Annotated in this window: 41 protein-coding genes (1 of these 41 only partly in view); 23 read left to right on the top strand and 18 right to left on the bottom strand. The window is 45.5% G+C overall.

Going from position 1 to position 57,671, the window contains the following annotated elements; all coding sequences use genetic code 11:
- Positions 1-895 carry the 3' portion of an N-acetylglucosamine-6-phosphate deacetylase gene (gene nagA, locus AAHN97_RS23905; protein WP_343304626.1) on the top strand. Its footprint begins 209 nt before the window's first position, so 895 of the gene's 1,104 nt are visible here — the last part of the coding sequence; its start codon lies beyond the left edge, outside the window; its stop codon occupies positions 893-895.
- On the opposite strand, the gene AAHN97_RS23900 is transcribed toward nagA, so the two are convergent.
- The 3 genes from AAHN97_RS23900 to AAHN97_RS23890 are packed head-to-tail and all read right to left on the bottom strand — an operon-like array spanning position 873 to position 3,851.
- Positions 873-2,423 (bottom strand): autotransporter outer membrane beta-barrel domain-containing protein, encoded by a 1,551-nt coding sequence (locus AAHN97_RS23900; protein ID WP_343304625.1) that lies wholly within the window; start codon positions 2,421-2,423, stop codon positions 873-875. The genes nagA and AAHN97_RS23900 overlap by 23 nt on opposite strands.
- On the bottom strand, positions 2,420-3,013 hold the full coding sequence (locus AAHN97_RS23895; RefSeq protein ID WP_343304624.1) for an RNA polymerase sigma factor: 594 nt from the start codon (positions 3,011-3,013) through the stop codon (positions 2,420-2,422). Before AAHN97_RS23895 ends, AAHN97_RS23900 begins: the two co-directional genes overlap by 4 nt.
- A gap of 49 nt (positions 3,014-3,062) precedes the next feature.
- Complete coding sequence (locus AAHN97_RS23890) at positions 3,063-3,851, bottom strand: RDD family protein (RefSeq protein WP_343304623.1); 789 nt, start codon at positions 3,849-3,851, stop codon at positions 3,063-3,065.
- Between the two features lie 56 nt (positions 3,852-3,907).
- On the opposite strand from AAHN97_RS23890, the gene AAHN97_RS23885 reads away from it, so the two are divergent.
- From AAHN97_RS23885 to AAHN97_RS23865, 5 genes are read left to right on the top strand one after another with little or no spacing between them, the layout of a single operon-like run.
- Positions 3,908-4,894 carry a stage II sporulation protein M gene (locus AAHN97_RS23885; RefSeq protein WP_343304622.1) on the top strand — a complete coding sequence of 329 codons (987 nt, stop codon included), beginning with the start codon at positions 3,908-3,910 and terminating at the stop codon, positions 4,892-4,894.
- Positions 4,891-5,670, top strand: coding sequence for a DUF4129 domain-containing protein (locus tag AAHN97_RS23880; protein ID WP_343304621.1), 780 nt, complete (start codon positions 4,891-4,893; stop codon positions 5,668-5,670). The genes AAHN97_RS23885 and AAHN97_RS23880 overlap by 4 nt, the downstream gene beginning before the upstream one ends.
- Before the next feature lie 6 nt (positions 5,671-5,676).
- Positions 5,677-6,906 carry a DUF4350 domain-containing protein gene (locus AAHN97_RS23875; protein WP_343304620.1) on the top strand — a complete coding sequence of 410 codons (1,230 nt, stop codon included), beginning with the start codon at positions 5,677-5,679 and terminating at the stop codon, positions 6,904-6,906.
- A complete protein-coding gene (locus tag AAHN97_RS23870) occupies positions 6,906-7,886 on the top strand; it encodes an AAA family ATPase (RefSeq protein WP_343304619.1) in 981 nt (326 codons plus the stop codon). The genes AAHN97_RS23875 and AAHN97_RS23870 overlap by 1 nt, the downstream gene beginning before the upstream one ends.
- A gap of 1 nt (position 7,887) precedes the next feature.
- Positions 7,888-9,231, top strand: a complete 1,344-nt coding sequence (locus tag AAHN97_RS23865; protein WP_343304618.1) for a DUF58 domain-containing protein — start codon at positions 7,888-7,890, stop codon at positions 9,229-9,231.
- Here the strand turns inward: AAHN97_RS23865 and AAHN97_RS23860 are convergent, their stop codons facing one another.
- Both AAHN97_RS23860 and AAHN97_RS23855 read right to left on the bottom strand, forming a co-directional pair.
- Entirely contained in the window at positions 9,232-11,904 is a 2,673-nt protein-coding gene (locus AAHN97_RS23860) for an outer membrane beta-barrel protein (protein ID WP_343304617.1), read from the bottom strand. It abuts the gene before it with no gap.
- A 239-nt stretch (positions 11,905-12,143) separates the two neighbouring features.
- Complete coding sequence (locus tag AAHN97_RS23855) at positions 12,144-12,347, bottom strand: hypothetical protein (protein ID WP_343304616.1); 204 nt, start codon at positions 12,345-12,347, stop codon at positions 12,144-12,146.
- Between the two features lie 65 nt (positions 12,348-12,412).
- Between AAHN97_RS23855 and AAHN97_RS23850 the strand changes: the two genes are divergently transcribed.
- Entirely contained in the window at positions 12,413-13,903 is a 1,491-nt protein-coding gene (locus tag AAHN97_RS23850) for an OmpA family protein (RefSeq protein WP_343304615.1), read from the top strand.
- A gap of 93 nt (positions 13,904-13,996) precedes the next feature.
- On the opposite strand, the gene AAHN97_RS23845 is transcribed toward AAHN97_RS23850, so the two are convergent.
- The 3 genes from AAHN97_RS23845 to AAHN97_RS23835 form a co-directional block, all read right to left on the bottom strand.
- Positions 13,997-14,470, bottom strand: a complete 474-nt coding sequence (locus AAHN97_RS23845) for a Dps family protein (protein WP_343304614.1) — start codon at positions 14,468-14,470, stop codon at positions 13,997-13,999.
- A 36-nt stretch (positions 14,471-14,506) separates the two neighbouring features.
- Positions 14,507-15,415 carry a transglutaminase domain-containing protein gene (locus tag AAHN97_RS23840; RefSeq protein WP_343304613.1) on the bottom strand — a complete coding sequence of 303 codons (909 nt, stop codon included), beginning with the start codon at positions 15,413-15,415 and terminating at the stop codon, positions 14,507-14,509.
- Between the two features lie 89 nt (positions 15,416-15,504).
- The gene (locus AAHN97_RS23835; protein WP_343304612.1) at positions 15,505-18,072 is read right to left on the bottom strand and encodes an NACHT domain-containing protein; all 2,568 of its coding nucleotides are present in this window, start codon (positions 18,070-18,072) and stop codon (positions 15,505-15,507) included.
- Between the two features lie 705 nt (positions 18,073-18,777).
- Between AAHN97_RS23835 and AAHN97_RS23830 the strand changes: the two genes are divergently transcribed.
- The 3 genes from AAHN97_RS23830 to AAHN97_RS23820 all read left to right on the top strand — a co-directional run bounded on the left by AAHN97_RS23830 (position 18,778) and on the right by AAHN97_RS23820 (position 31,908).
- Positions 18,778-28,788: a gliding motility-associated C-terminal domain-containing protein gene (locus tag AAHN97_RS23830; RefSeq protein ID WP_343304611.1), complete on the top strand. Its 10,011-nt coding sequence runs from the start codon at positions 18,778-18,780 to the stop codon at positions 28,786-28,788.
- An 85-nt stretch (positions 28,789-28,873) separates the two neighbouring features.
- Positions 28,874-29,884 carry a PorP/SprF family type IX secretion system membrane protein gene (locus AAHN97_RS23825; RefSeq protein ID WP_343304610.1) on the top strand — a complete coding sequence of 337 codons (1,011 nt, stop codon included), beginning with the start codon at positions 28,874-28,876 and terminating at the stop codon, positions 29,882-29,884.
- Between the two features lie 23 nt (positions 29,885-29,907).
- Entirely contained in the window at positions 29,908-31,908 is a 2,001-nt protein-coding gene (locus AAHN97_RS23820) for an OmpA family protein (RefSeq protein ID WP_343304609.1), read from the top strand.
- 194 nt (positions 31,909-32,102) lie between these two features.
- Here AAHN97_RS23820 and AAHN97_RS23815 read toward each other — a convergent pair whose 3' ends face one another.
- Entirely contained in the window at positions 32,103-32,612 is a 510-nt protein-coding gene (locus AAHN97_RS23815; protein WP_343304608.1) for a hypothetical protein, read from the bottom strand.
- A gap of 470 nt (positions 32,613-33,082) precedes the next feature.
- Between AAHN97_RS23815 and AAHN97_RS23810 the strand changes: the two genes are divergently transcribed.
- Positions 33,083-34,498, top strand: coding sequence for an MATE family efflux transporter (locus tag AAHN97_RS23810; protein ID WP_343304607.1), 1,416 nt, complete (start codon positions 33,083-33,085; stop codon positions 34,496-34,498).
- Between the two features lie 52 nt (positions 34,499-34,550).
- Positions 34,551-35,474 (top strand): PfkB family carbohydrate kinase, encoded by a 924-nt coding sequence (locus AAHN97_RS23805; RefSeq protein ID WP_343304606.1) that lies wholly within the window; start codon positions 34,551-34,553, stop codon positions 35,472-35,474.
- Between the two features lie 251 nt (positions 35,475-35,725).
- On the opposite strand, the gene AAHN97_RS23800 is transcribed toward AAHN97_RS23805, so the two are convergent.
- Positions 35,726-36,526: a S1/P1 nuclease gene (locus AAHN97_RS23800; protein WP_343304605.1), complete on the bottom strand. Its 801-nt coding sequence runs from the start codon at positions 36,524-36,526 to the stop codon at positions 35,726-35,728.
- A 129-nt stretch (positions 36,527-36,655) separates the two neighbouring features.
- On the opposite strand from AAHN97_RS23800, the gene uvrB reads away from it, so the two are divergent.
- From uvrB to AAHN97_RS23780, 4 genes are all read left to right on the top strand, one after another.
- Positions 36,656-38,704, top strand: a complete 2,049-nt coding sequence (gene uvrB, locus AAHN97_RS23795; RefSeq protein ID WP_343304604.1) for an excinuclease ABC subunit UvrB — start codon at positions 36,656-36,658, stop codon at positions 38,702-38,704.
- Between the two features lie 414 nt (positions 38,705-39,118).
- Positions 39,119-40,498 (top strand): ammonium transporter, encoded by a 1,380-nt coding sequence (locus tag AAHN97_RS23790; RefSeq protein ID WP_343304603.1) that lies wholly within the window; start codon positions 39,119-39,121, stop codon positions 40,496-40,498.
- Positions 40,499-40,711: 213 nt separating this feature from the next.
- Positions 40,712-41,785: a porin gene (locus AAHN97_RS23785; protein WP_343304602.1), complete on the top strand. Its 1,074-nt coding sequence runs from the start codon at positions 40,712-40,714 to the stop codon at positions 41,783-41,785.
- A 167-nt stretch (positions 41,786-41,952) separates the two neighbouring features.
- The gene (locus AAHN97_RS23780) at positions 41,953-42,615 is read left to right on the top strand and encodes a DUF2461 domain-containing protein (RefSeq protein WP_343304601.1); all 663 of its coding nucleotides are present in this window, start codon (positions 41,953-41,955) and stop codon (positions 42,613-42,615) included.
- Positions 42,616-42,750: 135 nt separating this feature from the next.
- On the opposite strand, the gene AAHN97_RS23775 is transcribed toward AAHN97_RS23780, so the two are convergent.
- Complete coding sequence (locus AAHN97_RS23775; RefSeq protein WP_143197550.1) at positions 42,751-43,002, bottom strand: hypothetical protein; 252 nt, start codon at positions 43,000-43,002, stop codon at positions 42,751-42,753.
- A gap of 477 nt (positions 43,003-43,479) precedes the next feature.
- Positions 43,480-44,469: an aspartate-semialdehyde dehydrogenase gene (locus tag AAHN97_RS23770; RefSeq protein ID WP_343304600.1), complete on the bottom strand. Its 990-nt coding sequence runs from the start codon at positions 44,467-44,469 to the stop codon at positions 43,480-43,482.
- A 97-nt stretch (positions 44,470-44,566) separates the two neighbouring features.
- Between AAHN97_RS23770 and AAHN97_RS23765 the strand changes: the two genes are divergently transcribed.
- The 4 genes from AAHN97_RS23765 (at position 44,567) to AAHN97_RS23750 (ending at position 49,424) form a co-directional block, all read left to right on the top strand.
- Positions 44,567-46,237 (top strand): lamin tail domain-containing protein, encoded by a 1,671-nt coding sequence (locus AAHN97_RS23765; RefSeq protein ID WP_343304599.1) that lies wholly within the window; start codon positions 44,567-44,569, stop codon positions 46,235-46,237.
- Between the two features lie 86 nt (positions 46,238-46,323).
- Positions 46,324-46,935 (top strand): DUF5606 family protein, encoded by a 612-nt coding sequence (locus tag AAHN97_RS23760; protein WP_343304598.1) that lies wholly within the window; start codon positions 46,324-46,326, stop codon positions 46,933-46,935.
- A gap of 111 nt (positions 46,936-47,046) precedes the next feature.
- On the top strand, positions 47,047-48,765 hold the full coding sequence (locus tag AAHN97_RS23755; protein WP_343304597.1) for a M3 family oligoendopeptidase: 1,719 nt from the start codon (positions 47,047-47,049) through the stop codon (positions 48,763-48,765).
- Positions 48,762-49,424 (top strand): DUF6624 domain-containing protein, encoded by a 663-nt coding sequence (locus tag AAHN97_RS23750; RefSeq protein ID WP_343304596.1) that lies wholly within the window; start codon positions 48,762-48,764, stop codon positions 49,422-49,424. The genes AAHN97_RS23755 and AAHN97_RS23750 overlap by 4 nt, the downstream gene beginning before the upstream one ends.
- 3 nt (positions 49,425-49,427) lie before the next feature.
- Here the strand turns inward: AAHN97_RS23750 and AAHN97_RS23745 are convergent, their stop codons facing one another.
- Genes AAHN97_RS23745 through AAHN97_RS23725 form a run of 5 tightly spaced genes read right to left on the bottom strand, consistent with a single transcriptional unit; the run spans position 49,428 to position 52,899 of the window.
- A complete protein-coding gene (locus tag AAHN97_RS23745) occupies positions 49,428-49,856 on the bottom strand; it encodes a Fur family transcriptional regulator (RefSeq protein ID WP_343304595.1) in 429 nt (142 codons plus the stop codon).
- A 10-nt stretch (positions 49,857-49,866) separates the two neighbouring features.
- Entirely contained in the window at positions 49,867-50,493 is a 627-nt protein-coding gene (locus AAHN97_RS23740; RefSeq protein ID WP_074241814.1) for an SCO family protein, read from the bottom strand.
- Between the two features lie 57 nt (positions 50,494-50,550).
- Positions 50,551-51,111, bottom strand: coding sequence for a hypothetical protein (locus tag AAHN97_RS23735; protein WP_343304594.1), 561 nt, complete (start codon positions 51,109-51,111; stop codon positions 50,551-50,553).
- Positions 51,104-52,297 carry an ABC transporter permease gene (locus AAHN97_RS23730; protein WP_343304593.1) on the bottom strand — a complete coding sequence of 398 codons (1,194 nt, stop codon included), beginning with the start codon at positions 52,295-52,297 and terminating at the stop codon, positions 51,104-51,106. Before AAHN97_RS23730 ends, AAHN97_RS23735 begins: the two co-directional genes overlap by 8 nt.
- Positions 52,294-52,899, bottom strand: a complete 606-nt coding sequence (locus AAHN97_RS23725) for an ABC transporter ATP-binding protein (protein ID WP_343304592.1) — start codon at positions 52,897-52,899, stop codon at positions 52,294-52,296. The genes AAHN97_RS23730 and AAHN97_RS23725 overlap by 4 nt, the downstream gene beginning before the upstream one ends.
- Before the next feature lie 152 nt (positions 52,900-53,051).
- On the opposite strand from AAHN97_RS23725, the gene AAHN97_RS23720 reads away from it, so the two are divergent.
- From AAHN97_RS23720 to AAHN97_RS23710, 3 genes are read left to right on the top strand one after another with little or no spacing between them, the layout of a single operon-like run.
- Positions 53,052-53,468: a MerC domain-containing protein gene (locus tag AAHN97_RS23720; protein ID WP_343304591.1), complete on the top strand. Its 417-nt coding sequence runs from the start codon at positions 53,052-53,054 to the stop codon at positions 53,466-53,468.
- Complete coding sequence (locus AAHN97_RS23715) at positions 53,465-54,628, top strand: GTP-binding protein (RefSeq protein WP_343304590.1); 1,164 nt, start codon at positions 53,465-53,467, stop codon at positions 54,626-54,628. Before AAHN97_RS23720 ends, AAHN97_RS23715 begins: the two co-directional genes overlap by 4 nt.
- A 59-nt stretch (positions 54,629-54,687) precedes the next feature.
- Positions 54,688-56,958, top strand: coding sequence for a TonB-dependent receptor (locus AAHN97_RS23710; RefSeq protein WP_343304589.1), 2,271 nt, complete (start codon positions 54,688-54,690; stop codon positions 56,956-56,958).
- Here the strand turns inward: AAHN97_RS23710 and AAHN97_RS23705 are convergent.
- Positions 56,953-57,615, bottom strand: coding sequence for a hypothetical protein (locus tag AAHN97_RS23705; protein ID WP_074241820.1), 663 nt, complete (start codon positions 57,613-57,615; stop codon positions 56,953-56,955). The two genes, AAHN97_RS23710 and AAHN97_RS23705, sit on opposite strands and share 6 nt — an antisense overlap.
- Positions 57,616-57,671 lie beyond the last annotated feature (56 nt).

The following is a 57,671-nucleotide window of genomic DNA, read 5'->3' as shown; positions in this document are numbered from 1 at the left end:
AGATGATCCCTCCTTTGCTGCTTTAACTGCTATGGCAACAGGTTTGGTGAGGACTGGTACCACCGGATTTCTCATTACCCTGGCTACCAACAGTATCGCATTATTTGAAAAAGCGATAGATGTAGTGCGGGATAATCCGCATCCTGCTGTATTAGGTCTCCACCTGGAGGGGCCCTATATCAATCCTCTAAAGAAAGGTGCGCATATTGAACAATACATCAAAAGGCCGGAACGCAAAGAAGTAGAAGCTTTACTGAAAAGAGCCAAAGGGGTTATAAAGATGATCACACTGGCACCGGAAAGATGTGATCCGGAGATCATCCAATTGTTATTAGATAACGGGGTGATCATTTCTGCAGGGCATAGTAATGCCACTTATGCAGAAGGAACGGCAGGTTACAGGAACGGTATTCAAACTACCACGCATCTTTTTAATGCCATGAGTCCTTTTCATCACAGGGACACAGGTTTGCCAGGTGCGGCTTACCAGGCGGATACAGCTTATGCCAGTATTATTCCGGATGGTATCCATGTTTCTTATCCTGCTTTATCTATTAGTAAAAAGGTGATGGGAGATCGTTTATTCCTGATCACAGATGCTGTGGAAGCCAGTACAGGTGCATATCCTCACGTGCGTCAGAAAGATCGGTTCACGCTGCCGGATGGTACTTTATCCGGTTCTGCTATTACCCTCTTACAAGGTATTCATAACTGTGTAAAGTACGCAGGCATTCCGTTAGATGAAGCGGTACGGATGGCTTCTACTTACCCGGCCCGGCTTTTTGGCGTACCGCAGCGGGGAGAGATCACCATCGGGCAAAAAGCTGATCTCACGATATTCAATGAAGCGTTTGAACCACAGCATGTTTATATTAACGGGGTGGTTTATGCCTAAATTGGTAGCGGAGGTGTATCTGAAAAGATGTCTGATCAGGCAGTTTAGGATGCGGTGCCCTGTAAGATGAGTCTAATCTTTGCTTGTTTAACTGCATATAATAAATGGCGCCTATTTGCAGGCGGGGGTTTATTGCATAGTCAAGTCCCAGATGCAACCGAACATTTCCTGTGCCGGTTGTTTGTTTTCTGTTAAAGAGAACGGGTTGAAGTTCTATGGAGCTGGGAGCGCCGATAATGTTTACTCTAAAAGAGGTGTCCTTACCTAATGCATTCAGTACATACCTGTATTCGACGCCTGCAGCTATTTCCCATTTGGAGAAAACATAAGCTACCTGCACACCAGCTTTTCCATATGTTAGACCATTTAAAATGAAATGGGTGAACACACTGTCTTTTTTGTTAAACCCCATCTGATTTGACGGATCTCCTGGATATCCACCGAGCCCTGATGATGCTCCGGTATAGGCCTCATGATCGTAGACCCTGTTGAATCCTGTGAGATGTTCTGCGCCGATGTAAGGTCGTATGCGCCATTCCTTTCTCCATTGGAAGGTATATTCTATACTGGCTGATGCGCCATATGCATCTGCTATTGGAAGGATGGCGGCTATTTTTAAACTATACGGAGCGTGTTCTCTTCGTTCCCGATTGGGACGTGGTGTTTTTGGAACCGGTTTGTTTTGTACTCCGGAGTCCTTTACAGGTACGAATAACTGCCTGGTGGTTAATGGATGTATGGCTTCCGGTGTTTGCTTACTGCCGGCCCCTGCATATAGGAGGCGTTTTTGTTCCGTGCCGGAAGGGGATTTTTCTAATGGATCTGTGTTCCAGTAAACGGCACCGGTAGATGGTCTGTGATTATTAGTTTGTCTTCTGTTGGCGGAGGAAGAGGATGTTTTTGATGCCGACTTGGGCTTGTTGCCTTTAGTAACATCTGCGGTTTTATGTTTGGAAGTTGGTTGAAATGACAGCGATTCTTTTTTGAAGTGAGAAGCGGAAGAAGTTGTTTCTGAATATAATGGATGTTTCTTTTCTGCAGAAAAAGAAATGGCATCTGATGACTGACCTTTTGCAAATGGGGAAAGGGTATGTTCTTTTAAAAATGGGGAAACATCTTGTTCTTTCTCTGACGAGAAAACATCAAGCTCTTTTACAAATAGCGGAACATAATGTTCCTTCCCAGATAGCGCTGTATCCCTGTCTGATGAATATTGTTCTTTTATAAAGAAAGATCCTTTTTCATTTAAGGAAATAATATGCTCCTCTTTTGCAAACAGAGGCGTATGTTGTTTTTCCCCGGTAACAACCACATAGGTAAAACACCCCAGGAGTATCAGTGCTTCTATAATGATCATCCACCAGCGGGAAACAAACGAACCTGGCGGAGGAGGTAATATTTCTCCCCCATCCAGCATATTGCTCAATTGCCCCCATGCCTGCTGTTTCAGTTGATCCGAAGAAACTTCCGGATCTTGTGCTGCAGCCTGCCGCAACCAGTCTTCTATATTTTGATTGCGTTTGCTCATTCGGTGAATTGAATGTTTAAAAGGTTTTTCAATATTCTTTTTCCCTCCGAAACATGCCATTTGGAAGTGCCGGTACTAATGCCCAGCATTTCCGAAATTTCTTTGTGTGCGTAACCCTCGACAATAAACAAGTTGATCACCAGCCTGGTAGCAGGCGGCAAATGCTGTAATACCTGCAACAGATCTTTGTAGGCCATTGGATCTTTTGTATGTAGCTCCGGCAGATTGTCCGCTATTTCAGCTTTCCGGATGTTTAGTTCTGCTTCATGATCCCGGTAATAGTCTGCAATAGCATGTGTGATGATCCTGCGCAACCATCCTTCAAAACTTCCGCTGCCTTTATATTGATCAATTTTTTTAAAAGCACGCAGAAAACCATTATTTAAAATACTGATAGCCGCATCCTGATCGCTAAAGGAGCGATGGATAACAGCTAACATCTGATCAAAGAAAAGTGCATATAATTTTTCCTGGCACAGGCGGTCTCCCCTTTTACAACCTTCAATAAGCGTTGTAAGGGCCGTGGGTTGATCTGCCTGATCATCCGGTTTAAAGCTATTTCTTCTTCTCTGATCCAAAAGTCTTAACATATACAGACGCCTGGCTGGAGGAGAAAGGTTGGGTAAAGACAAAAATATTTTACTTTCTTGTTACAAGATAATTATAGTCATTCAGCAGGGTTTCCAGGAAAGTAGCGGGTTCCATATCCGTTTCAATATGCAGTACCTGTTTGATCTTTTCAGACATCCGGGTTGCCATGGCCCAGTCGTTATTGCGCATGGAGCTATCCAGCACGCTTTTGATCTTGCTGAGGTCTTTGTCAGACAGGCGCAGGATCTGAGAAAACTGGGGCACATAATCCACCTGGTCAATTTCCCGGAAAATGGTATCCTGTATGGTATGGCGCTGGCGGGTACGGACCATGATGGTGCCTGCGGCAATATCTCCCAGCCGCTGATTGTATTCTGAACGGAAAACAATAATTACAGGGATAATGGCAATTGCCAGGGAGATAAGGATGCTAAATGCAGAAGATTCTTCCGCCATAGTGAGAATGATGGCCAGGGTGAATATGGGAGATTCCACCAGCCGGAACATCCAGCGCAAAAGGATCTGGCTCAGGGAGGGGGTATTTCCTATCAGGCTTACCACTTTGATGTCCATGGCCCGTTTGCCCAGGCTTTGCCCTTTCATGAGGATCTCCGAGATCAGGTAATACAGGGAAACAGGGATGATCATGAATATGAATATCAGCACATCCTCTGTATTTGAGTTGCTCACATTCCTGCTAATAAGCATTCCTACCAGTACCATATAGGCTATCCGGATCAGCAGGTCAATCAAATAAGCTACCAACCGCCGGCCAAGATCAGCTCCCTCGAACTCAAGGTCAATGTTAAATGCGGTGGGTATTTTGATAATAGGCATAAACAAATTTAAAATTTATTATATTTCCACTTAAGTATTTTTATCTCCGGTATCGCATGAGAGAATCTTCATTTATTAAAAGGAACCTGCACCGCTGGAAAAAGATCCAGGAGGAACCCACGGAAGACCCCGATGAGATGGCAGAACGCTTTACCGGATTGCTGGACGACCTGGCCTACGCCAAAACATTTTATAGCCATAGTAAGGTTACCCATTACATTAATGGCCTGGCCGGGGGCATATTTCAACGTATTTACAGCAGCCACCAGGGGGAAAAGAACCGGTTCTCCAATTTCTTTTACTACCAGTTGCCGCTGCTGATCCGCAAACACCACCGCCTTTTCCTGTTCACTTTCTGTTATTTCCTGTTGATATGTATTATCGGGGCCTTTTCTGCGGCCCATGACGAAACTTTTGTAAGAGGGGTGCTGGGAGATGATTATGTAAATATGACGGAACAGAACATTGCCAATGGTGATCCCTTTGGTGTATATAAAGATCAGAATCCCGGGTATATGTGGCTGCGGATTGCTTTTAATAATATTAAGGTGAGCATGTTCTGCTTTGTTTTCGGGGTGGCCCTTTCTGCAGGAACCCTGTGGGTATTGCTGCAAAATGGGATCATGCTGGGCTCCTTCCAGTACTTCTTCTTTTCAAAAGGCCTGGGTTGGGCTTCTGTATTGGTAATATGGGTACACGGCACACTGGAGATCTCTTCCATCATCATTGCCGGAACGGCAGGCATGATACTCGGCAATAGCATCCTTTTCCCCGGAACGCATACCCGGAAGGATTCTCTTAAAAGAGGGGCAAAAGAAGGACTGAAGATCATCGTAGCGCTGATCCCTATATTCATGGTAGCGGCTTTCCTGGAAAGTTTCATTACACGCCATACTTCCATGCCTGTTGCTATCAGTATCAGCATACTGGCACTTTCACTGGCTTTCATTGTGTGGTATTTTATTATTTATCCTATCAGGGTGCAGAAGCAGGGGTACCGCCTGAACACGGAAGGGAAACTGATCAAACCAATGCCATTATGAGGAGGCTCTTGTACATATGGTTGCTCCTCGCATTTTGCACTGGCGTGAAGGCACAGGAAGCAGATACTACGGTTATCTCAACAATAGATACGGCATCAGTAGAAGCTACACTGGAAGACAAACTGCGGGAGAAAAAACTGCCCCATTCCCTGTGGGACGATCAAAAACCGGGGGAATGGAATGAGGCCGCAGAAGGAAGACTTTCCAGGCAGGAATTACCCAAAGATAAAATAGAAGAACTGCGCAATATGAAAGCGCTGCAATATGAGCAGGCGTCTATCAAAAAGGATAGCTGGTGGCAGAATACGGGAGCCTGGGTGCGTGAGCACAGGGAATTTTTCCGCACGCTGTTATATATTTTACTGGGAATACTATTACTGGCATGCATCCTTTTATTCATCCGTAAAAACGATATCCGGTTCTTCCGTCGTTCCCATGAGGAAAAGGAAGAAGAAGGTACACACTCAACGGAAGGCCCGCAAAACTATGATGCATTGGCCCGCGCAGCAATTGCCGCAGGTGATTGGCGGGAAGCTGTGAGGATGCGTTACCTGCATTCACTGCAATTACTGGAAGCAAAGCAATTGATTGAGCCGGGCAAGGATAAAACAAATATGGATTATCTCCGTGAACTTGCCAGCACCGCCTGGTATAAACCCTTTGCTAAGCTTACCCTGCATTATGAATATGTATGGTATGGGCAGCAGCCGCTGAATAACGGGCAGTTTGCACAACTGGAAGAACAATTTTCAGCGTTTAAAACATCTTTAAGATAAAAATCCGTGAGAGCAGCCATCATCATAACCATCTCTATCCTTACACTCGGTGTTATTTTCCTGCTGGCACTGGCAGGGATCAGCAACGTAACGGTGGAGGATAACAGGTTTTCACGGGAGCATATCACGTATAGCAGCCGGGATAAAAAGCCCTTTGGCAGTTATGTGCCTTATAAGCTATTGGAAAATTTCTTCGATAATAATAAGCCGAAAACCATCACCAAATCATTTGCGCATACCTACAGTAAGAACACACACTTCCAGGAAGCATCCAACGATGTATATATCATTGTTGCAGGCCGGCTCTTTGCCACACAGGAAGATGTGAATGCCATGTACAGTTATGTGAGTGCAGGCAACAGGTTGTTTATGGTGGTGGAGAAAACGGACTCATTGCTGGAGGCGGCATTTAACTTTACTACCACAGCAGACACCACACTTAAATTACCTTACGACATTGCTAAGCAGTCCTTCGTAAACCCGGGATTTGCGCCGGATACTTTTTTCTCCTCAAGAGGCATCTCCATGCTGGATGCCCTGGATAAAACGGATACGGCTATTACAACCATACTGGGTACCAATGCGCAGCATGCACCTAATTTCTTCCGCATCAATGCAGGTAACGGGCATTTGTTTGTGCTGTTGAACCCTATGACCTGGACCAATAATTTCCTGCTGGAAAAAAAGAACATCAAGGCGCTGGAGAACCAGATGGCCTACCTGCCACAATATCCACAGAATGTTTACTGGGATGAATATTACAAAAACCTGCGCTACCGGCAGCAAGGAGATTTCTCCAACTGGCAGGTATTAATGCGGCATCCCGCCCTTAAATGGGCTTTGTGGCTGGCGGTGTTGTTACTCCTGCTGTATGTATTGTTTGAGGGTAAACGCCGGCAACGGCTTATTCCTCCAAAACCGGCACTGACCAATACCTCGCTGGAATTTGCAGAAACACTGGGGCGCTTGTATTACCTTCATCACGACAACAGTAATCTTGCCCGTAAAATGATCCAGCATCTGCTGGAATATATCCGGAACCATTATTACCTGAACACGAGCCAGTTAAATGATGAATTTGTGCTGTTGTTATCCCGTAAATCAGGGCATCCGCACGAAGCAGTAGCGGAGATGTTCAGGCAGGTGCATGAATTGCGGTTGGCAGGCAGTGTTTCAGATAACGAATTACAACATTTCTATAATAGCATCTATCAATTCTATTTAAAAACGAACTAATGGAAGAAGTAAACACTTTTGAGCCGCGCACAGACCTTTCTGCTGTACATACAGCCATTGCAGCGGTAAAAGCAGAGATGGCAAAAGTGATCATAGGGCAGCAGCAGATGATAGATCTGCTTGTTGCGGGATTGCTTGCAAACGGGCACATCCTCATTGAAGGGGTACCCGGTGTGGCAAAAACCCTGGCGGCCAAATTACTCGCCAGCACCATAGATGCTAAATTCTCCCGTATCCAGTTCACGCCCGATCTCATGCCGGCGGATGTGTTGGGTACCTCTATCTTCAATCCGCAAAGCAAAGAGTTTGAATACAAGAAAGGCCCCATCTTCGGCAATATCATTTTGATAGATGAGATCAACCGGGCACCGGCAAAAACGCAGGCGGCTTTGTTTGAAGTAATGGAAGAACGCCAGATCACCAATGATGGGGTTCCACATTTCCTCAATCAGCCTTTTATGGTGATCGCCACGCAAAACCCGATTGAGCAGGAAGGTACTTACCGTTTGCCGGAAGCGCAGCTGGACCGTTTTTTATTTAAGATAGAAGTGAAGTACCCGCAGGTGCAAGAAGAGGTTGAAATATTAAAAGCGGCCAACCTGCAAAAAAGTGCGCATGTACTGGATAAAGTGGAAAGCGTGCTCACGGCCACACAGGTGCAGGACCTGCAAACGCAGGTGCGGCAGGTATTACTGGATGAAAAGCTGCTGCAATATATTGCCACGCTGGTGAATGAAACCCGGCATAATCCAAGTATTTACCTGGGCGCTTCTCCACGTGCATCCATTGCCGTGATGAACTGTGCCAAAGCCATTGCCGTGATGAACGGGCGTGATTTTGTAACACCGGATGATGTGGTTTATGTATTACCACATATTTTACGGCATCGTATTATGCTGACGCCGGAAAGAGAAATGGAAGGTATTACACCTGATGATATTATTGGAGAGATCCTTAAAGCCGTAGCAGTACCACGTTAATATGGAAGCGCCTGCAAGATTTTATTATTCGCTTTTCTTTCACACCCGGTTGTATCTGGCGCTGGGTGCGGTAGTGGTATTTTTTGTGGTAAGCTTTTTTGCACCGGCGGCTTATCCCTTTGCGATCATTGCACTGCTGGCACTAACGGCATTGGTGCTGCTGGACTTTATGCTGCTTTATGCAGCAGGGCCTGCATTACGGGCAGACCGCAAAATGGCGGAACGTTTCAGTAACGGGGATCAGAATGAAGTAAGCATCCTTATCCGCAATAACTATAATTTCCCGGTATGGATGGAAATACTGGATGAGTTGCCCTTCCAATTCCAGGAACGCGATTTTGTACGATATGGTTTTCTAAGGAGTAAAGAGGAACAGGCGTTTAATTATAATCTGCGTCCTGTGGAAAGAGGAGAATACCAGTTCGGCGCTACGCATGTTTTTGTGAAAAGCCCATTCAGCCTGCTCAGGCGGCGTTTTACTTTTAACCATCCGCAAAATGTGAAGGTATATCCTTCTTATATGCAATTGCGGAATTATGAATTATTCTCTTTCAAACATAAGCTCAACGAAATAGGTGTACATCGCAAACGTGCGATCGGGCATAGCATAGAGTTCGATCATATCAAGGAGTACACGATGGGAGATGATGTGCGCACCTTAAACTGGAAAGCCACTGCCCGCCGCGGGAACCTGATGGTGAATAATTTCACGGAAGAAAGATCGCAGCAGGTGTATTGTGTGATCGACAAAGGGCGGAATATGAAAATGCCTTTTAACGGATTGAGCCTGCTGGATTATGCTGTCAATTCTACACTGGTGTTCAGCAATGTGGCATTGCACAAAGGAGATAAAGCCGGCCTGATCACTTTTACCGGTTCGCAAACAGAGATACTGGCGGCGGGAAATAAAAAAGTGCAACTCAATAAAATACTGGACCAGCTATATGCCCAGACCACGCAGTGGACGGAAAGCGATTATGAGCGACTGGGCGTTAATTTGCGGGCTTCGCTTTCACAACGTTCCTTACTGATCCTCTTCACCAATTTTGAATCCGCTTCGGCCCTGCAACGCCAGTTACCTTACTTACGTCAGCTGGCTAAATATCATTTGCTGCTGGTAGTGTTCTTTGAGAACACGGAGATCAAAAAACTCAATGAGCAAAGGGCGACCGCCATAGAGGATATCTACATCCAGGTGATCGCGCAGAAGTTTGCACATGAGAAAAAACAGATCGTCAGGGAACTGGCGCAGTATGGTATTATGTCCTTACTCACTACACCCGAACATTTAACGGTGGATGTAGTGAATAAGTACCTTGAGCTAAAATCCCGCATGCTTGCTTAATTACAGCGGTTCTTCCTTCTCAAAATCTTTCGGGCCTTTGTTCCCCAGCTTGGTGAATTTGCGGATGTTATAAGTAATATTCAGACTGAGGTAGCGTACATTCTTCCGGTTATTGGAGAACTGCTCATAGTCTTTTGTTAACTCGTAGAAGTTCTTAACGGTAGAGCCGAAGAGGTTTTCTACGGTGAAGGACACATTCATTTTACGTTTGAATAAATTCACCTGTCCACGTAAACCACTGTTGAAACGGGCTTCCTGTTTACCCTGTGCATAGTAACGGGGGCCATTATACCTTCCATTCACAGAGATAGAGAATACACGAATGCGGTAGGCAGCCCAGATGGTAAGGTTAGAGGTCCATCCTTCCACATGGGCGAATTTAGCACTTACGGCATCTTTTCCTTCTTCTCCTCCATCCGTAGTGGTATTATAGTAACGGATACCGCCACTGATATTCATATTGATGGCGCCTTTGTTATTCTGTATGGCTTTAAAGAAGTGAGAGTTAAGGGTAAGATAGAAGTTACGGTCCTTCCTGCTGGCAAGGTTCACAAAAGTGCTGGTGTTGATGATGGTGGTATCATTGATATATTCCACTTTGGTATAGCGGGAAATGATATCACTGGCATCCTGTTGTTCCAGCCCGGCTTTGATCTGATGGCTCTTGACCTGTATGGTATATTCCATGCGGTAGTCCTTTGTAAAAGAAGGGCGCAGATTGGGATTACCTGTACGGATGTTGAAACTATCGGAAGTGTTCACAAAGGGATTCAACTGGTCTGGAGACGGGCGGTCCATATTCCGGTTGAAATTGAATGTGAGCTGTTGCTGTTTGTAATCATACTGGAAGTTGATACCCGGAGAGAAGTTCGTGTATTTGAAAGGAACACGGCTTCTCAGGGAATCCAGCAGGGCCATCTGGTTAAAGAACTGAATCCCCGGATTAAAGCGGAGGTTGGCCATATGATCTTTCCAGGGGCTGTAATTGATACCCAGCGAACTACGGATCTCATATGTTTCATTGTTGAAACGGTTGCCGGCGTATAGTTCTTCCGATTTGGAACCGGTATATCCTAAACGGCTGGTGAAGTTGTAACCGAGTTTCCTGCTGCGTTTTCCATAAGAGGCGCTTACAGCATAGTTCTGGTTGAAATCAGAATAATCTGTAGAAAGCCTGGGTGCAGGTAACATTTCAATATCGTTCACATTTTTGCGGCTGGCGAGGTTGAGGTTACTACCTCCGCTCATTTCCATGCTGCTGCTCAGGTCGTAATACTTTCCGTCAGAGAGCGGCTGACGGAAATGGAAGTTACCGCGCATGCTGAAATTGCCATTACGTCGTTTGTTCCTTTGCAGGGAAGTGTCTGCTGTTAACAGGTAGAAATAGTCATTGTTCCCATAACCGCTGCCGTTGTTCTTTGTAAAGTTGAAACCTGCTTCCAATTTCTTTTCCCGCTCTTCATATTCTTTTATATAGTTCCAGTCCGTCACGCCGCGGAATCCGTTCCTCCGGTTGATGTTATCCTGGGCCTTTTGCATAGTGGGCTTATGGGTATAATCACTATTGGTGCTGTTATTGGAACTGTTGCTGCCATCGCCCGTCCAGCCAAGGGTTACAGAGCCCCGGAGTTTTTCTTTCTCCGTGATCTTCAGTTCGTAACGGCCATTGAGGTTGTGGTTAAAGTTATAGGAGGTGCGGAAATTTTTCTGGTCCAGGAAAGAAGTATCTCCTCCCGGTACTTTCGGGAAATAGCTGCGGTTGAGATAAGAGCTGTCTGAATTATATACGCCGTTATTAAAATATGTTACCTGGAATGGTGCAAGGTTCAGATTGTAACGCATTTTAGCGTTCAGGTTCTTTCTGCTGTCCATACCAGCCGTAAAGGCTGCTGAATAACCTCTGAACTGGATCTTACGGGTAATGATATTGATGTAGCGGATATTAGTACGGCCTTCTACCAGTGCCTGTTCTGCTTCTACAGGGTCAGGCGGTACTTTCAGTACTTCTATCCTTTCGATCATGAAAGAGGGAAGGTTGTTGAGGTAGCTGTTGTAGTCCATACCGGTGAGGGCAATGGGTTTATCATCTACATAAAATTTCACCTTGTCCTTTCCTTCCATGGTGATATTGTTATTAGCATCTATGGTAATGCCGGGCACATATTCCAGCAGTTCCATACCCGTACCACCGGGCAGAAAGTTTTCGTCCGGCGTGAAAATGATACTGTCTTTGTTCATGGTGAACATCTTCTTCTGGCTCACGATGGTCACTTCTTTCAGGGTGCGGGTACCGGTTTCCAGGAGAATGGTACCCAGTTCCCAGAGTGTACGTTCAGCGTTCACTTTTACATTCACAAAGTAGGGGGCAAAGCCCATGGTGCCAATTCTTACGATATAACTACCATATACCACAGGTTTTATAATAAAAGCGCCCCGTTCATCGGCAGCGGCGCCGGTGACTACGGTGGAATCGTCCTCATTGAGCAAGGCGATGGTAGCAAATGGAATGGGTTCCTTGTTGGAGGCCTGCAAAACTTTTCCTTTAACGGTACCGGTTTCGGTATCCTTATTAGAAGGGGGTTGTTGTGCTTTTACTTCGCTAGCTAACATACATCCGAGCAGGCAAAGGCTTCCGAAAATGGTTGCAATGCTGCCATTTGGCTTGATATTCATCTAAATGATATATAGGTTGATGTCCGAAAATTACTACCCCGCATCCAGTAAATAGTAACAATTACACATAAGCGGGATAATCGGGATAAATGGTAGGGCTGTGTCTTTTTTTGTCTAATGGCCTCTTAGTTCTTCTGTTCGCGTAATTATATGACGTCAAACAGCCATAAATCCTGTACAGCAGTAGCAAGTTTTTTTAATAGGAGATAATTTTACGGGTATTTGGGGGAAGCCGTTGATCATTTCCTGATCAGCCGCTGATCGATGCGTTTCATCAGCTCATCGCGGTGATTTTTGCTGACGGGAATCTTATGTGTACTACAGGTGATCTCGTTGCCGGAGAAGGCCAGGATCACTGTAATTCTTAAAAAGTAATTGATAATCAGTAAATTGAACCGCCCCAGCCAGTAGCTGAGGCGGTTTTTATATGACAGGGAAATCATTGATATATAATATTTTGCCTGATTTTCAGTTATAGTACAAATCAAAATCCCGATCGCCCGTTCCTATGTTCCTAACGAAGAAGCATATACTATTTATTTCCACACAACTGCTTTTGATCGTATCAGGCAAGGCCCAGAATCTTGTACCCAATCCCAGTTTTGAAGACGTGAATATCTGTGCGGAATTTAATGCACCCTGTTCGCCATCGGCCTGGGAAAGCGTGGCGCCTGAAAGCATGAAGCTTGATTATATGTACAATCCTGTTACGGTAGCGGGGAATAATTTTATCAGGCTGGTATATGCTGCTCCGAACAGGCAACGCAATTATGCACAAACGCAACTGCTCTGTCCTTTGGAAAAAGGCCGCAAATACCGGATCACGCTGGTGGCAGGAAAAGATGAGGAAGGCATTCCCGAACTGGACTTTCATTTTGATACTGCTTATATTTTCCGGGAGTTTGCTAACCCTCTGGCTGAGTTGCAAACACACCTGAGAATGGAGGCGAAAGATGTGGTCAGATCAATAAAAGGCAGGGTCAATTTTTATACGTTTCAGCGCGAGTTCACAGCAGCAGAAAGTTATGGTTATGTACTGATCGGCAACTTTCAGGAAGGGCCTTTCAGTGCTGAGAAGATCTATAATTATGTAGACAGCATCAGCATTGCACCTGTAGGAGAACAAGGCCCGCTTTGTGAAAATGCCGTAAAGGTAAAGGCGCGTTTATATGAGCAACACCGCCGTCATGTGATCCCCGCCATTTTTTACCGGCGTTTGCAGGAAAACCTGCAAAGACCTAAGCTGCCCGTAAAGTGTATCACCATCCTTGTAAAAGACGAAAAGATCTTTACCGCCAGAGGCAGGGCTTTAGAGCCGGAAGCCGCAGCCAGGCTGGATTCCGTGATCCGGTTATATGATCCTGCAATTGGTATGAAAGTAACTATCACAGGGCATTCTGCTAAATCGGAATCATACAACTTCAATAAGGTAATGTCCATGGAAACTGCGCGGAAGATGGCAGATATACTGGTGTACAGGAACGGGTTCAATTATGATGATATTGCTATTGACGGGAAAGGCAATACCAGGCCACGCTTTGATGCTTCGACAGAAGAAGGGCGGGAAGGAAATACTTATGTGACGCTGGAATGGTGCATTCCGCAGTTGGGACCGGAACCGGAGATAGTGCAAACTATACCTCCCAAGCCGGATACACTGGTGATCCCGGATGTATTGTTCAAGTTCAATAGCAGCGAACTGAATGCAAAATTATATAGTTCGCTGGACAGCCTTATTCAGAAGATCCCAAGGGAAGGAGCTATACAACTGCAATTACTGGGGCATACAGATAATGTGGGGGCGGACGAATATAATCTTGACCTTTCCCGCAGACGGGCTATGTCAGTAGTGGATTATTTGCGGAAAAAGGGGTTAGAACAGTTCATACGGCATGTGGCTGGTATGGGAGAAGCCTCCCCTGTTACAGGAAATGATACACCTGAAGGCAGGAGGAAGAACCGGCGGGTGGAGATCATTATTTATAAGGGAGCAGATTAGTTTGAAAATTACCCAGGCAGGCAATTATAAAAAAAGGCCAGTCAACATTTGTTGGCTGGCCTTCAGTGTTTTTAAACAGTTCAAACATTAAGATTATTTTGAAAGGTAGGAGCGGAGCATCCAGGCCATTTTTTCATGCTGACGGAGGAGCCCTGTAACGAAATCGCTCGAGCCAAGATCTTTTTGTTTGTCGCTGAATTCAGTGATCAATTCCCGGAGACTACGGATGATGGTTTCATGATCATCCAGCAGGTTTTTGATCTGTTCAGATTGTTTGCTGGTATACTCAGGTTCCAGCAGGTTAGTGAGTTTCAGGAAATCTACCAGCCGGCCTGTGCTGTAATGGCCGATCATACGGATCCTTTCTGCTACTTCGTCAATGATCTCTGCCAGATCGCCATACTGTTTTTCAAAGAAAAGATGCATCTCAGAAAAATTGTCCCCTACTACATTCCAGTGGTAGTTGCGGGTTTTGGTATAGAGGATGTGTTCATCCGCTAACAATACCTGCAATTTGTCTGCTACTTCCTGTAAATGTTTCTCGGGTACGCCAATGTTTACTTTCATGATTATAATGTTTTTTTGGGTAAAAAATTTGACTCTTTATAATTCGATCAGGGCATAGACCTTATCATTCAGGTAACGCCCGCCGGGATGCATGGCCGAATAATCCAGGTTGATCCAGTACTCTCCCTTCATCTCATGATAATATAACTCTTTTACAGGGGGATTGTTGAATAAAAGCACAATTGCCTGCTTTAATACTTCAAAATCCTCCGCATTGCCACAATACAGTTCGGGATAGGCATGACCCCTGATCAGTACGATCCTTGTTCTGGCCCCGATAGACTGTAAACAGGAGGCTACCAGGATGGAGTGATCATCACAATCCCCGCCCAGCCCATTTCTAATGGTTTCCATGGGAGTGGCAAAGTATTCATCCCGCTGGCTGTCGTTCACGTATTTAAAATTCTTTCTAATATGAGACCAGAGGGAAAGGTACCGGACGATCTTCCCGTACTTGGGCCAGTATTCATCGAAATTGGCAACAGAATATTTAACGGAAAAATTGCGTACGGTAGAGTCCTGGTAATTGATCTTTTCCCGGATACCCCTTACCGTTTTATCCACGTAGGTTTCCACTTTGCGGGGATAGAAGCTCAGGATGTCCAGCTGTTTGCTATCCCGCGTACCCCAGTTGCCCTGTACCATACCCTGGTAGTCGTTCAGCACATTGGTAAAAGAGTAACGGCCGGTGAGGGAATTGAACACCATGATCCCTGCCACCAGTGCAAAAGCGGGAATGATCAGCGGTCTGAAGATCCATAAGAGGATGCGGGTGAATAAAAAAGCAATGAAGATGGAAAGGAACAGGTCTATGTGCCATTGACCCAGCTGAATAACAGGCATGAACCGGTTAATATATGGGGCCAGTGGCAGTAATGTCAATAGGCTCAGCAGGTTCAGCAGGAAGTGCTGGAAAGTTGTGTATTTGCTCTGGTCAATGGGCATTGCGAATATTAGTACCGCAAAATTATGCCAATTATGCCGTACGGAACCTTAAACATTTATTAAAGATCCGTACGGCTTACACAGCTGCATCAGAGAAAATGAGGTAAAGCCTGTTTGAAAGAAGTGCTTTCCCGTATAGATTCAATTTTCTGCAATGCGTCCTTCTTCTGCTTGTCCATTTGAAGGTGTTGGTATATTCGGTTAAGTACTCCGTAATTCAGGAGCGAGAAAATTTTGAAGTCGAGTTTCTGGGCCATATCCATAGCAGATTCCGCAGCGCGGATGGCTTTGTTGAAATCACTCTCCCGGTAATAGATGCTGGCAGCAATGATCTTTTGTAATGTTTCCAGGTGGCGGCCATTGAAGAAGTCAGTATTGTATTGTTTCAGGATCCTTTCCACATGGGTATTGATCCTTTTGGCGGAAGCGATATCTCCTGTATCCAGGTGGGCCTGTGCTTTCCAGCATAACATCATCAGGCGGAACGGGTCCGTTCTGTTGAAGAGAATGGAGGGATGTTCCTTGAACAAACGTTGTGTGAAGTTCAGTAATTGCTGAGGATCTCCCAGTAGCAGGAAGATGAAACAGATGGCGCGGTAAACAGCTTCCTCGCTTACTGTGAAAGGCTGTTTTTCCGGAAAACTCCAGCATTGTGCATAATGATAGATCTTCTCCCGGGCCGCTTCATTCATGATGCCGAACTTCAGGTATTCATAAATAAAGAGGAAGGCTTCATAAGGATTGATCCACATGGCCATAACGGCTTCATCTGCCGTGCAGAGCTTTTTAATATTCGCCAGTTCTACTTCACATTGTTCCGCATCCAGTTGCATTAAGGCCATTACAAAAAGATTACAGCGGATCTTCAGTTTGTCTTCCGGTGATTCCGCCATGCCCAGCAGCGTGTTCAGCATCTTCCGTTTTTTGAAATGGATGAAATCATCGCTGATGAAATTGCTGATGGGGTTCTTGCGGAAATAACCGGGAGGGAAGATCCTGGACAGCTGCGGTTGATGATTCCCTTCCTGCTGATAATGTAATACAACATATTCCAGCAGATGTGCTTTCCCTACAGTATTAAGCGGCTGCTGGAATATGTATTGAATTCCCTTCACCTGGTCGTTGGTGATGGCATAACGCAGTAACCATTTCAACACGGAGATACGGAAGGGTGATTGCGGGAAATAGTTGATCACCGTTTGCACCAGCTCTTCTGATAGTTCAGATCCGTGCCGTTGAATGAAATGCATGGCGGTAAAATATTCCAGCAGGAAATTATGGGCAAAGCGAACTTTCACATTGAACATGATCTCCTGGCTGAGATTTTCTTCCACCAGTATATTATCTGCAATCAGTTCCTTGTAAGCGGGGAACAGGTCTGCATTTTGATTAAGCAGTTTGCTTTTATCCGTGTAAAGGCCATCCTTGCCCATATCCAGCAGGAGCAACAGTTTTTCGATGATCTTTATTTTGAAGGTGTTGTTGGGAGAATTAAAAACACGGTTCAGGATAAACCTGGAGATGATCTCGTAGAGACTCAGGTTTTCATCTACAAACGACTGGTCAGGCGTACTGCTGAGCTGACAGAACAGTTGCAGGTAATATGGATGCCGCAGTTTTTGCAGGAAGTTTTCCGAAAACAATCTTACCGTGGCAGGTTCATATTCACAATTATAGAGTACGGATTTCACTTCCTGTTCTGTGAGCAGTGGTATATTGGTATTGGTCTCTTCATCCATTTCAGGCCCCAGGTACCAGTAGCGGCGGAATGCAGGATATTGGGTGGATTGTTGGAATACATCTCCCCATGTGCCTGACCGGATGGAGAGGATCACTTTTACCCAGGGATGCTCATCATTAGAGTACACAAAATCTTCCAGCTTGTTGTATAACATCTTCAATTTATCGGCGCCCATGGCCAATTCATCAAAGCCATCTATGATCAGTACTAGCCTGCCGCCTTTTTCATGTGCATTGGCGCTGAAATATTCCCGGAAGTTTTCACCATTACCAAGGTTCAATTGATTATCCAGCCATGCGGATAAAGAAAAGCCTTTTACCAGCAGGCTTCCGGCGGCATGTGCATTGATGAACCAGCAGATGTCCTGCTGGTATACAGGGTCCCTTCCAAACCAGAAATGCTCAGCTGCATGAACGAGTGCCATGGACTTACCCCAACCTGCAGGTGCAATGAACACAGTGGCGGCATAATCACTTTCCAGGAAGCGTTCAATATGAGAGAGGCAATACTGGCGGGGAACCGTGTGGTCAAAGGGAACACCGCAACGGTTCTTAAGCGTTAGCAGTGTATAATGAGAAACGGCTGCGGCACGTTTTTTTACATCGGCCCATCTGGAATGGTCCGTTTGTGCGGAGGGGCGCAAAGTTTTTTTATAGTAATGTGCCTGAAAGTCTTCCCAATCTTTGAACCGGCAATATTGTGCAAGTGTGTTTAATGTATAGCGTGAGAAGCTATGTTGTGTAACCGCAAAACCGAATACCCTTTTGAGGGTAGTCTCGCTAACAAGTTTGCCTGTTTGATTTAGGATGGCCTGTGCAAGGTGTTTGCATTGATTTGGTTGTAAGTTGTCTACCCCAAATTGCCGCAAGACCTCATTTTGTAACGTAATGATAAAATCGTAGGACAGGTCGATCATAAGGGAACAATTAATGGAACAAAAAGAATGAATTTAGATCGGGTACAATCGAGTAGATACGTAGAAAAATGAACATGTGGATTTAGGTTTTTAAAAATGGATAAACTGAATAGACTGCATTCTAATGAACATTGATGTATTTAGGTTTAATAATCAGGGACTTATAACAATAAATTGTGGCATAAATTTTTTATATTTTTTTCTTCATCATGAGTTAGGGACAAAAGCATCGTTCATTTATGTAGGATACCTAACTGTATTTCCGAGAGTGAACTACTGATAGTTTTTCGCAAGGTTTTGACCCTCTAATGACAGTAGACGCTAATTCCCACTATTAAATATCTTGTTCGTGTTCAATACACACATTGAACATGTTTTGTTTTGATTTTTTTCAAAATGAACAAAATGAACAGGATTGATTCGTTTGAACAGAGTGGTTTTTCTTCGTTTGAATGAATAAGAATGGTATATCGTTTCCCCAATAACACCCATTAATTTCGTGCTATCGTGAATGTATTTCTGTACCGATAACCAAAACTATATCCTATCAAAAATGAAATGAACAGCCCCGAGAAACTGTGAATGCTTTCAATCTAAATGATAGGCCTTAAAGAAACCATATCCTGCTTCGCATGCAGGCAATGCTTCTATTCATATAATTCAAAACTGCGATAGAAATATTTATAATAACCCAAACCCTTGTATATGAGGTTAAATGTTACTCCTGTCAGCATTATGCGCAAACTTATTGTCTTTATAGCAATCTGGCTCCTTACATGGCCTGTTGCAAATGCGCATGCTGCAAATACTGCTCCCCTTTCTCATATGCAATATTGGTGGTCTCCCACTACTGAAATTTCTGCGGTTAACCCGGCAGAAAATTGGTATGGCCGTTCCCCATTATTACATAAACAGGAAAACGGATCTTTAACGCCTGCGGATATACGCAGCTTTTTTGCTGCCGGACCTATTTCGAGCCCGGGTATCAGCGATCAGGATATTCTGAACCCCCTCCTCTGTTTGGGCTGTAGTATTACGCAGCAGGGGCAATCCCATGACGGCAATATTAATACAGCCTCCCATATTACGATGGGCATAGGCCTGGCCACAAGAGCCGGCCAACGGATCATTTTCCCCGGTACTTATGAGAACGGGGATAGTGTGGTGTTGGACTTTGAAGTACCCGGTGCTTTAAGCGCCTCCGTTTTAAGTTCCATAAGGTTGCAGGCTTTTAATGGCGGATCCCTGGTGACCACTGTCAATATCAGTGACCTGGGCACCTTGCATTTTTTAGGCACGGGCATTGGCACATCCGGAAAGATGAGGGCAGTAATGCCTATTGGTGGTACGTTTGACAGGGTGGAAGTAACAATTGGTTCACTGGCAGGTTTGTTGAATGAGTTATATATATATGAAGTGACTGCCGTTGTGCCGGTTACCGTTACTCCTTCAGCTAACCCTGTTATTTCCCCTGCAGGACAATCTGCTGTATTAACGGCATCGCACAGGCTGGGTGCTGCAACATTCCGTTGGTATGATGTTCCCAGCGGCGGTACGCCCATTTATACAGGGGATGTTTTCACAACACCTGTGTTATTCCGCGGTGTAAAACATTATTATGTAGAAGCCACTACTACTGCAGATGGCAAAAGCAGTTTCATCAGAACTGCTGCGAATGTAGATGTAGGAGGCGGCCCCGGCTTATTATGGACATTTGGTGATGAACAGCAAAGCCCCCGGAATTCCGGTGTTTGTGCGTTGTGTATTGTTACCGATCCGCAAAATGCCATAGACGCAGATACCACTACTTCTTCCATGTTATCTATGCCGGTAGGGCTTGCCAGCTCTGTTGGCCAGCTCATCAGATTCCCCGGCATTTACCAGTCGGGCGACAGTATTGTGCTGGACCTGGAACTTCCCGGTCAGTTATACACCAAACAATTATTATCCGGTATCAGTATACAACCTTACAACGGCGCAAGTGCTGCCGGCCCTGCTATTGCGCTGGACAATGATCTGGTGCGTTTACAGGTGTTAGGTATTGGTGTTGGCGGAACATCCAAGTTCCGTGTAGTGGTCCCTTCTACCGTTACTTTCGATGGTGTGCAGGTGAACCTCAATGCATTGTTTGCAGAACTGGGATTCCTGCGTGTGTATGAAGCTGCTGCTATGATACCTGTAGGAGTAACGCCTTCACCTGCTATCACACCTTATAATACATCTGTTAACCTGAGTGCAACGATCCGTTCTGCGGGTGCTACCTTCAACTGGTATACACAACCAACAGGCGGCAGCGCAGTTGCTACCGGGGCCAGTTTCCCAACGCCGGCACTTACACGCAGCACTACTTATTATGTGGAAGCTGCTACACCCGATGGTTTAACAAGTTTCAAACGTACAGTGGTGCCTGTAAGAGTAGGCGGCGGTGCCGGTCCTTTATGGAGCCATGGCGATACACAGGAAAGCCCTCAACTCAGTGGCGTATGTGTTGGCTGTAATGTACAGAACCCATTGCTGGCAGTAGATGGAGATACGACTACTGCATCTACTGTGAACATTCCTTTAGGGGTGTTAAGTTCAGCAGGACAATTGATCCGTTTTCCTGGTACTTACCAGGCGCTGGATAGCATTATCCTGGACCTGGGTATTCCGGCCGGTCAGCTTTTATCTGCACAATTACTTTCCGGCATCCGCATTGAAACATTCAATGGTGCTACTTCTAATAATGATGTAGCTGCATTCAGTACTGCTTTGGGCAATGCACAACTGCTGGGCATTCCTGTTGGCAGTACCGGTAAGTTCAGGGTCGCATTGCCTGCCACGGCAGCTTTTGATGCAGTACAGGTTTCACTTGCTCCTGTTCTGGGCGGCCTGAGCAATCTGCAGATCTATGAGGCAACTGCCATGGTGCCTGTAACAGTTAACCCTGCCACACAAACAGTACCTTATGGTACCAGCGCTACTATCAATGGAGCCAACCGTTTACCTGCTGCAACATTAAACTGGTACACAACGCCAACGGGCGGTACTGCTGTCTTCAGCGGTCCATCGTTCGTTACCCCGAACCTTACCCGCCAGACTAAATATTATGTAGAAGCTGCCACTCCTGATGGCAAAACAAGTTATGTTCGTACACTGGCCACCGTTAATGTAGGTGGTGGCGCAGGGCCATTATGGACATATGGCGACAGAGAAGAGAGTCCATTGATCACCGGTGTTTGTCTTGGTTGTAATGTTCAGGACCCTGCAAACGCAGTGGATGGCAATCCAAATACTTCTTCCCTGCTCAATATGACTGTAGGGGCATTGGGTGGTGTTTCCCAGCTCATTCATTTCCCTGGTACTTACCAGGCAGGGGACAGTATAGCACTGGACCTTGAAGTACCCAACCAATTGTTCAACGGGCAACTGCTGGCAGGCATCAATGTGCAAACCTATAATGGCAGCACCCCTAACGCAGATGCCATTACATTGGATAATAATGCTGTTCGTTTACAGGCATTAGGTTTAGGTGTGGGCACAACCGGTAAATTCCGTATCACTATTCCCGCCAACAATACATTTGATGGGGTGAAAATAGGTACCACGGCAGCACTTGCAGGTTTAGGCACTTTGCGTGTATACGAGGCAGTTGCCTATATGCCTGTAAATATCACACCTCCTGCCCCGGTAATTCCATCTGGTACTACGGCAACCATGACTGCAAGTGTAAGAGCACCTGGTGCTACTTATACCTGGTATGAAGTTCCAACGGGAGGTACAGCTGCAGGTACAGCCGCCAGCTTTACCACACCAACATTAACCCGCAGTAAAACTTATTATGCTGAAGCTGCAACGCCGGATGGCAAAACCAGCTTCGTGCGTACAGCTGCTCCTGTTACGGTAAGCGGAGGTCCTGGCCCATTGTGGACGTATGCTGATCAACAGACAAGTCCCATTATTGGAGGCATTTGCCTTGGTTGCAGTGTACAAAACCCCAACCTCGCTGTAGATGGCGATACCACTACTGCTTCCCAGGAAATGATCACGGTGGGTGTTGCCGGTTCAGTAGGACAACTGCTGAAATTCCCCGGTACTTACCAGGCGGGAGACAGTATTTCCTTTACATTGGGTGTGCCCAGTCAACTGCTGAGTGCACAACTGCTTTCCGGCATCAGGGTACAAACCTTTAATGGCACCACTCCTAATAATGATGCCATTACACTGGATAATGATCTGGCTAACCTGCAAGCCCTGGGGCTTGATCCAACAGGCAGTGTAGGTAAGTTCCGTGTAACCATCCCTGTTAACAGCGGATTTGATGGTGCACAGGTAGATCTTACCGGTCTTGTTTCCGGGTTGACCAATCTGAATATTTATGAAGCAGCGGCCTTTATACCGGTAACGGTTACACCGCCTGCTCCTATTGTTGTACCATTTGGCAATGATACAACACTGAATGCATCCATTCGTATTCCAGGAGCTACTTTCAGCTGGTATGATACACCAACTGGTGGTACGCCGCTGGCTACAGGTGCTACATTCAATACACCGGTCCTTATAGGAGACAGAACATTCTATGTGGAAGCTTCCACTCCGGATGGTCTGAAGAGTTATATCCGTACTGCCGTTCCTGTTTCGGTAAGAGTTGGGCCAGGTAGTCCTGATCTCTCCTGTGGCAGAGGTATTACACAAACAAATGGCACAGTTGGATTGCTTTGCTTGCTCTGTGCTGTGAATACACCGGAACTGGCTGTGGATGATAATCCGCAAACATCATCCAGGCTGCATGTACCTGTTGGCCTTTTAGGCGGTGTGCAACAAACACTCACCTTTGGCCATGAAAGTTCAGTGGGGGATAGTTTACGTATTGTGGTAGGATCTACAACAGGCCTGCTCAACCTCGGACTGTTGGGGAATGTTACTATCCGGCCACGTAATAATGGTGTTGAAAATGCGGCAGACGTAAGGCCAGTAAACAGTGGCCTGCTGAGCGTGCAATTACTGGATGGCGGTGCACGCCAGGTGATCTCATTTGTACCTTCGCAGGTATTTGATGAAGTGGAATTCCGCATCACCGGTCTTGCTACTGCGATTACGGAAGTGAACCTGTTCTATGTACAACAGATCACTCCAATGGCCGGGGTGGTTTCGGATACCGTGAATGTTTGTAGTGGTCAAACGGCTACGCTGAATGCAAACTTCCCGGCCGGCGCTACTTTCAATTGGTATGATGCACCTTCCGGCGGTAATTTATTATTCACCGGCGCAAGTTATACCACACCTGCCATTACAGCGGATGCTGTATATTATGTAGCGGCAGTTTCCGGTACAGGATGTGCGAGTGAAACACGCAAACCTGTATTTGTAAAAGTTGGCCTGGCCAGCGTGTCTGTTACTGCTAACAATATCACTATTCCACAGGGCGGTACGGCTACCTTTAATGTAAATACACCTAACCCAGCATACACCTACAACTGGTATAGTGTGCCAACAGGCGGAACACCATTGGCTACCGGCCCAAGCTTCACCACACCGGCATTGAATGCTACCACTACTTATTATGTGGAAGCTACCACCAGCACAGGTTGTGCCAGTGCACAAAGGATCCCGGTGATTGCTACAGTACAGGTGGTGAACCCTGATATTCCTTGCGATGCTGCTACAGCACAGACAAGTAATGTAAACGGTGTTTGCCTGGGATGTTATGTGGACAATCAAAGCTCTGCCGTTGATGCCAGCACCACTACTTTCTCTACTATCCATGTGATAGCAGGTTTGTTAGGTGGTTATGCACAGCAAACACTCATCTTCCCGAACCCAAGTGATCTGGGAGACAGTGTGAGACTGGTAATGTCCTTCCCGTCTTCACTGGCTGATGCCGGATTGCTGGGCAGTGTACAAATTGCTACTTACAATGGCACACAATATAATAATGACAGGGCTAACCTTACAGGTGGCGGCCTGCTTAACATACAACTATTACCTGGTAATCAGACAGCTATTGTAACCTTTGCACCGGCTGCTGTGTTCGACAGGGTAGAAGTCCGTATGAATGCTGGTTTGGCAACTGCGCTCAGTGCCGCTAACATTCATTTCGCACAACGCTTCATTCCTGTTCCGGATGTAACACCGGATACGGTGAATACCTGTGTGGGCAGTACAGCAACGATTGCTGTGACGCCAAGGACCAACACCATCTTCCGCTGGTATAGCCAGGCAACAGGTGGTACACCATTGTTTACAGGTACTTCCTTCCAATCAGGCCCTGTATCTACAGATACAGCCTTCTATGTGGAAGCGGTGAAAGCGTCTATCAACTGTCCAAATCCGATCAGGACAAAAGCAGTTGTTAAGATCACCGGTGCACCTGCTGCTCCAACATTGGATAACACATCTGTGAATACCTGCGCAGGCACCACAGCTACTATTAAGGCTACTGCTCCTGTGGGTGCTACTTTCCGCTGGTATGCACAACAAACAGGCGGCACACCAATATTTACAGGAGATACATTTATTACACCGGCGCTGGACAGTTCTGCGATCTATTATGCAGAAACAGTATCCAGTGGTGGTTGTGCAAGTACTACCCGTACAGCGGTACAGGTAAACATTACAGCAAGGCCAGCCACTCCTGATGTAACACCACCAAGCGCAGCTGTATGTGCAGGCAGTGTTACCACACTTACTGCTACTTCCACTACACCAGGTGTTGTTTTCAACTGGTACCCCAGCGCAGCCATGGATAACCTGTTGTTTACAGGAGCTTCCTTCACCACACCAGCCTTAACTGCTACCACTTCCTACTTTGTAGTGGCCGTGAACGGACAGTGTGCAAGCGCTGCTGCGAAAATGGTAACAGTAACCGTGAACGCAGTGCCTGCTAAACCAACTGTGAGCATTAATCCTGCAAGTGGTTTGGTGGAGTACGGACAAACAGCTGTATTAACAGCCAGCTCTGCTTCACCGGGTGCAATAACTTATCGTTGGTTCCTGGATTCACTGGGTACTACTCCAATATTCACCGGAGCCGTATACACTACACCGGCATTGACTAATAACACCCGCTACTTTGTAGAAGCTGTCGGCGAAAGTGGTTGTGCAAGTATTGGCCGTACAGGCGTTACCGTATTGGTGAACAGGAACTTCAACCCGGGTTGTGATTTCGCAAATTCACAGACCAATACTATTAACGGTCTTTGCTTACTGTGTGCAGTAAATAATCCGGATAATTCTGTGGACAACGATACCACGAATGTTACGAATATCAGTATCCCAGTGGGCGTGGGTGGTAATATTTCTTACTTTATGAATTTTGGTAGTCTTGCATCTGCAGGGGATACCGTTAAAGTAAGATTGTCATTCCCAACCGGCCTGGTAGATCTGAGCCTGCTTTCCAATATCACCATCACTTCCTATAATGGTGCTACTTCTAATAACGACACCAAGGCGCTGGATGCAGCTGGCCTGAAATTGGTACTGCTGAGCGGTTCCGATCAGCGTGCTGCATTATTTGCACCAGGTGCTGCATATGACCGTATTGAAATAAGGGTAACTGGTCTTGCTACCCTGCTGACCAGTGTGAACATTCAATACGCTAACCGTATCCTGGCTTCGCCAACGGTAACGGTAGATAATGCAACAGTATGTGCCGGTGCACAGGCTACTTTAACAGCCACTGCATCTGACAGTACTACCGTAAGATGGTACACCGTACCAACAGGCGGTACACCTGTATTCACAGGTAAAGTATTCACCACACCGGTGCTGAATGCTACCACCACTTACTATGCAGAAAGTTTCCGCGCATCTACTAATTGTGCTAATCCGATCCGTACATCTGCTACCATACAGGTATTGACTGTACCACAGACTCCGCAGATCCTGTCAGGGGATACCGCGATCTGTGCCGGCAACAGTGCAATTCTGCGTGCTCGTGCAGCTGATCCAACACATACTATCCGTTGGTTCCTCAGTTCAACAGGCGGTACGCCAGTTTCGCTGGATAGCCTGTTTGTAACAGGTGCGCTCACAACCACTACTATATTCTATGCAGAAGCATACAATGGAAGTTGCGGTTCAGCAGTACGTGTACCTGTGACCGTTACAGTGGGCACGGCACCAGGTGATCCTGTACTGGAATCCGGTAACCTCACCATCTGTTCCGGTACCACTGCAACATTGCGTGTAACATCAAGCACTACAGGTATCACCATCAACTGGTACACTGTACAATCCGGCGGTACGCCAATATTCACTGGTGCACAATTCACCACACCGGCATTAAGTACTACTACCATCTATTATGTGGAAGCTACCAGCACAGCCGGTGGTTGTGCAAATGCTGGCGGAAGGATACAGGCAGTAGTGAATGTGAATTCCACACCGGCAGTTCCGGTATTGGTGGACGGTGTTAAAACAACCTGCCGCAATCAACCGGCAACGCTTTCTGTACAAAATCCTGTAGCAGGTATCACTTATAACTGGTACAATGCAGCAACAGGCGGTACCTTGTTATTTACCGGTGCTACTTATACAACAGGACCATTAACCGATACCGCTACTTACTTTGTAGAAGGAGTAGGTACAGGAAATTGTCCAAGTACAAGCCGTGCAGTAGCGAGTGTAAGTGTGGTATCCACATTGAACCCGCCAACTGTTGAATCTGCGAACGTTACTGTTTGCCGTGGTGCACAGGCTACCCTGAGAGTACAGAATCCGCTGGGTGGTGTAACCTACAATTGGTATGATGCACCGGGTGGTAATAAACTGTTCACAGGAGCGGTGTTCTTAACAGGTGTGCAGGTTACTGCCAGCAGTTACTATGTGGAAGCAGTAAGCAGTGGCGGATGTGCCAGCGCTACTATGACCCGTGTAGATGTTCAGGTAACAGATGCACCAACTTTACCGGTAGTATTAGGTAATACAACAGTATGCCAGGGAGATGCTATCAGTCTTTCTATACAAAACCCTGCAGCCGGCCTTACTTATAGCTGGTATGATGCAGCAGCAGGTGGTAACAGAATGGCAGAGGGAACAACCTTTGCACCAACAGGGGTAACTTCTTCCGTGACCTATTATGTAGAAGCCTCCAGTGGCGTTTGCAGCAGTGCAGGCAGAACACCTGTGACTATCACAGTGAATCCTGCACCGCCGGCAGTGACGGTTGATGCAACAGCTAAAACAGTTTGTATCGGCAACACAGCAGACCTGCATGTAGTGAATCCGCAACCGGGTCTTACTTATCGCTGGTACGATGCAGCGGTTGGCGGAACAATTGTTTCTTCTTCACCAGACTTTATAACACCGGCACTCTCTGCCAATAAGGATTACTTTGTGGCAGCTATCAATGGCAGCAACTGCGCCAGTGTTACCCGCACAAGAGTAAGCATCACAGTAACAAATGGCCCGGCTGTTCCGGCAGCTCCGGCAGAAGTAACTGTTTGCCGCGGCAACCGTCCAACAGTGAGTGTGCAGAACGCGAATGCTAACCTGCAATATCGTTGGTACGATGCACCGATCGGCGGTACATTGCTCTTCACCGGCAATACTTACTCTACAGCAGATCCATTGAATGTAAGAGATACCGTGTACCTGGAAGCCAGCTTACCTGGTGGTACCTGCGTGAGCAACGGACGTGCACAGGTTATCTTAATTCCTGCAGATGCTCCGGGTAATCCTGTACTGGCGAATAGTGGTGCGATAACAGTTTGTACCGGTACAACTGCCACTTTCAATGTACAAAACCCAACGGCGAATGTGACCTACCGCTGGTATGATGCAGCAACCGGAGGTAATGTACTGCTGGCCAATGGTACCAGCTACACAACCGGTGTACTCACTGCAAACATGGATGTTTATGTGGAAGCATTGATAGGTGGAGGTTGCGCAAGTGCAGGCAGGGCTAAAGGTACAGCTACTGTATCTCCTGTTCCGGGTGCTCCGTTGGTGACAGCAGATGCGAATACGGTTTGTCCGGATAGCAGTGCAACACTGAGAGCTTCTTCTGCACAACCAGGTTTGATCTTCAGCTGGTACACTGCCGCAACAGGTGGTACGGCAGTATTCACTGGGCCGGTATTCAAAACTCCGCCACTTACTACTACCACTACTTATTATGCAGCAGCCGGATTCAATGGTGGTTGTATGAGCACTACCCGCACACCGGTAACTATTAATATCTATTCAGTATTAGCTGCACCAACGGTATCTGTGGCTTCTAAAACAGCTACATCAGTAACCTTCCAGTGGAATGCAGTTCCGGGAGCATTGGGTTACAGGGTATCTGCAGATGGTGGTGTTACATTCACACAACCAAGCTCCGGCCTCACCGGTACTACACATACTGTGGTGAACCTGTTGCCGAACCAGACGGTGACCTTGCAGGTAATGTCTATCGGTGCAACAGAATGTGCTAACAGTGCATGGTTCCAGGGAGGTGGCGGAACAGATAACCCTGCCGGTAATACCATCTTTGTACCAAATGCCTTCACGCCAAATGGTGACGGATTGAATGATGTACTCCTTGTATATGGTACTACCATTGCAACCATGGAGATCAGGATCTACAACCAGTGGGGTCAGATGATCTTTGAATCTAAAGACAAAGGCCGTGGATGGGATGGTACTATGAGTGGCAAACCGCAGCCGGTGGGTGTATACAACTACATCCTGAGAGCTACACTGCAGGATGGTACTACCGTACAGAAACGAGGAACTATAACAATCGTCAGATAACCCAAACATCAAAGGCAAGCAATACATGCCGGAATGAAGTGACCCTTCATTCCGGCTTATTCCAAACTCGAAAAATTTTCTTCCTATGAAGAGTAAAATTTTAATAGCAGTGCTTTCATTGTGCACTTTATATGTAAAGCCCACCATGGCACAGGTTGATCCGCATTTTGCACAATATTATGCATACCCGCTCTGGCTGAACCCTGCACTGGCAGGGGTGATAGATGGTGATTACAGGCTTACGGGCAACTATCGTAACCAGTGGGCTAATTTCGGCACACCTTATTCTACTGCCGGCGTATCATTTGATGCGGCCACAGAAAAGAATGTTGGGCTTGGTGTTACAGCCCTGAATATGTCTGCCGGAGAAGCAGGATATAATTACTTCAATGCCATGGCTACCGTTTCCTATAGCGGGGTAAAGATGGGTGCGAATGGAACCACAAGACTGGTAGCAGGTATCCAGGCGGGGGTGATCAACCGCCGTGTGGACCAGTCCAAATTCCAGCTGGGCAGCCAGTATAACCCTGTGATGGGATTTGATCCGAACATCCCATCCGGTGAAACATTACGTGCTACTTCTTCCACTGTATTTGATGCAAATGCAGGGATCATGTTATTTGATGGTAATCCTAATCACCGTTTTAATCCATTCATTGGTTTTTCCGGTGCGCATCTTACCCAACCGGAAGATCCCTTTGTTTCTGAGAATAAAGAGTCCAAATCATTGCCCATCCGTTATGTGGCACATGGTGGTTCCCGCATCCGTGTAACAGATATGGTGAACCTTACACCACATGGATTGTACATGCGCCAGGGTAATGCAGAAGAAATTGTAGCAGGCGTATATTCCCAGATCCGGGTGAACCCTGAGTTCGATCTTTTGCTGGGGGCTAACTACCGGGTGAATGATGCCATCTCTCCTTTTGCCGGGTTTAGCTATAAGAGCTTTACACTGGGCCTGAGTTATGATGCCAATACTTCCAACCTGAGGAGGTTAACCACCGGCAGTAATGCATTTGAACTTTCTTTATCCTTTATAGGCCGCAAACGTAGAATTATGCAGCCGGAATACTTTATCTGTCCGAGGTTATAATCGTAACACCAAAAGAGGAAATTATGAAAAGATCTACACTCATCCTGCTGTTGGTTTTAACAGGTCTTGTTAATTCTTTGCAGGCACAGACATATGTAACTGATTTTAAACGTACGGCGGATAATTATTTTGCATTGAAGGATTACTATTCCGCGGCGCAATACTATAGTAAGGCATTGGGTACTTTTACGGTGAAACCCGGAGAGTACAAACCTTACCTGCTGGAGAAAGGAGGCAAAAGTAAACAGAAAAGACTGAAGGATTATGAGCAGGTAGTATACCGCCTTGCTGAATCCTACAGGATGTATAATGATTTTGGTAATGCGGGTAAATGGTATGCAGAAGCCCTCAACTTTGATCCTGTGCAGTTCCCACTGGTCAAGTATTGGTATGGGGTATGCCTCAGGGCGAATGCAAAAACAGGCACGGATTATGAAAATGCACTGGCGCAGTTTCAGCAGTTCAAACAATCTTATAAAGGAACGGATGATTATTCCAGCAGGACCAATATCGAAATTCAAAGTTGTGAATTTGCGATAGAGGAAATGAAACATCCGCCAAGATATGAAGTGGTAAAAGTGGCAGGGAACATCAACCAGGGCGGTGCCAACTATGCGCCTGTGCCAGTGAGCAATAACACCTTCTACTTTACTTCCTCCCGTCCGGATTCCACTTTACTTGAAAAGAAATCAAATCCTTTCATCAATACACTATACATCGCCAAGGGAGAGAATAGCAGTTTTGACAGTAATGAGAAACTATCCATACCCATGGAAAAAGGCACAGAACAAGGAGTTGCTGCTATTGCTCCCGATGGCAATACCTTGTATGTAACAAGATGGACCACCAAAGACGGGAACAAACACTCCGCTATCTACCGCAGTAACAAAGCCGGTAATGGCTGGACGGAACCCCAGTTGCTGGATGCTACTATCAATGCTGCGGGTTACAGTGCAAAGGAACCTTCTGTTACTTCCGATGGTAAATATTTCCTCTTTGTATCAGACCGCCCCGGCGGCATGGGGAAATTTGACCTGTGGTATTGTACCATCAGCAGCGGAGGTACTTTGAGTGCAGCCAATAACATGGGGAATACCATCAATACCAAAGAAGAAGAAAGTGCCCCTTTTTATGATCCTAATAAGCAGGTGCTTATATTCAGTACCAATGGCCGTGTTGGTTTTGGCGGGCAGGATTTTTTCAGCAGCAAGGGAAGTTTTGGTGGATGGACGGCGCCGGAGAACATGGGTTATCCTTTGAACTCTGCAAAGGATGATCAGTATTATGCAGCTCTGCAACCAAAGAATGCCTTGAATAAAGGGTATATCAGTTCAGACAGGGAATCCATTTGCTGCCTGGAAATATTTGCAGTTAAACGTAAGGCAAAAATGGCCGGAGGTTTAGTGATGGATTGTGAAACCGGCAAACCGCTGGAAGGCGCAAAGATCACTTTGCTGGATAGTACGCAAAGGAATATACTCGAAACACAAACCACCAGTAATGGCGGTAATTATATGTTTGAACTGGAGATGAATAAAAAGTATAAAGTACTGGTAGAAAAAGATAATTACTTCTCAAAGAATTTTTCCTTCAATACAGAACAACTTTCCATGGTGGACTCCATGATGAATCCTACTGTTTGTCTGAAGCGATTTGAAATGAACAAACCGATTGTGATCAATGATATCTTCTATGATTACAATAAAGCCACATTACGTCCGGAATCAAAACTGATCCTCGATTCGCTGTATTACCTGTTGCTGGATAATCCAAAGATGGAGATAGAGCTTGGTGCACATACGGATAGTAAAGGAACAGATGCATACAACCTTAAATTATCCAACGCGCGTGCTAAATCCTGCGTGGATTACCTGATCAGTAAAGGTATTCCGCAAACCCGCGTGGTAAGTAAAGGTTATGGTGAATCCAGGCCGGTAGCGCCGAACACATTACCGAATGGTAAAGACAATCCGGATGGAAGGCAATTAAACCGCCGAACGGAGTTTAAAGTGTTACGGAATTAATTCAGATAACGCAGTAAGAAGTTCTGAGCGGGAATTCTTTCCCAATATGAACCATATCCTATCATATACAAGTAGTAGCCGGCATCCGCCGGCTACTACTATTTTGGATCGATCTAATGAAAAAGAAGGTAATAAAAAGGCTGCCCTGCTTAGCAGAACAGCCCTCTCCATCTATCAACTAAAAAATAGTACGCTTATTTTCCGATCTTAGCTCTTGCAACGTTGCTATCAGCAGGAGGCGTAGCAGTTGTTACATAGTGAACCCTTGCGAAGTAGCTATTCTTCAGCAGAGAATCGTAGTTAAACTTAATAGAATCACCTGTTGCAGGTTTGATCTTCTTAACAGTGATGGTTTTGATTATAGCAGCATCTGTAGTGGTGCTTTTCTCAGAACCCAGGTCTAAACCAACTTCCAGCGTTGGGTTTGCAGTGCGGAGCAATGCAGTGTCACCTTTGATCACGCTGAATTTGTACGTGATGTCTTTAGTGGTTTTGTTGATCTTAATAGTCAGGTCAAAAGTGCTGTCTGTTCTTTCCTGAATGGTCACTGTTCCACCTCCGATCTCAGTAGCCGTTCTCAACGGAATTTCTTTTTTGCGTAATACTCTTGCCGGATCATCATCAGAGCAGGATGCGAGGGAAATTCCAAAGATAGCGGTAGCGATAAGCCCCAGTGAAAGAGCCTTGTTTTTGTTAATAAGCATGGTTTCCGTTTTAAATTAGCTTGTTTTCAAATTAGGTTAAAGTGTATTCCCGTTTGTGGTACGCTTGTAAAACGGGCATCGTTTTAAAATGTTACAAACATTTTAACGATTTCTTTGCAAATTACCCTGTTCATATAGATGAAACCTGCTGTGATGGCTTGTTTCACCATAAAATAATTTTTTTATTTATCCTGTATACTCCTGAATAACAATCTCCGGCAACGATTAGTTGTAGGAATTATTGTTAAGGATGAAACGAATTCATCCGGTATGCGGCAGGGATAAAACGGCGTTGTAATTTTTCGAATGGCCAAGTCAATGAAACAATTACCTTTGTATCCGTCAACACAACGCATATGAAAATGTAATACCGTCAGCCCATCCGCGCTGACGACCTCCTCCCCCGAACAATGGCGCTATAACCTGGCGCATTATATCTTATTCTAATTATTAAATATCAACACAACTACATGCGAACTATTACGCACGTTACGTCGCGCACATACAGGCTTTTTCAATTGATCAGGGAAGCGCTGAAAGGAGACGAAAAAGTATACACCACCGGAAGTATCAACCGGGCATTAATATTACTGGCCATTCCCATGATGCTGGAAATGACCATGGAATCACTCTTCGCATTGGTGGATGCGTTCTTTGTGGGAAGATTAGGTAAGGCCGCTATTTCCACTGTGGGTTTAACAGAATCAGTGTTAAGCCTCATTTACGCCATCGCCGTTGGGATCAGTATGGCAGCCACTGCAGTGGTGGCCAGGCGCATTGGAGAAAAAGATCCTGAAGGAGCTTCCAAAGCTGCAGTGCAGGCACTTTACCTGTCGTTAGGATTTTCTGTGATCGTGAGCATTTGCGGGATCATTTTTTCCAAAGAGATATTGGGACTGATGGGTGCAGATGCAGAAATGATCCGTTCGGGACATACCTATACACAGATAGCCATGGGCTCCAATCTCGTGATCGTACTGCTTTTCCTGATCAATGGAATTTTCCGGGGTGCCGGTGAGGCCAGTATTGCTATGAGGAGTTTATGGCTGGCCAATATCCTTAACATTATCCTGTGCCCTTTATTTATATATGGGCTGGGACCTGTTCCTGCATTTGGACTGGAAGGTGCAGCGATAGCCACAACAATTGGCCGTGGTACGGGTGTGGCTTACCAGTTATACCATTTATGCAGTGGTAAAAGAACTATCCAGGTGAGCTGGCGGCATATCCGTCCTGAGTGGGAGACTATTATGAAGATGATCAAACTGGCTTCCGGCGGTACTTTGCAATTCCTTATCGGTTCAGCCAGCTGGATCTTCCTGATCCGCATTATTTCCCAGTTTGGAGAAGATGCACTGGCGGGGTATACTTTCGCCATCCGGATCATTGTATTTGCTATCCTTCCTGCGTGGGGAGTGGCGAATGCAGCTGCTACCCTGGTAGGGCAAAATCTTGGAGCCGGAGAGCCGGAGCGGGCTGAGAAAAGTGTCTGGAAGGCGGCGTATCTAAATATGATCATCCTGGGATTCGTGTCCATTGTGTTCATCATTTTTGCACCCTGGATGCTGGGCTTCTTTTCAAAAGACCCGGCTGTACTGGCTTATGGAATAGAAGGCCTGCGGCTGATCAGCCTCGGGTATATCTTTTATGCCTTCGGTATGGTGATGGCGCAGTCCTTCAATGGAGCCGGAGATACCAGAACGCCTACTATTATTAATTTAATAGGCTTCTGGGTGATACAGATACCGCTGGCCTGGTTCCTGGCCATTCCATTGAAATGGGGGCCTACAGGCGTTTTCTGGGCCATCTTCATTGCAGAGTCCATCATCGCTACCATGGCGGTGATTATATTCAGGAAGGGGAAATGGAAGAAAGTAAAGGTTTAGTAGCTAATTCCTTACATTTGCTGCGTTTTTCAACCTTTAATTAATTCATTACATGTCTCTTACCGTAGTTGGCACCATGGCTTTCGATGATATCGAAACACCCTTTGGTAAATCGGATAAAATCGTAGGCGGATCAGCTTCTTATATTGCCTGGGCTGCATCAAACTTTGTACAACCAGTAAACCAGGTTTCTGTGATCGGTGGAGATTTTCCGCAGTCTGAACTGGATGCACTCACCAAAAGAGGGGTTGCATTAGAGGGTGTGCAGGTGAAGAAAGATGAAAAGTCTTTCTACTGGGCAGGTAAATATCACCTGGATATGAACTCCCGTGATACACTGGTTACGGAACTGAATGTACTGGCTGATTTTGAACCGGTTATCCCGGCCAGCTACCAGGGAAGCGAATTCCTGATCCTGGGTAACCTGAGCCCGCAGGTACAGATGAGTGTGATCAATCAACTCAGCCCCCGTCCGAAACTGATTGTAATGGACACCATGAACTTCTGGATGGACATTGCTTTGGAGGACCTGCTGAAGACCATCAAAATGGTAGATGTACTGGTAGTGAATGACAGCGAAGCCCGTCAGCTGACTGGTGAGTTTTCTCTCGTGAAAGCGGCCAAGAAGATCCTGACCATGGGTCCCCGTTACCTGGTGATCAAGAAAGGTGAACATGGCGCATTGCTTTTCCATGAGAACCACGTGTTCTTTGCACCTGCTCTTCCCCTGGAAGATGTATTTGACCCAACCGGTGCAGGTGATACTTTTGCCGGCGGTTTCATAGGCCACCTGGCTAAAACAAAGGATATCTCCTTTGAGAACATGAAAACAGCGATCATCGTTGGTTCGGCAATGGCTTCTTTCTGTGTGGAGAAATTTGGTGCTGCCCGTCTGCGGGAGATCTCTAAAGAAGATATCGCTGCCAGGCTGGAGCAGTTCGTGGAACTGGTGAACTTTGATATTGACCTGGTATAGGGCCTGTATATTATTATAAGCAAAAGGACCGTTCTGTGAAGAACGGTCCTTTTTTAGTTATAGGAGTATCGAACCTTGAGCCTATGTGAAGAGAAGGATAGTATAACCCTAGACCTATCTTGAGCCTATGTCAAGCCTATGTGAACCCTATGTCAAGAGAAAGATGGTATAAGCACAGCCTTATGTCAAAAGATGGAATAGCGTCCTTCAACGGTTTACATATTCTAAACTTTTGCTATGCCGGATGACAATCATTTAAAGATATCATTCAGCACTTTTGCCAGGCGAATACCCCCTTTTGTGAGCTGGCCATTGAGGTCGTCCATAAAAATATAATTGTACCGGTAGCTGAGTTTTTCGCCTTGGGGGGTACGGTCGTACACTTTGTCAGAAAGTACATGAGATTCCCACATCCAGTCCGTAATAGCCCCCGTTTGGTAGGCTTTTTTATTTTGTGTGGTAACTACACGATTTAGGATCTGGGCATATTCCGTGTAGCTATATTGTTGAAAATCAATTAAGTGTTCATCCCATACCCGGTGAAGGTTGGTGGGGCGTTCAAACCATGTCACATTGACCTTGTTTCCACCCTGATCTTCATCTCTACCCACGTGCAGGGGTTGGTGAAGGTCCCCTATCATGTGTACGAGGAAGCTGAGGGCGAACCTTTTCCTGGCTTTGGGGGTGGCAGGATCTTTCAGTTCTTTGATCATGGCAAGGATGGAAGTATAGAGGTTTTCTCCTTTAGCCTCACTAATCAATTTGTCGAATTCCTGGCGGGAACAGTGACCCGGAAAATCGAGGTAATGCCAGGGGGAGGTATGTTTATATAAATTAGTGGTATCTGATTTAATGAAGTCCGGCCAGTTGGAGATCATGGCGAGGGTTTCATTACCTATGATGTTCCGGATAGCGAGTTGGGCTTTAGGGGTCAGGTGCCAGGATGCTATCTCTCCTACTACCCGGTGGCCTGTAGGTCCCCAGGCTTTAACAGGTTGGATGCCGGAGAGTAATAGCCCTGTTATCAGAGCGCTTAAAAGGAGCTTTTTCATGTTAAACTATTTGTCGAATTTTGATACCCGAATGTCGGATTGTAAAATGACTTTATTGTAAAATTTTAACAAGGTCTTTATCTGCTAAAAGCCGAAATTCGTGAACCCGATCACCAATCCGAAACAATTATGCCTTTTAAGCTCCAAGCACCATATAAACCTGCAGGCGACCAACCCAATGCCATCCGTTTACTCACAGAAGGAATACAGGATGGAGAGCGTTTCCAGACTTTACTGGGGGTTACCGGTTCGGGTAAAACGTTCACTATGGCGAACGTTATCCAGAATACCCAGAAACCTACCCTGGTGCTTACACACAATAAAACCCTCGTTGCCCAATTGTACGGAGAACTTCGTCAGTTCTTTCCGGACAATGCGGTAGAGTATTTTGTAAGTTACTACGATTATTATCAGCCGGAAGCGTATATGCCGGTGAGTGATACTTATATAGAAAAGGACCTGGCCATTAATGAAGAGCTGGATAAATTAAGGCTTCGCGCCACCTCCAACCTTTTATCCGGCAGAAGGGACATTATAGTGGTAGCCAGTGTATCCTGTATATATGGTATGGGTAACCCTACCGATTTTGAAAACGGGATCATCCGCATCCATAAAGGGATGACCATTGGCCGGAACACCTTATTACACGGCTTGGTGAATGCGCTTTATTCCAGGACCACGGGAGATTTCAACCGGAGTAATTTCCGGGTGCAGGGCGATACGGTGGATATTAATCTTCCTTACGTGGATTATGGATACCGGATCACTTTCTTTGGCGATGAGATAGAAGAGATTGAGAGTTTTGATGTGAGTAATGGAAAGCGGATCATGACATTGGATACCGCAGCCATTTTCCCAGCCAATCTTTATATAGCGCCGAAAGACATGATGGTGCAGATCCTGCATGAGATCCAGGACGAGATGCAGGCCCAGGTAGAATACTTTAAAAAGAATGGCAAACTCATAGAAGCACAGCGTTTATCCGAACGCGTTAATTATGATGTGGAAATGATCCGTGAGCTGGGTTATTGCAGTGGCATTGAAAACTATTCCCGCTTCCTTGACAGGAGGAAACCCGGTATGCGCCCATTCTGTTTGCTGGATTATTTCCCGAAAGACTTCCTGCTGGTGATAGATGAAAGCCATGCTACCATTCCACAGGTAAGCGGGATGTATGGTGGAGACCGTTCCCGTAAACTGACGCTGGTGGATTATGGATTCCGTTTACCCTCTGCGCTGGACAACCGGCCGCTTAATTTTTCTGAGTTCGAGAACCTGTTGAACCAGGTGGTTTTTGTAAGTGCCACGCCGGGGGAATATGAACTGAAGCAAACAGAAGGTGTGGTGGTAGAACAGATCGTACGGCCGACAGGGTTATTGGACCCTCCCATTGAGATCCGGCCCAGTAAGAACCAGGTGGATGACCTGCTGGACGAAATAGATAGACGTATATTAAAAGGAGACCGGGTGCTGGTGACCACACTGACCAAGAAAATGGCAGAGGAGATGGACAAGTACCTGCATCGTATTAATATTAAGAGCCGTTACATACACTCTGAGGTGGATACACTGGAGCGGGTAGAGATATTAAGAGACCTGCGCTTAGGTAATATAGATGTGGTAGTGGGTGTGAACCTGTTGCGGGAAGGGCTTGATCTGCCGGAGGTTTCGCTGGTGGCGATACTGGATGCAGATAAAGAGGGTTTTCTGCGGGATGAACGTTCCCTTACCCAAACAGCGGGACGGGCAGCACGGAATGTGGATGGGCTGGTGATCTTTTATGCAGATAAGATCACAGACAGTATGCGCCGTACGATGGATGAAACCGACAGAAGGCGTCAGCGCCAGCGGGAATATAATGCCAAACATGGTATCACGCCTATGACTGTACGTAAAACCAAAGAGCAGATCATGGGATCTACTTCTGTGTTGGAGATCAAGAACTTTGATGAGAATTCTCCTTATGCCGTGATGGATGCGATGGGACTGGTAACAGAAGATCCGGCCGGGTACAACCAGGATACTATTAAGAGTATTCCACAGATGGAAAAGGAGATCGGCAGGGTGCGGAAGAATATGGAGAAGGCGGCAAAGGACCTGGATTTTATGGAAGCGGCCAGATTAAGGGACCAGATGTTTACGATGCAGAACGATCTGGAGAATATGAAGCGGAAATAGTTGCTCAAACAACAAACTCAACATAGAATTATTTATAATATAAATGAAAGGATAATGGTGTTTTCCAATAAGCACTATTATCCTTTTTAATATTTAAACCCTTTAAGGTCAAGTGTTTGAAAGCTTCGTGTAAGATTTACAGTGCAACATGCCCCCTGAAAAATTAGAATTTCGTAATTCTTTGTTAAAACTTTCGTAACTTAATCATTATCAAATTGTTAACACCCATTATCCCACCCCTTCAGGCACCTTCATATTCCTAAAAACCATTATAATATGTTTATTAATTATAATGTGATTGTATTCGGCGCCCCATATTTCGTCATTTTTTCGAATATTTCCATTTTTAGGGCCTTCTATTTGAACTTTTAAAGCATCTGCCTACTTTTATTTCGAAATTTAAAATGATACGCTATGAAGAAAATTTCGATTCAGGATTATCTGCCATTCATATTTTTAGCTGCGCTGGCAGTAATTGGCATTTTTTTACCTACAGCTCCAACATTTGCCGATGCCAGCAAGTATAATGCAGCAGATGTTGCCTGGGTTTTAGTGGCTACCACTTTGGTATTTTTGATGACTCCGGGTTTATCCTTCTTCTATGGAGGAATGGTAAACAAGAAGAATGTGATCTCCACTATGATGCAAAGCTTTATCGCTACCGGCCTGATCAGTGTTATCTGGGTGGTAGTTGGTTTCAGTCTTGCATTCGGAACTTCACAGGGAGGAATCATTGGTGACCCTACCTCTTATTTCTTCTTTAATGGTGTAGGTTCAGGCGGACCATGGGGTACTATTCCCATTTTATTATTCGCTTTGTTCCAGCTGAAATTCGCTGTGATCACTCCTGCTCTTGTTGTGGGTGCGGTTGCTGAGCGGATCCGCTTCACATCTTATGTATTATTCATGGTACTGTTCAGCCTGTTGGTATATGCACCAATTGCACACTGGACCTGGCATGCAGATGGCATCCTCTTTAAATTGGGTGTACTTGACTTTGCCGGTGGTACTGTTGTACATATTTCTGCTGGTTGTGCTGCTCTTGCCGGTGCGCTTGTTTTAAGACGCCGTAAAGACCACATCGCTAAAAAAGAACTGCAACCTGCAAACATTCCTTTCGTATTGATCGGTACCGGTTTGCTCTGGTTTGGCTGGTTCGGTTTCAACGCAGGTTCTTCTCTTGCTGCTAATGGTTTGGCTGTAACAGCTTTCGCTGCTACCAATACAGCTGCCGCTGCTGCTGGCCTTTCCTGGATCTTCTTTGATGTGATCCGCGGTAGAAAACCATCTGTACTTGGATTCTGTATCGGTGCGGTTGTTGGTCTTGTTGCCATCACACCTGCTGCTGGTTACGTTGGTGTACCACAAAGCCTGTTCATTGGTTTCATTGCTGCGATCGTTTCTAACATCGTTGTACATTATAAGAACAAATCTGCCATCGATGATACATTGGATGTATTCCCTTGTCATGGTGTAGGTGGTATGGTTGGTATGTTGCTGACCGGTGTGTTTGCTTCCAAACTGATCAACCCTGCAGGTAATGATGGCTGGGCTTACGGTAACTTTGACCTGTTCTACAAACAAGTACTGGGTCTGTTGCTGGTAGTTACTTACAGCTTTGTTGTATCCTGGCTGATCTTCAAATTCATCAACTTCATTCATCCGCTGCGTGTAACTGAGCAGGAAGAAGAACTGGGTCTGGACGTTACACAACATAACGAGATCTATCACCCACAAAACCTGAGCATTAATGGTCAGGGTTCATTAGCCGAAGAGCCTGTTCAACACGGATAATATCACCTTTTAATATTGTTTGATCCGGATTAGTAATTATTTGTTTATCACCACGGCGCAGCCGTAAATGCGGGAAACCGCCGTGGTGATTAAACGATCCGGCTTCCTATTGCCTTTGAAATAGCAAATTTGTCCATACAACATCAGCACCTCAACAATAAAAGCGCCACACAAAAACCCTTATCATTTTTATTAACCAAAAACTCTCGCCTAATGAGAAAAAGTTTATTTGCCCTTCTGGCTATGTTTATTGCTATGTCCGCCTCCGCCCAGGATTCTTTACGCTTACTGCCAGTAGGATTTAAATTATCCGGATACGCTGATGTTTATTACAAGTATGGTTTTAACGAAAACAAATCAGATAATAAGACGAGCTTTACCAACTCTCATAACTCTTTTGAACTGGGTATGGTGTCTTTGAAACTGGAAAGCACTTTCAAGAATGTAGGATTGGTTGCGGACATCGGTTTTGGTAAAAGAGCGGAAGATTTCTCTTATAATGACGAAAAAACGCGCCTCGCGATAAAGCAATTATATATTTCATATGCACCTGCTTCCTGGTTGAAATTCACCATAGGTAGTTTTGCCACACATGTTGGTTATGAACTGGTGGATGCATATGCCAACAGAAATTACAGCATGTCCTACATGTTTTCCTATGGACCCTTTTTTCATACCGGTGCAAAAGCTGATCTGACTTTTGGAGAGCACAACCTGATGGTTGGTGTATTTAACCCAACAGATCTTAAAAGTGCATATGATGGCCATGAAGGTATCAAGTACATTGGTGCTCAGTACGGATTCGCTTCTGCCAGCGTACCCTTCAAAGCTTACCTGAACTACATCGGCGGGCTGGATACTTTCCAAACGCGGAATGACCAGATAGACCTGGTGCTCAGTTACCAGGTAGCGCCTAAGTTCGGAATTGGTTACAATGGTACTTACAGCACTTACAAGAACAAACCTGCCAAAACTGATGCTACCAACTGGTTTGGCTCTGCACTGTACCTGAACTATGATCCTTCTGAAAGCTTTGGTCTGAGCCTCCGTGGTGAATACTTCAGCGATAAAGATGGTCTGAAAGTTTATACTGATCCTTTAGAATTCCCAGACGGTGGTAGCGTATTTGCTGTTACCTTATCCGGTAATTACAGAATAGGCGGCTTTACCCTGATCCCTGAGCTCCGCCTGGATCAGAGTAATAAGGACGGTCTCTTCCATGACAAGGATGGCGCCGCTAAAAAATCATCTGCAAGTGTATCACTGGCGGCGATTTACAAGTTCTAGATCTAAACACTGGCTCATATAAGAAGGTTAAACCAAACCATTATGCTTGTGGGGCCGGTTATCTTAACCGGCCCCCTATTTTGAAGCTCCTGTTTGCCCTGGGAAAAAATCCCTTTGGCAAACAGGAGTTTTTGTATCTTATCCCCCCTGAAAGAGGGTATAAGTATATGCTACAACGTTCCACATTGAAATTTCTGAAGGACCTCAGGCTAAACAACAATAAAGCCTGGTTTGATGATAATAAGGCAAATTATCAGCAGGCAAAAGAGGACTTTGAGAGCCTGGTACAAGAAATAATAGATGGCCTGGCCCGTGTAGACCCAGGGATAGAAGGCCTGCAGGTAAAAGACTGCGTTTTCCGTATCTATAAAGATGTTAGGTTCTCTAAAGACAAAACGCCTTATAAAGCCAATATGGGTGCATCTTTTGCCAAGGGAGGCAAAAAGAGTCCGTATGCGGGATATTACTTTCACCTGGAGCCGGGTGGAAATAGTTTTGTTGGTGGCGGCCTCTGGATGCCAGAAGGGCCGATCATTAAAAAGATAAGACAGGAGATCGACTATAACTTCGCCGACTTTCAACGCATAGTGGGGCAAAAAGAGTTCATCCGGGTATTTGGCAAGGTAAATGGGGATTCGCTTAAAACAGCGCCACAGGGGTATCATGAAGATAATCCGGCTATTGCCTATATCAAATTGAAGAGCTTTATTGTCAGCAATAATGTAACGGATGAAGCAGCTACGCAACCTACCTTAGTGCGTGAGATCCTGCGGACCTTTGCTGTGATGCAACCATTCATTCAATTCCTCAATAGCGCTCAGGACGAATAAGAAAACTACCCTTCACTTTACTAGTTACCGGAATTCTTCCGGCAACTAGGGTTTTTCATTGATGCATAATGCTAACCGGCCTAACGTATTCAATCGTTGTGCAAAGTTGCATGGTGCCAGGATGGTAACAGTAAATCAATTCTTGTGTATCAAAAACTCAAACGGGCGGGATTTACGGTTTTTCAAAAGATTTTCTTTGTCTACTCTTGTTTGTGCAAAGCGCTGGTTATAAACGTTTGCTACTTCAATGATAGGGATAATGCCATCGAGTGTATCTTTCTGATCAACGATGTTCATAATACGAGACACCTGTGAGGAAAAATTTGTGCTCCACTCTTCTGTAAACTTGTGCATTAACAAAAGTTCACGGTTCGTGTTGGTTTTCATAGGAATAAGGGTGTTTAGTTTGATAGTTTAGTTGTCATCGAAAAAAACGATAAAGAATTTATTTGCATAGGATTGTAATATCAAAGTTGACGTATATCCTTCACATATCAATACTACTTCTGTGTAGTTTTTACCCTTACTTTTTTACAGTTTTGTTTTATGTGATAAAACGCAGGCCAGTAGGCACTCTCTCAGTTGCTCTAAATAAAACAGATCTTCGTATAACCCACGTTGTGATTTAACGGGGAAGTGAATTTACATTAAAAAAATCAAATTCCAAATAGCCAACTGTATAAATCGTTGAGAATAAGAGAAGGATGATAATCTTATGTAAGACATAAATAATTATTTATAATAATCGGAGGAAAATCAATAGGGATAAGTGATTGAAGAACAAGAGAATAATCGTTAACGAAGAAGGAGCGAACTATGTTGCAACATAGATCACCCCTTCAAAAACATTTTTTTATAAACTCTTTATAACCAGTTCTTTTTTTCTAAGTACTCTGCAATCTGTACCGCGTTGGTAGCTGCACCCTTCCTTAAGTTGTCTGCAACTATCCAAAGATTTAACGTGTTATCCTGTGTTTCGTCTCTGCGGATACGTCCTACAAATACATCGTCTTTATCATGCGCATCTTTTGGCATGGGGTACAGGCTTTTAGACGGATCATCTACAACGATCACACCAGGTGCTGCCGCTAAGATGTTACGTACTTCTGCCAGATCGAAATCTTTCTCAAACTGAATGTTCACACTTTCGCTATGGCCGCCCATTACAGGGATACGCACAGTTGTAGCCGTTACCTTCACTTTGTCATCTCCCATGATCTTGGTGGTTTCTTTCACCATTTTCATTTCTTCTTTTGTATAACCATTCTCCAGGAACACATCTATCTGCGGGATCACGTTGAGGTCTATCTGGTAAGGATAAGCCATAGGACCTTCAATACCTTTGCGTTCGTTCATTAACTGATCTACTGCTTTTACACCTGTGCCTGTAACAGATTGATAGGTAGATACCACTACGCGTTGAATACCATACTTCTTATGTAAAGGTTCCAGTACCAATACCATTTGAATGGTAGAACAGTTAGGGTTGGCAATGATCTTATCTTCCGGTGTTAAGGCATGTGCATTCACTTCCGGTACCACCAGTTTTTTGGTAGGGTCCATCCGCCATGCAGAAGAGTTATCTATCACGGTGATGCCTGCTGCTGCAAATTTAGGTGCCCACTCCAGGGAGGTGCTGCCGCCCGCAGAGAAAATGGCTACGTTCGGTTTCATGGAAATAGCCGTATCTGCGGTCACAACCTTGTACGGCTTACCCTTATACATCACTTCCTTACCAACAGATCTCTCAGAAGCTACGGGTATCAATTCCGTTAAGGGGAAATTCCTTTCCGCCAATACTTGCAACATTTTGGTGCCTACCAATCCGGTTGCACCTACTACGGCTACTTTCATTGTTAAAATTAATTTTTAAGAGAGCACAAAATTAATACAGAAAAGCAAGACTTTCCTTATATTCAATCAGTTTGTTGACTCATTAAATTCTTCTATTATGCAAGCCATTGTTTGTACGCTGCTGCTGGCAGTGTTCCCGGCATATTATTTTATGCCCGATCCCATTCCTGCACGATATGATGTGCTGATCCATGAAATCCTCGCAGATCCTTCTCCCACAGTGGGTTTACCGGAGTACGAATTCATTGAATTAAAGAATGTTTCTGCTGTTGCGGTGAACCTGGGCGGCTGGGTGTTAAGAGATAGCAGCCAGGCCATTACCCTCCCTGCGTTTATTTTGCAGCCGGATAGCCTGGTGGTGATCTGCTCCCGCACAGCGCTTCCTTTTTTCTCTCCTGCCATTGCTACCGGTAGTTTTCTTTCCCTGGGAAACGAGGGCGAACGATTATCCCTTTATGATAAAAGCGGGCGATTGATCCATACAGTGGATTATCATAAAGACTGGTATGCAGGCAGCATTAAAGAAAATGGCGGATGGAGCCTGGAAATGACAGATACCCGGTGGCCCTGTGCAGGAAGCGAAAACTGGAAAGCTTCCACAGCTGCGTTGGGAGGTACACCTGGAAAGAATAATGCTGTGGCCGGTACTATTAAAGAACCGCCTTTACCGGAATTATTAAGGGTAACGGTTACTGACCCGCTGCATCTGCAATTACATTTTTCCGGTATAATCGATAGTTTGTCTGCCGTGCGGGCCCTTGATCATTTTAAAAGTATTGCGGTACATTATAATATAGTATCTGTTGAATTAAACGCTCCATTGGAAAAAGGGCAGATCTATTCACTGCAAACCAACCGCATTACGGATTGCAATAACCGCGAAATATCCCAACCGGCGCCGGTTGCATATGCACTTCCAGAAAAGGCAGATAGCTTCGGCCTGATCATTAATGAAGTATTATTTGATCCGCCCGCCGGAACTGCTGATTTTGCGGAGATCTATAACCGCAGTAATAAAGCCATTGATCTACAGAACCTGTACTTTGCCTCACTTCATCCGGATGGTGCTATCAAACAACCCGTGCTGCTGGTAAAAGGCCCCTTCTTATTATTACCGGGGGAATTCCTGGCTTTTTCAACAGACCTCCCGGCCCTGTGCCGTTCTTATTCCTGCAAGGGTAAATTACAGGCCATCCCTGCTTTGCCCACTTTGCCGGATGATGAAGGCACCCTCTTATTAATGGAGGGGGATGGAGGGATCATTGACATACTTCATTATAAACGTACCTGGCATCTGAGCATTTTACCCGGTACCAAGGGGATTTCGCTGGAAAGGGTACAGGCGGATGGGCATACGCAGGATCCGGGAAACTGGCATTCAGCTGCTGCCACGGCTGGTTTTGCCACACCAGGATATGTAAATTCCCAGCAAATGGTTGCCGGTAGTGCTGTTGAAGGGTTCAGGCTTGTTTCTGGTGTGTTCAGTCCTAATAACGATGGGTACCAGGACATTGCTCAACTGCAATGGGAACTTCCTCTTCCGGGATATGTGGCAGAGGTGATGGCATTTGATGCGGAAGGCCGTGCTGTGCGGCATCTGGCCAGGAATCAGCTGTTGGGGAACAGGGGAAATATTAACTGGGATGGACTTTCGGATACCGGGGAGGTGGTAAGGCCGGGAATCTATGTTATCTTTGTACGGATTTTTAATATGCAAGGAAGGATAAATACCCTGAAACTCCCGCTGGTATTGGCCGGCACCCCATAAATCCGGGTATTTTCGGGAGAATTGACAATTGTCAGCGTGATATCTATTGCTAATTTTTTATATTTGCCGTTCTTAAAAATGAATTCATGCAGTACAGAGAAATTGTTGCAGTCACCGGTTTAGGCGGTTTATTTCAATTGCTGGCCAGCAAACAGGATGGCGCTATTGTAAGATCGCTGGAAGACAAGAGCACACGCTTCGTTTCTTCCCGGGTACATAATTTTACCCCATTGGAGAGCATTGAAGTATTCACTACAGGCGATAATGTGAACCTGGCAGCTGTTTTCCAGGCTATGCTGGATAAGGAAGCGAAATTTCCGCTTGCAGATGCGAAAGCAGATAACCAGACCGTAAAAGCTTATTTTAAAAACGTGTTCCCTGAATTTGATGAGGACCGTGTTTATGTAAGTGATATGAAGAAGATGGTAAAATGGTATGCCATCCTCAAAACCAATGACCTGCTGAAGTTTGAAGAAGAGACGGAAGAAGTGGAAGCAGCGGAAGAAACAGCAGCTCCGGTAGAGGAAGCCAAACCAAAAGCAAAGGCCAAAAAAGAAGCGGCTGCTGAAGAAGCGCCTGCAGAAGAGAAAGCTGCTCCTAAAAAGAAAGCACCTGCTAAGAAAGCAGCGGCTGCTGATGCAGAGGGAGAAGAGAAAAAGCCAAAAGTGGCAGCTAAAAAGAAGAAAACGGAAGAGTAATCCTCTGCCCGTCCAGGATAAAAAGATCCAAGTCCCTTTACCGGATTTGGATCTTTTTTTTGTGTGGCTATGTTTAGCTATTTTTATAAATAACGAATAATTGAAAGAATCATGCAAACTGCTCATATTTCCGCACCGCCCAGGCATTTCTTACCAGCTGATTTTACGGTAACAACATGGGACGCATTACAACCTTATTTTGAAGCACTGCAAAACAGGCCGCTGCAGAGTGTTTCCGACCTGGAACAATGGCTGGCAGATATCAGTGAAGTGGAAGCTGTGATCAGCGAAGACGCCTGCTGGCGGCAGATCCGCATGACGCGCGACACGGCTAACAAAGCATATGAAGAAGCCTTTACTTATTTCTGCATGGAGATACAGCCTAAACTGCAACCTTATGCAGATGCGCTGAACCGTAAACTCCTGGCCAGTGAATTCAAAGATCAGCTGGACCAGCAGTTGTATTTTACCTATCTCCGCAATGTGCAGAAACAGGTGAAACTTTTCCATGAAAAGAATGTGCCCATCCAGGCAGAACTTAGTGTGATGGCACAGCAGTATGGTGTGATCTCAGGGTCAATGACCATAGAGGTGAATGGACAGGAATATACTTTGCAACAGGCAGCTAAGTTCCTGGAGAACCCTGACCGTGCATTAAGAGAAGAAGTATTTACCAAAACGGCCGCCCGCCGTTTGAAAGATAAAGAAAAGCTGGACGAGCTGTATTCCACGCTGGTAGGCAAACGGCACGAAATAGCATTGAATGCCGGTTTCGCGAATTACCGCGATTACAAGTTTGAAGAACTGGGGCGTTTTGAATATACCAAGGAAGATTGCTTCCAGTTCCATGCAGCGGTGAAAGAACACATCCTGCCACTGGTGAAACAATCCCTGGAAAGGCAAAAGGCAAAACTGGGATTAGATACACTGAAACCATGGGACAGTGATGCAGAGCCATTGGGCACCAAACCGCTGGAGCCATTCAAAAGCGGGGAGGAAATGATCGGCAAATCTATTGAATGTTTTACGCAACTGCGTCCTTTCTTTGGAGAGTGCCTGCAGGTGATGAAAGACATGGGCCGCCTCGATCTGGACAGCCGTAAGAATAAAGCACCGGGCGGATATAACTGTCCACTTGCAGAAACCGGCGTGCCTTTCATTTTCATGAATGCGGCAGGGCAAATGAAAGACCTGACCACCATGGTACATGAAGGCGGGCATGCTATTCATTCCTTCCTGAGCCATCATCTTTCCCTCAGTGCCTTTAAGGAATACCCCATGGAGATTGCGGAAGTGGCCAGCATGAGCATGGAACTGTTCAGTATGGACCATTGGGATATTTTCTTCGATAACCCGGATGAATTGCGCCGTGCCAAATTGCAACAACTGGAACGTGCTATCACCATCTTCCCCTGGATAGCGATCATTGACAAATTCCAGCACTGGATCTACGAACATCCGCAACATACTGTAGCAGAACGTACGGCAGAGTGGGTAAAGATCATGGATGAATTCTCTCCCGGCAATATTGACTGGAGCGGACATGAAACCTACCGCGCCAACAACTGGCAAAGGCAACTGCATTTGTTTGAAGTACCGTTCTATTATATTGAATATGGCATTGCTCAATTAGGTGCCATTGCCATGTGGAAGCAGTACAAGGAAAATCCCAAACAGGCGCTGGACAATTATGAGAAAGCGCTGGGCCTTGGTTATACAAAAACTTTGAGAGAGCTATATACGGCTGCGGGGATCAAATTTGATTTCTCTCCTGCATACGTAAAAGAGCTGGCGGGTTTTGTACAACAGGAAATAGATAAGATCGTATGATGAAATACATCACGTTCATTTTATTGGCATGCATTAGTGCTCTTTCTGTGGCTGCACAGAAAGAGCCTGCCCTTGCCAGGTCAATGGACAGTGTACATATAGTAGATCAAGCCATCAGGAAGTTATTCAGCTCATCCTCGGATATTGATTCTATTGCAAAAGCAAGGAATATTTCAGTGGCCGAGGTATACAATGTGTTATCCGCAGAGATGGTGCGGATCGATTCCGCTAATATGCGTTTTACAGATTCTGTAATTAAGATCTACGGTTATCCGGGGAAAAGCCTTGTTGGAGAGAACGCCAGTTATGCTGCCTGGAGTGTGATACAGCATTCCAACAGAATAGATGAATTCATGCCTTTGCTGAAAGATGCGGCAGACAAGGGGGAATTGGATTTCCACTTTTATGCGATGACGCTGGACCGGCAACTGATGTACAAACGCCAGGAGCAGATCTATGGCACGCAGGGTAGTATGGTAACACTTAAAAACGGAGAAAAAGGGATGATCATTTGGCCCATCAAGGATCCGGAAGGGGTGGACGAACGCAGGAGAAAAGCCGGCTTCACTTCTACCGTTAAAGAGAATGCGGCCAGGATGCGCATCGACTATAAAGTATACAAACTATCTGACCTGAGCGAACCCGTAAAAAAGCCCTAGCCCTTATTTACATTCTTTACATACCCCGCTTACCACTACTTCCACATTATGCAGTGCATAACCTTTGGGCAGTGAAATAACCGGAATATCTGTTTCTTCCAGGCAGGAGGTATTACCACACTCTTCGCAACGGAAGTGAACATGGTGATCGTGGTGTTCATGTTCTTTACATTCCGATTTGCAGATGGCATATCGTACGGAGGTATCTGTAGTAGGTATTTTATGTACAATCCCTTTATCCAGGAAGGTTTGCAGGGTACGGTAAATGGTAACCCTGTCGAACGACTTACCGCTCAGCTTCTCAAAATCCGCATGTTCCAGTGCACCGTTACTTTTCAAAAAGAGCTCCAGGATCTTTACACGCGTATCCGTAATACTCAGGTTACTGGAGCGCAACAACTGCACGATGAGTTCTTTGTGTTTTGCAGCCATGTGAATCAATTTATTCATGCATCAGCTGATCAATTTCTTTGATCAGCTTCTCAATATCTTTATCTTTTGTTCCTTCATATAAACCCCTGATCTGGCCATCACCGTCTACCAGTGCAAACCACTGGGTGTGAATGAAATCATCTTCACCGGTAAATTTTCCATCATCTACGAGGTAACTTTCGCGGGCCAGTTTGTACAGGTGCCTTTTATCACCCGTTAAAAAAAGCCAGTTCTTTACATCCGCACCATGTTTATCAGCATAGGCCTTTAATACAGGTATGGAATCGTAATCAGGATCAGATGTATGGGAGAGGATGAGGAAGTTTGGGTTATCCTTATACTTTGCATACACTTTCTCCATGTTCTTATTCATCACAGGGCAGATATTCGTACAGGTAGTAAAGAAGTATTCCGCCACGTAGATCTTTCCTTTTACATTGTCCTGCGTGATGGTCTTTCCATCCTGGTTGGTCAGTTTGAAACCCTGTACCGTGTGGCCGGGTGTTCCCAGCACCGGGAGTTTTTCCTTTCCGAAGAATTCACCGGTACCTTCTTTGATCATCAGTCCTGCAAATCCCATGAACCCTACGCTCAGCAATACAAAAAAGGAGATATAAAAGATCGCTTTCTTAGACATATCAATTCCGTCTTAAATCTAATATACAAAGGTAGCACAGTTTCACCACATCACCATTTACTTGCCAATGAGTACGGCATCGTCCAGATTATAATATAATTCGTAAATGTTTTTCTCATTGAGCCTTAATCTACCCTGGAAGCGAACATAATCATCCGTTTCAAAAGCCGGTTTGCCGGATTTGAACTTGAGGGTCATGATAGTTTCAGGGCCGGCACCTCCGCAAAAGAAGCAGGAACTGTTGGGATTGGCGGAAAGTACATACATGCCGCCTTTGGCATCTACGGGTATTACATAACCGCTGATGCTGATATTCTTTCCATGCATGGCTTTAATGGTGCGGGAGAAAGAAGGGTACAACATGGGCATCTGCATCTTTTCATCCCATTTACGGTCGAAGATCACATCGGAGAGTTGTTTCCAGGTGACTTTTTTCACAGCAGTATCCTCGGGATAGGTGACGGTGGACATCGGTAAGCTTTCCATGTTAGCCTGTTGCCTGAACCTCAGTACCTGGCTCAGGTAACTGTTCCCGTGTTTGCAGTATTGTGAGATATTGGAGCAGGAAACCAGCAGAAAAGCGATGGCTACCACTAATATTCTTTCTATTTTAAGCATTGGCCAGTGTTTTAGAGATATTTAACCGGAAAGCCCGGATGGCGGGGAAAAGTGCGGCCAGCAAACAGGCGGCCAGGATGGCAATACCTGTGAGCATATCTGCCGGCGTGATCTTCCATGCGCCTGAGAAATTTAAATGATAATGTGAAAATACTTCCTGTTGCAGGAACCATCCGCTTAACCTGCTCAGCAAAAAGCCGCCGAGGATCCCCGTTATTCCTAGTATAGCTGCTTCCGCTAAAACCAGGCCCAGGAGTTTTCCTCTTCCGTAACCCATGCTGCGTAAAAGTGCCAGTTCATATCTGCGTTCATGGGTTCCCTGCACCAGCATCACAAAGATACTACAGGTTGCGAGTGCAGCCAACAGCCATCCGAGAATGCGCAACACGGCGGTGCCTGAGCCCATCAATGATTGTAAGCGGTTGATCTCTATTGCCGGAACTGCCGCCTGCATATTGGTGTTTTCATTTACCATGCGGGGCATTTGCAATTGGGCTAAAGGGCTTTTGAATTTGATGAGCACGGCAGTGATCTGTTGTTTGACCGCTTCATGATCTTCGTGTTCTTCATGGTGTGTTTCATGGATCTCCCAAACACTTTGTAAGGATGTAAGGATCAATTGATCTACAGAGAGCCCGGTAGGCGGAAGGATACCTGTTACTATATAACTATGCTCTTCATGTACATGCCCCTTTTCTCCGAGGCCATGTGTTCCCGCAAATTTACTGCCGATCTTCAGCTGGCTGCGTTGAGCTACTGTGGCGCCTACTACTACTTCCATGGCTTTGGAGAATACTTTACCGGAAACAGGTTGCAGGTTATATTTTTTGAGATAAGCGTCCGTTGTTCCAATAATGCGGTAGCCCATGTAGGAATCTCCCAGTGAAACGGGAATAGCGGATTCCACCAGGGGATGCTGCATAAAACGTTGTGCTTCTTCCAGGTAGATGTTTCCCGTAGGGGCGTCAATGTTATATACGCTGGACAGGATCAGTTGGAGCGGACTGCCTTTGGCACCCAGCACCATATCCACGCCATCGATCTGTTTTTCCAGTTGTTCTTTTGCCTGACGGCTTAAAGTTATCAGCAGCAATAATACCGCAGTACTGCAGGCCAGTAGCAACCAGCACAACACTGCGTATAAAGGCTTGTGTAAAAGATTTTTGAAAGCAATGCGCAGGATCATGACAGTGTAATATGGTTGGCAAAAAGTTGTTTCAGGCGGTTATCGTGCGTAACGATCAGCAATGCTGCTTTTTGTTCCGCAGCCTGTGCTGCCAGCAGTTTTGCGACAGCTATGCAATTCTCGTCATCCAAACTGGCGGTAGGTTCATCTGCCAGTAATAATTGCGGGGATTGTATCAAAGCACGGGTGATAGATGCACGTTGCTGTTCTCCCTGGCTGAGTTGTGCCGGTTTTTTATGTAGTAACGATTGTATGCCCAGTTTTTGGGAAATCTCCATCAACCTGTCTTTGCCGGCAAGCAAGAGGTTTTCCTGCACAGAGAGCGCTGCAATAAAGTGAGACTGTTGATAGATGATGCCAATGTGTTTTCCCCGGAAAGCATCCATGGCTCCGGGCTTTAATGATTGTATAGCAGTTCCGGCAACCTGCACCTCTCCGCCGGAAGGTTTCAATAAACCTGCGAGGAGATGCAGCAGTGTGGTTTTTCCAACCCCTGAACCTCCTGTGATCAACAATACATTTCCTTCCGTACATTCCAAGTCCGGAAACCGCAGGGTGCGGCCATTGGGATATGCATAAGCAAGATTCCTGGTGTATAACATATTTCTTTAATTAAAAGCAACAAAGTTGCATTCAGCTACTTGTAAGTGGCTAAGATACCCATCCCATCTAATATTTTCACATAAAGTTATGGTTAATTGCAACAAAGTTGCAAAAACATCTTAGATTTGTTCTCCACAAAATAATTTTTACGATGCGGATCAATCTTTTCTCCAAATGGAACCTCGATGCACTGGGCATTGGCGCTTCTCTTATCTGTGCAGTACACTGTGTGTTATTACCGCTGCTGATTGCGGGTCTGCCACTTCTGGGGCTGGAAGTGCTGGAAAATGAAAAACTGGAATATGCGCTGCTGGGTTTTTCTTTCCTTGTTGGTTATTCTGCTTTGTTCAGGGGTTACCGGAAACATCACCGGCATGCCAGGCCACTGGTACTTTTCTCGTTTGGCTATGTGGCATTGCTGGCGGGGCATTTCCTGGCGCCGGAAAGCTGGGAGCCATTTGTGATCATTTTCGGCGCAGGATTGATTGTATGGGCACATCTGCAAAACCTGAAAGAGTGCAAGAGCTGTAAGGTTTGTCAGCACGGGCCTTCAAACGATCATTTATGAAAAAGAAACTTCCTGTTACTGTACTGAGTGGTTTTTTAGGGGCAGGCAAAACAACCTTGCTGAATCACATCCTGCATAACAAAGAGCAGCTGCGTGTTGCCGTGATCGTGAATGATATGAGTGAAGTAAATATCGATGCACAATTAGTGCGTAATGAAAATGTACTGCATCATACAGAAGAAAAACTGGTGGAGATGAGCAATGGCTGTATCTGCTGCACCTTACGTGAAGATCTGTTGCAGGAAGTGCAGCGCCTTGCAGCAGAAGACCGTTTCGATTACCTGCTGATTGAATCCAGCGGTATCTCAGAACCACTACCGGTTGCGCAGACCTTTACTTATCAGGATGATCAGCTGGGTATTGACCTCAGTGCATTCAGCACGCTGGATACCCTGGTAACGGTTGTAGATGCCTTTAATTTTCATCGTGATTTTTCCAGCCGGGAAATGGTGCCGGATGACACTCGTACAATCGTTAACCTGCTCACAGAACAGGTTGAATTTGCGAATGTGATCATTCTCAACAAATGCGACCTGGTTACAGCAGCAGAACGGGATGCCATGAAAGCTTTGCTGCGGAAATTCAATGCAGATGCAAGGATCATTGAAGCAGAAAGGTCTGTTGTGCCATTGCAGGAGATCCTGCATACCCAATTATTTGATTTCGAAACCACTTCCCGCAGTGCTGGCTGGATAGCAGAACTGGAAAAGGAACATATCCCTGAAACGGAAGAATATGGCATCAGCTCTTTTGTATACCGCAGCCGTGCTCCTTTTCATCCTGAACGCTTTTGGCACTACATTCAGCATCAATGGCCTGCGGGCGTGATCCGCAGCAAAGGGTTATGCTGGATCGCATCCAGATCAGACATTGCTATTAACTGGAGCCAGGCGGGAGCATCTTTAATGGCAGACAGGGCAGGGCTTTGGTGGTGTGCTATCCCCAAAGAAAAGTGGCAGTTGGATGCAACTACTGCTGCATTCATTGAACAGCGATGGCATCCCATTTTTGCAGACCGGCATAATGAATTGGTGATCATTGGGCAGGATCTTAGAAAAGATGTGATCACGCAGGAACTGGATGCCTGTTTATGTAATGACCTGGAAATCAAAGACTGGGTGTACGGAAAACCGTTTAACGACCCGTTTCCAAGCCTTTAATTTAGACTAGGCTAAAAATAAGTTTAGACAAATATGGATTTGAATTTTAAATTTGCCATATGACCTACAAGTTTATCCTAACTATATTGCTGTTCCAGGCAACCGAAATATTTGCGCAAGGACGTTTAAAAGGAACGATCACATCAGAAGATAAACCAGTGCCATTTGCAAGCATCGGCTTTAAAGACTTAAAACAGGGTGTTGTTACAAACGAAACGGGGGAATTTGATCTGAAAGGTATTGCACCCGGCAGGCATATTTTGCAGGTAAGCGCTGTAGGATATATTACGTATGTACAACCGGTACAGATCAAAGCTTCCGGTATCACAGAAACTACTATCCGTTTAACACCCACTTCTTCCAACTTGAATGAAGTAGTGGTAAGTGGTACATTAAGGGCAGTTTCCAAAGCGGAAAGCCCTGTGCCCGTAGAAGTATACTCCCCTGTATTCTTTAAAAGGAATCCTACTCCCAGTATTTTTGATGCACTGCAAAATGTGAATGGCGTACGCCCGCAGTTGAACTGTAATGTGTGCAATACCGGGGATATTCATATCAACGGACTGGAAGGGCCTTACACCATGGTGATGATTGACGGTATGCCTATTGTGAGTGCATTATCTACTGTGTATGGGTTATCAGGTATTCCTAACAGCCTGGTGGAAAGAGTGGAGATCGTAAAGGGGCCTGCTTCTACACTATATGGTTCTGAAGCAGTGGCCGGCCTTATTAATATTATCACCAAATCTCCTAACACAGCGCCTAAATTCACAGCAGATGTGATGGCCACCGGTTGGCAGGAGTACAGTGTAGACCTTGGCCTGCGTGTGAATGCAGGAAAGAAAGCACAGGCATTATTAGGGGTGAACTATTTTAACTATCAGCATCCTATTGATAAAAATGGAGATGGTTTCACGGATGTAACATTGCAACACCGCATCTCTGTTTTTAATAAATGGAACTTCTCCCGCAAGAACAACAGGGTAGCAACCATCGCAGCGCGTTATTTTTATGAAGACAGATGGGGTGGCGAAACGCGATGGAATAAACACTGGAGGGGAACGGACAGCGTCTATGGCGAAAGTATTTTTACCAGTCGTGCTGAAGTGATCGGGCAATACCAATTGCCTACGAAGGAGCATATGATGCTGCAGGGATCTTTCAACTATCATGATCAGAATTCTGTATACGGTAAAACGGTATTCCTGGCACAGCAAACAATTTCTTTTGCGCAGCTTACCTGGGATAAGGAAGTAGGTAAACATAACCTGTTGGCTGGTTTGCCGGTGCGCTATACTTTTTATGATGATAATACCGTAGTGACTGCTTTGAAAGAAGGAGCCTCCACAAAAAATAAACCGGAGCGCACTTTTCTGCCAGGACTGTTCTTACAGGATGAACTGAGGTTTAACAGCAGCCATACTTTATTACTGGGCATGCGTTATGATCATAACTCCATTCATGGTAACATTTTCACACCACGCCTGGCTTACAAATGGACGCCCAACTATCGCAATGTACTGAGATTGAATGCGGGTACAGGTTACAGGGTGGTATCCATTTTCACGGAAGACCATGCCGCGCTGACAGGTGCAAGGGAAGTGGTGATCCAGTCTTCCCTGAAACCGGAAAAGAGCCTGAATGTGAACCTGAACTATACCAAGAAGATACCTTTGAACAATGCTTTCCTGACCCTGGACGGTACTGCCTTCTATACTTACTTTTCCAATAAGATCCTGCCGAATTACGACAAACCGGATACCATCTTATATGACAACCTGAAGGGTCATGCTATTTCGAAAGGGTTTAGCCTGAATGCAGACCTGATGTTTAACTTCCCCCTGAAACTGATAGCGGGTGTAACGTTTGTGGATGTGTATGAGAAGAATGGAACGGAAAAGATACGGCCTAAGTTAACAGAGAAATTCTCCGGCACCTGGTCTGCTTCTTATTCTTTCCGCCGTTCCGGCATCAGTATAGACTATACGGGTAATATTTACGGGCCGATGTTATTGCCTTTACAAAGTGAATATGATCCGCGCCCTGCTACTTCTCCTTACTGGAGTATTCAGAATATTCAGCTGACGAAGAAGTTTAAGAAAGGCTGGGAGATCTATGGCGGGGTGAAGAACCTGTTGAACTATACACCGCCGAAGAATTCCATTGCACGGTCACATGATCCTTTTGATAAAAAGGTGGTATACAATCCGGATGGTACGGTGATGCCTACGGCAGAGAATCCTGACAGGCTTACTTTTGACCCCAGTTATGTGTTTGCACCCAATCAGGGGATCCGTGGATTCCTGGGTGTGCGGTTCACTAAATTATAAGCTGAATCCTACTTTGATACCCAGGTGTATGCTGGGTAAAACATTCACCAGTTCCGTCTGGTCTGCATTAACGGAATTACCAACGAGCGTATAGTTGGTGTAGTTATATACTTTGCTGCGGATGCCTATGCCCAGGTAAGGATCGAGGATAAATTTATCCCGCTTTACCTGGCGGCCCAGTAGTAACTGGATGCCATATACATTTTTATCCCCTTCATTTTTATAGACCTGGCCATTGAGTAGCTGGTCTTCATTGGGGTAGAATACTTTCTTATAAAATAATACGGGTTCAAAGTAAGTGCCCCTGGCGGTGTTCTCAGAAGTCTGGCGGAAGAGATACCATTTCATACCGGCCCGGAATCCTAATCCACGGCCTTCCACATATTGTTCTGTACTTAGGCCGGGTTTTCTTTGGCCAACATCTATCCTTTTCATGAAAACATAATCCGGGTAATCCGTATAGATACCGGATACGCCTAGTTCCAGGCTGAGTTTTTCCGTCAGGTCCTGTTCCAGGTAGATATCCAGCGAGCTGATGATCGTAGTTGGATTTACTTTCAGGTACGTGCGTTTACGGAATTTCTTTTCGGTTTCCTGGGCGTTGCTTGATAGGCAGATAGCGGAGAACAGCAGAACAAAGGGTAATATTCTTTTCATAACAACTGTAAGTTGAAGTAGAAACAGACGGATAGATGAACCGTTATCTACGGAAA

The sequence above is a fragment of the Chitinophaga niabensis genome (genome assembly GCF_039545795.1).
Taxonomy (GTDB): Bacteria; Bacteroidota; Bacteroidia; order Chitinophagales; family Chitinophagaceae; genus Chitinophaga; species Chitinophaga niabensis_B.
Note: the sequence above shows the minus strand (reverse complement) of the source record. Positions and strands in the feature narration are given on the sequence as shown.

Excerpts from the sequence above, each read along its gene's own strand:
- AAHN97_RS23900 (WP_343304625.1), bottom strand. The coding sequence starts at position 2,423 with ATGAGCAAACGCAATCAAAATATAGAAGACTGGTTGCGGCAGGCTGCA.
- AAHN97_RS23895 (WP_343304624.1), bottom strand. The coding sequence starts at position 3,013 with ATGTTAAGACTTTTGGATCAGAGAAGAAGAAATAGCTTTAAACCGGAT.
- AAHN97_RS23890 (WP_343304623.1), bottom strand. The coding sequence starts at position 3,851 with ATGCCTATTATCAAAATACCCACCGCATTTAACATTGACCTTGAGTTC.
- AAHN97_RS23885 (WP_343304622.1), top strand. The coding sequence starts at position 3,908 with ATGAGAGAATCTTCATTTATTAAAAGGAACCTGCACCGCTGGAAAAAG.
- AAHN97_RS23880 (WP_343304621.1), top strand. The coding sequence starts at position 4,891 with ATGAGGAGGCTCTTGTACATATGGTTGCTCCTCGCATTTTGCACTGGC.
- AAHN97_RS23870 (WP_343304619.1), top strand. The coding sequence starts at position 6,906 with ATGGAAGAAGTAAACACTTTTGAGCCGCGCACAGACCTTTCTGCTGTA.
- AAHN97_RS23865 (WP_343304618.1), top strand. The coding sequence starts at position 7,888 with ATGGAAGCGCCTGCAAGATTTTATTATTCGCTTTTCTTTCACACCCGG.
- AAHN97_RS23860 (WP_343304617.1), bottom strand. The coding sequence starts at position 11,904 with ATGAATATCAAGCCAAATGGCAGCATTGCAACCATTTTCGGAAGCCTT.
- AAHN97_RS23855 (WP_343304616.1), bottom strand. The coding sequence starts at position 12,347 with ATGATTTCCCTGTCATATAAAAACCGCCTCAGCTACTGGCTGGGGCGG.
- AAHN97_RS23850 (WP_343304615.1), top strand. The coding sequence starts at position 12,413 with ATGTTCCTAACGAAGAAGCATATACTATTTATTTCCACACAACTGCTT.
- AAHN97_RS23845 (WP_343304614.1), bottom strand. The coding sequence starts at position 14,470 with ATGAAAGTAAACATTGGCGTACCCGAGAAACATTTACAGGAAGTAGCA.
- AAHN97_RS23840 (WP_343304613.1), bottom strand. The coding sequence starts at position 15,415 with ATGCCCATTGACCAGAGCAAATACACAACTTTCCAGCACTTCCTGCTG.
- AAHN97_RS23835 (WP_343304612.1), bottom strand. The coding sequence starts at position 18,072 with ATGATCGACCTGTCCTACGATTTTATCATTACGTTACAAAATGAGGTC.
- AAHN97_RS23830 (WP_343304611.1), top strand. The coding sequence starts at position 18,778 with ATGAGGTTAAATGTTACTCCTGTCAGCATTATGCGCAAACTTATTGTC.
- AAHN97_RS23825 (WP_343304610.1), top strand. The coding sequence starts at position 28,874 with ATGAAGAGTAAAATTTTAATAGCAGTGCTTTCATTGTGCACTTTATAT.
- AAHN97_RS23820 (WP_343304609.1), top strand. The coding sequence starts at position 29,908 with ATGAAAAGATCTACACTCATCCTGCTGTTGGTTTTAACAGGTCTTGTT.
- AAHN97_RS23815 (WP_343304608.1), bottom strand. The coding sequence starts at position 32,612 with ATGCTTATTAACAAAAACAAGGCTCTTTCACTGGGGCTTATCGCTACC.
- AAHN97_RS23810 (WP_343304607.1), top strand. The coding sequence starts at position 33,083 with ATGCGAACTATTACGCACGTTACGTCGCGCACATACAGGCTTTTTCAA.
- AAHN97_RS23805 (WP_343304606.1), top strand. The coding sequence starts at position 34,551 with ATGTCTCTTACCGTAGTTGGCACCATGGCTTTCGATGATATCGAAACA.
- AAHN97_RS23800 (WP_343304605.1), bottom strand. The coding sequence starts at position 36,526 with ATGAAAAAGCTCCTTTTAAGCGCTCTGATAACAGGGCTATTACTCTCC.
- uvrB (WP_343304604.1), top strand. The coding sequence starts at position 36,656 with ATGCCTTTTAAGCTCCAAGCACCATATAAACCTGCAGGCGACCAACCC.
- AAHN97_RS23790 (WP_343304603.1), top strand. The coding sequence starts at position 39,119 with ATGAAGAAAATTTCGATTCAGGATTATCTGCCATTCATATTTTTAGCT.
- AAHN97_RS23785 (WP_343304602.1), top strand. The coding sequence starts at position 40,712 with ATGAGAAAAAGTTTATTTGCCCTTCTGGCTATGTTTATTGCTATGTCC.
- AAHN97_RS23780 (WP_343304601.1), top strand. The coding sequence starts at position 41,953 with ATGCTACAACGTTCCACATTGAAATTTCTGAAGGACCTCAGGCTAAAC.
- AAHN97_RS23775 (WP_143197550.1), bottom strand. The coding sequence starts at position 43,002 with ATGAAAACCAACACGAACCGTGAACTTTTGTTAATGCACAAGTTTACA.
- AAHN97_RS23770 (WP_343304600.1), bottom strand. The coding sequence starts at position 44,469 with ATGAAAGTAGCCGTAGTAGGTGCAACCGGATTGGTAGGCACCAAAATG.
- AAHN97_RS23765 (WP_343304599.1), top strand. The coding sequence starts at position 44,567 with ATGCAAGCCATTGTTTGTACGCTGCTGCTGGCAGTGTTCCCGGCATAT.
- AAHN97_RS23760 (WP_343304598.1), top strand. The coding sequence starts at position 46,324 with ATGCAGTACAGAGAAATTGTTGCAGTCACCGGTTTAGGCGGTTTATTT.
- AAHN97_RS23755 (WP_343304597.1), top strand. The coding sequence starts at position 47,047 with ATGCAAACTGCTCATATTTCCGCACCGCCCAGGCATTTCTTACCAGCT.
- AAHN97_RS23750 (WP_343304596.1), top strand. The coding sequence starts at position 48,762 with ATGATGAAATACATCACGTTCATTTTATTGGCATGCATTAGTGCTCTT.
- AAHN97_RS23745 (WP_343304595.1), bottom strand. The coding sequence starts at position 49,856 with ATGGCTGCAAAACACAAAGAACTCATCGTGCAGTTGTTGCGCTCCAGT.
- AAHN97_RS23740 (WP_074241814.1), bottom strand. The coding sequence starts at position 50,493 with ATGTCTAAGAAAGCGATCTTTTATATCTCCTTTTTTGTATTGCTGAGC.
- AAHN97_RS23735 (WP_343304594.1), bottom strand. The coding sequence starts at position 51,111 with ATGCTTAAAATAGAAAGAATATTAGTGGTAGCCATCGCTTTTCTGCTG.
- AAHN97_RS23730 (WP_343304593.1), bottom strand. The coding sequence starts at position 52,297 with ATGATCCTGCGCATTGCTTTCAAAAATCTTTTACACAAGCCTTTATAC.
- AAHN97_RS23725 (WP_343304592.1), bottom strand. The coding sequence starts at position 52,899 with ATGTTATACACCAGGAATCTTGCTTATGCATATCCCAATGGCCGCACC.
- AAHN97_RS23720 (WP_343304591.1), top strand. The coding sequence starts at position 53,052 with ATGCGGATCAATCTTTTCTCCAAATGGAACCTCGATGCACTGGGCATT.
- AAHN97_RS23715 (WP_343304590.1), top strand. The coding sequence starts at position 53,465 with ATGAAAAAGAAACTTCCTGTTACTGTACTGAGTGGTTTTTTAGGGGCA.
- AAHN97_RS23710 (WP_343304589.1), top strand. The coding sequence starts at position 54,688 with ATGACCTACAAGTTTATCCTAACTATATTGCTGTTCCAGGCAACCGAA.
- AAHN97_RS23705 (WP_074241820.1), bottom strand. The coding sequence starts at position 57,615 with ATGAAAAGAATATTACCCTTTGTTCTGCTGTTCTCCGCTATCTGCCTA.